This window comes from Candidatus Azobacteroides pseudotrichonymphae genomovar. CFP2 (assembly GCF_000010645.1).
Classification (GTDB): Bacteria; Bacteroidota; Bacteroidia; order Bacteroidales; family Azobacteroidaceae; genus Azobacteroides; species Azobacteroides pseudotrichonymphae.
In genome coordinates, this window is record NC_011565.1 from 519,045 (window position 1) to 576,715 (window position 57,671).

Genomic DNA, 57,671 nt, shown 5'->3' on the forward strand with positions numbered 1-57,671 from the left:
ACGAATTCATACACTGAAACAAGTCATACACTATAAATGACAGACAGATAGAATTGTTGGAGGCGTTTTTTTAATCTTAATAATATTTAAAATTTTGCTTCGAGTGAGCTAATAGTTTGTTACATCTGTTGTTTTTTATCGTAAAGACTGGGATTGATTTGATCAATTTTTTTGTTAGCTTACTCCAATTCTTCAGCAATTTGATAGTAATTCCTTTCTTGTGAATTTCTAATAATCAATTCACCTATGAACCCTGTTAAAAACAATTGTGTTCCGATAATCATACTTGCAACTGCAATATGGAAATAAGGGGTGTTAGCAATCAAAGGCGACGCTGTCTCCTTAACAAGAGCATAGTATTTTATTCCACTTAAGACTAATATGAAGGTAAAGCCGATACTAAACATCATGCTTCCAACTAATCCGAAGAAGTGCATGGGCTTTTTACCAAATTTGGATAAAAACCATAGTGTAAACAGATCCAAATAACCGTTGATAAAACGATTTAATCCAAATTTAGTACATCCGTACTTTCTTGCTTGGTGTTGAACCACTTTTTCTCCTATTTTATTGAAACCTGCATTTTTGGCTAAAAAAGGTATCCAGCGGTGCATATCATTGTATATTTCAATGTTTTTTACCACAAGTTTATCGTAAGCTTTTAATCCACAATTGAAATCGTGTAGTTTGATGCCTGAAAAAACACATGCAACGATGTTAAATAATTTAGTGGGGATTGTCTTAGTTATGGGGTCGTATCTTTTTTTTTTCCAGCCAGATATCAGATGGTATTTATTTTCTTTAATCATACGAAAAAGCTCCGGTATTTCATCTGGGCTATCTTGTAAATCTGCATCCATGGTAATAACTACATCTCCTTTAGTCCTCTGAAAAGCAGACTGTAAGGCAGGAGATTTACCATAATTTCGCTGAAAACGAATTCCTTTTATTATCGTTTCCAAATATTTTTTTCGAAGGGTTTCAATAGTTTTCCACGAATTGTCGGTACTTCCATCGTCTACAAAAATAATTTCATAGGAAAATCCTTCCTTTTGCATTACTTTAATTATCCATTCACATAATTCGGGGAGAGATTCTTCCTCATTCAATAGAGGGATGACTACTGATATATCCATTCTAGGCTATAAATTTAAGTATAAAAATAAGATTAAATAAAAAATAATTATCTTTACAGCTGATACATTTTGAACAACATTGAGTAAACTTTTTATCATGTATTTAAATCCAGAGAAAAAAAAAGAGTTCTTTGCAAAATACGGGAAATCTAATACTGATAGTGGGTCTCCTGAAGGACAGATAGCATTATTTTCCTATCGTATTTCGCATTTAACTGAACATCTTAAAGTAAACAGGAAAGATTACAATACGGAAAGGTCATTAAAAATGTTAGTAGGTAAGCGTCGTCGGTTATTAGATTATTTGAAAAGGTGTGATATTGGACGGTATCGTTTCATTATTAATGAATTAGGGATTAGAAGGTAATTTTTACTTTATTTCAAAGCCTCCGAGCTACTAATAATATCTAATAGGTCGTTGGTTATGGTTTGTTGTCTTTGTTTGTTGTGTTGGATTGTAAGTTCCTCCAGGATTTCGTCGGCGTTGTCTATTGCGATTTGCATAGACACAAGTCGTGCTGTATGTTCTGCTATTACTGAATTTAATAAAACTGCATAAATCTTGCTATATAAAGATCTGAGTATTAAAGTATTCAAGACTGTATCTCTATCTGGTTCGATGATATAATCAGCGTGAGAAGTGGATTTTGGTTGTTTCATTTGAATAGGAAGATAAGGTTCCAGATTTGTTGTTTGAAAAATTGCATTTTTGCAATGGTTATATAGTAGTTCAACTTTATCTATTTTTTGATTTAAAAAATCAGAAAGTAATTTGTCAGCAAGCTGTTTTAATCTGGCAAAATTAGGCTTTTCTATTAGTTGAGTATAGTTCCCCTCTACTTTGAGTGGAAAAGTTAGTTTGCGTACATAGTCTTCAATTTTTTTCCCAACAGTATATACTTCAATATCTTTCTGATTTAAATATCTATATTTAGATATCGTTTCATTAAATAATTTGATAATATTAGAGTTAAAAGTGCCACACAAACTAGTATTGGACGAAAATATTACAAGTGCTATTCGTTTTATTTCTCTCTTTTTAGTTAAATCTGATTTGAAATCAGTAATACAAAATAGAAAAGAATTTAACATTGCGTTTAATTTTCGCTGGTATGGCAAAAAACAATTCATTTGATATTGAGCTTTCTTCAATTTGGAGGAAGCTAGCATTTTCATAGCAGAAGTAATCTTTTGTGTAGATTTTATAGAAGTAATTCGTTCTTTTATTTCTTTTAGTGAAGGCATTTCTTACATATGAGGATATAATGAAAAAAGGTACTTTTTTATTTAAAATTGTTTGCAACAATAGAAGCTATTGTATTTAATTTTTTTTCTATTTTTTCATCCAAAACTCCTTGTTTGAGCATATCTAAAATATCCTTGCGATATTTCATTTCTAATATATCCAAAAATTCCGTTTCAAATTCCCGTACTCTTTCTACTGGTACATCAGAAAGTAATCCTTTTATTCCAATAAAAATAATTGCTATTTCTTTTTCTACTGGAAGTGGATTGTATTGAGATTGAATCAGTAATTCTACATTCTTACGTCCTTTATCCAAAGTAGCACGTGTAACGGCATCCATATCTCCACCAAATTTGGTAAATGCTTCTAGTTCGCGATATTGTGCTTGGTCTATTTTAAGTGTGCCAGCTACTTTTTTCATTGCTTTGATTTGAGCTTTCCCTCCTACACGGGAAACAGATATACCCACATTTACTGCAGGACGTATACCTGCATTGAATAATCCTGTTTCAAGAAAAATTTGTCCATCAGTAATAGAAATTACGTTAGTAGGAATATAAGCAGAAACATCACCTGCTTGCGTCTCGATAATCGGCAGTGCTGTCAATGAACCACCTCCTTTTACTTGTCCTCTCAAATTGTTTGGTAAATCATTCATACTAGCAGCAACAGAGTCATTGTTGATAATTTTGGCAGCCCGTTCCAATAAACGAGAATGAAGGTAAAAAATATCACCCGGATAAGCTTCTCGTCCCGAGGGACGGCGAAGAACAAGGGATACTTCTCTATAAGCAACTGCGTGTTTAGATAAATCGTCATAAACTACCAGAGCATGTCTACCTGTATCACGAAAAAACTCACCAATAGCTGCACCGGCAAACGGAGCATAAAATTGCATTGCAGCTGGATCAGAAGCTGCTGCAACAACTATAATAGTATAATTTAGTGCTCCATATTCCTTCAAAGTATTAACAATGTTAGCAACGGTAGATGCTTTTTGTCCAATAGCTACATAAATACAATAGATAGGATCTCCTGTTTCATAGTTAGCTTTTTGATTGATAATTGTATCAATACTAATAGTCGTTTTTCCAACTTGTCGATCCCCAATAATCAATTCCCGCTGACCTCGACCAATAGGAATCATAGCATCTATAGATTTTATTCCTGTTTGAAGTGGTTCTACCACAGGACATCTATATATTACCCCCGGTGCCTTCCTTTCTAAGGGCATATCAATTTCTTTTCCAAGAATTGGACCCTTGCCGTCCAAAGGACTTCCAAAAGGATTAACTACACGTCCTAGCATTCCATTTTTCATAGGAATGGAAACTATCCGTTTAGTTCTTTTTACTCTATCGCCTTCTTGAACTTTACTGGTCTCTCCAAGAAGCACTGTACCAACATTATCTTCTTCCAAATTCATAACTACAGCCATATCACCGCTATCAAATTGGAGAAGTTCACCAGTTTCAGCATTATTTAAACCAAAAATACGTGCGACACCATCACTAACTTGTAATACTCTTCCTATTTCTTCAAATTTTATACGGCTATCTATCCCTTTCAACTGCATTTTTAGGATATCTGAAATTTCACTGGATTTTATATTTGACATTTTATTTGATTTAACTGCCTTTTTACACTTGCATCTAAAAGTAGATCTTCTATTTCCAAAATAAATCCTCCAATAATATCCAAATTTAGTATGGTTTTAAATTCTATTTGTCCATTAGTTTTATTAGAAAGGAATTTGATAAGTAATTTTTTTGCTTCATTATTGGTGGTAAGTCCAACTGTCGTTAATTGAGCCAATACAAGACCTTTAGATTGTCGATATTCCTTTTCATACATCCGAGCTATACGCTCTATGTAGTAAGCTCTTCCATTTTTAACTATTACTTTTATTGCCTGCTTCAAAGTTTTATTAGAATCAATACGACAAGCTGCAATAAGCAATTTTATTTTATTCTCATCTGAAAGAGTCGGATCGTTAATTGATTTTTTAAGAACAGGATACATAGCAAAATGTTTTGCTAATGATTGCATCCCTTTATATAGGATAGTCTCATTCCCTTGCTCAAGAGCATACTCATAAATAGCTCTTGCATATCTAGTTGAGATTTTTCCTGCCTCCATAATACTATTTATATAGTAAAAACAAAAGTATCCGAATTAGTTTAATTCCTTTATTAACTCATTAATCAGATTCAATTGTTCGTGCTTATTATCAAGACTTTTACGAAGAACTCTTTCAGCAATATCAATTGAAAGAGCTGCAATTTGTTGGCGAATATCTTGCATGGCTAATTCCTTTTCTTTTTGAATGTTTTCTTTGGCATTTTTCATTAACCTGTTGGATTCAAAATTCGCCTTTTCTTTAGCATCATTGATAATTTTTATACGCATTTCATTAGCTTCTTTTATAATAAAAATACGCTTATTATAAGTCTCTTTTAGCAATCGTTCTTCTTCTTCTTTAATTCCCCTTAAACGTTTATTAGCTTGTTTAGCTTCTTCCAATGATTTATTAATGAAAGCATTACGTTCATCCACCATTTTTACAATGACAGGAAAACCATATTTAGCCGCAACAAAAAATACAATCCCAAATGACAAAAGCATCCAAAAAAGTAATCCAATATCTGGAGTTAACAACGACATAATGTGTCTCTGATTTACAATAAAAATCCACAAACAACCACTGCAAACAGAGAGACGCCCTCTACAAGAGCTGCAGCAATAATCATATTCATGCGGATATCTCCCGCAGCTTCTGGTTGACGAGCAATTCCTTCCATAGCAGACTCTCCAATTTTCCCAATTCCTAATCCTGCCCCAATAACAGCTAACCCAGCTCCTAGGGCTTCTCCCAACTTTGCCAATCCTGTCCCTGTTGCTACTTGTAATAAAATTGATAATAACATAATCTTAAATTTTTTTAATGTTCTACAAATGTTCTATATGTACAATTACATTCCAGATTCACAGTCAATTTCTACTATTTTAAAATGATATTGTCGAATAGTAAATAGCAATTTTTAATAAAATTTTATCTCTTTTATTATTGTTTACTACTTTACTAGTAAAGCTCGAAAATTCACAATTGCTTGCATTTAGTCTATTTTATTTAGAGAATTTTGGGAAAGGCAGAGTAATAACTACAAAGAAGCAGGTGTGATATCTGAAATTATTCTAAATCACTTTTACTGTGAATTTTTCTCCCTCTTATTTTTTAGTAGATTTTATTTTTTGCAATGAGATTCTATTTGTGATAATCCAATAAATACTGCCGAAAGCATTGTAAATACATATGCTTGAATATAAGCAACTAACAATTCTACACAGTTAATAAATAAAGTCATTATAACAGACAAGACAGTCATACTCATATTTACCACTACTCCCAACGTAGTAGTAAGAAATATTATGCACGTCAGACCCAAGATCATTGCATGCCCCGCCATAATGTTTGCTAACAAACGAATCATCAAAGCAAAAGGTTTAGTGAATATTCCTATTATTTCAATAGCAGGTATAATAGGAATAGGGATTTTGAGCCATAAGGGCACATTAGGCCAAAATATTTCTTTCCAATATTTTTTCGTACCGAAAATATTAACGAACACAAAAGTAAATACTGCCAATACACACGCCACAGTAACATTGCCGGTTACGTTTGCCCCTCCTGGAAAAACAGGTATTAATCCCAGTAAATTATTGATTAAAATAAAAAAGAATACTGCCAACAAATAGGATGTATAACGCTTATAATTCTTACCAATGCATGGTTTGATGATATGATTTATTATGTCCATAATAATCAATTCTATAAAAGAAATAAATCCTTTGGGCGAAATTTTCTCTGGTTTACCATTCCTCTTTTTGTACCAACAAGAACAAAACAAAATTAAACTTATCAATGTTATACTACTTAATATTAAGGATACAGCGTTTTTTGTCAAAGAGAAATCCCAAGGTCGCACTTTCACTCCTGATGGTAGTGTTTCTACAATTTTGTCTTTATAGTTACCAACTTGTGCAATAGAAAATCCTTTGTAAGACTTATTTCCACGACAAAATCGGCTAGAAGAGAATAAATGCCAGCCATCTGCTTGTCCTTTTACAATAATTGGCAGAGGAATTGAAACATACTTGGTTCCCAAAGGGGCAATGTGCCAACTATAACTATCTTTCATATGATCAAGTATTAGTTCGCGAACATTAAGTTGTTTTTCTTTGTGGATATTATTAGTAATAATTGGCAGAAATCTAAAAGAAGAAACGAATAAAGTAAAAACTCCCATTATTATAAATTTATACCCCATAATCCATGTTTTAGTCATAAATTCTCTTTTTATTTTCTACTAAAAATAGGAGTAATGTACCTAAAATATACGAGTAAAGTACAAAATATAATCCAAATGAACCCTACAGTTTCTACTTTCACCATTGAAAAACATATCGTCATATGTAAAAACAAATATAAGCAATTCCTTACCTCTCAAAAGTACGTATAACAATAAAATTTGTCTGGGTCATCTTTTTTTTTATTAACTAGTTTATAAATTCATAAATAGACAAGAATAAAAATATTTCTTCTATCCAAAAAACAAGGAATAATTTTCAAGTATATCCTCTTCACTAAAAATTCTTCTTTCATAAATTATAACTCCATATTTCTTGTTAGTTTAAATTTTGAAGGATAACAAAAAATTTTGAAGGATAACAAACTTCTCTATTTGAAGAATGCTCTAAAAATATCCATGCCATTAGCATATATTAATATTGAAAGGAGTAAAATCATACCCACAATTTGAGCGTATTTCATAAATTTTTCGTTTGGTTGACAATCAGTTACTATCTCATAAAGAATGAAAATTACATGTCCGCCATCCAATGCAGGAATGGGCAAAAGGTTCATTATTCCCAAAGTAATGGACAAAAGAGCAGTCATATTCCAAAATATTAGCCAATTCCATGACGAAGGGAATTGGCTTCCGATAGCACCGAATCCACCAATGTTGTTTATACCTGCTTTGGTAAAAAAAAACTTTAATTGAAGTAAATAAAAAGAAAATTTCCGAATTCCAAGTGTAAATCCAGCGGGAAAGGCCTGCAGAAAATTATATCTATTTGTTTCAAAAAATGATTGAGCTTTGGAAAAAACACCGATTTTACCATCGGTATCAACATGTACCTGAATCTTTAATTTTTTAGATGATCTTATAATTCCTAATTGGACATCCTTATTTTTATATTTAGATAGTTGCGATACCAATATATGGAATGAGTTAGTTTCATTTCCATCAACTGATGTAATCTTGTCTCCTATCTGCAATAGTGCTTTTTTTGCATTACCACCTGTTACTAATCCGTCTACACGGGAAGGCTGGTAATCAGCAAATTGCATATGGGAGGACATAATCTGCAATCTAAAGTTCCAAGGTAAAACTATTTTTTTCTTTGTTTCTCCTCGTAAAATCGAAACATCTTTGGCATCAATTACACGAAATAAATCCAAATCATCATAACGTGTCAGAATTTTACCGTTGGCAGCAAGAATAATATCCCCATCTTGAAATCCCACGTCATGAGCAATTTTGTTGAAAAACAAAGGTGTTTTACCAATTGGAATGTAACTATCTCCATATTTGAATATTATTACTGAGTATATAAAAAAAGCCAAAATAAAATTCATCAATATGCCTCCCATCATGATTAATAGACGATTCCACGCAGGTTTGATACGAAATTCCCAAGGATTTGGTGGTTGTTTTAAAGTTTCCATATCTAAGTTTTCATTTACCATTCCGGTAATTTTCACATAGCCTCCGAAAGGTAGCCATCCTATGCCGTATTCGGTTCCATCACTTTTAGATTTATATTTAAACAAGGAAAACCAAGGATTGAAAAACAGATAAAATTTTTCTACTCTTACCTTGAATATCCTTGCAAACAAATAATGTCCGAATTCGTGAGCAGTTACCAGTATAGACAAACATACTATCAGTTGCAGTGTTTTAGTTAAAGTTGTTGCTATAATCATTCTATTTGCCTCTTCATTATTTCTTTCGATGTTATTATTCGCGTTATTTGATCTGTTTCCACTAAATCCTCATAAGTGGGAGATGCAATGAATGCTGTCGATTCCATAGTTTTCTCAATTATGTCACTCATTGCAAAAAAACTTATTTTGTCTTGTAAAAAGGCGTCGATTACTGTTTCATTGGAGGCATTAAGAATACAAGGCATATTCCCTCCTTGCCGAATAGCTTCGAAAGCCAGATTCAGATTACGAAAACGAACAGTATCAGGCTTTTCAAATGTCAAATGACTATATTCATCAAAATCTAACGACTTGAAGTATGAGTTCAATCTTTCAGGATAAGTCAAAGCATATTGTATTGGTAAGTGCATATCAGGTAAGCCTAATTGTGCTTTAATAGAAGTGTCTTTGAATTGTACCATAGAATGGATGATGGATTGTGGATGTATTAATACTTGAATTTGTTCAGGACTTACGCCAAATAGCCATTTGGCTTCTATTACTTCAAATCCTTTATTCATTAAAGTAGCTGAATCTATAGTTATTTTATTACCCATCATCCAATTAGGATGTTTCAATGCTTTTTGTTTTGTAACATGTTGCAACTGCTCTAAGGAATATTTGCGAAAAGGTCCTCCTGAGGCTGTTAAGATAATACGTTCTACTGTATCAGGATTTTCTCCTATTAAACACTGAAAAATGGCAGAATGTTCAGAATCTATAGGTAAAATTGTTGCATGATGTTTTAATGCTAATTGTGTAATCAATTCACCTGCAAGAACTAATGTTTCTTTGGTTGCCAGTGCAATGGTTTTCCCGGCTTTAAGAGCATGAATAGTTGGTTTTAGTCCTATATAACCAACCAAGGCCATAAGTACTATATCTATGGGCTCAGCTTCTACTATTTGTGAAATAGCATCTATCCCTGCCCATATTTTAATAGGAAGATCTTTTAAGCCTTCTTTGAGTTGTTTATATTTGAATTTATTAGCAGTAACGGCCACATCGGGCAGAAATTCACGTGCTTGTTGGACAAGCAATTCTACTTGATTGTTAGCACAAAGAGCATATATCCCCAATTTCTCAGGTTGTTGACGAATGATATCCAATGCTTGCGTTCCTATCGAACCAGTTGAACCTAACAAAGCTATTTGTTTCATTTTTTGTTTTCAATTTCTCCTATCCCTACATATTATTATACTGATAATGTCCAGTTCAGATACCTTTTTAAGGTGTTTATCTTAGAATATCATTTTTGTTGATATAGATCTGTACAAAAACTGTTAAATTTGGCACTTTAAATTGTTAAGCTTGGAATATTTCTCTACAGAGGAAATTTTTCCATAAAGAAAGTAAAAAAAATGGGAAAACATTGCAAAATTATGTGACTAATAAACAGTTACAATGTTTTTGTGCTTTTGTAGTAAGTTTAATACATGGATAACATCAGAAATTAATCCAAAAAGTATGACATTGGAATCCAATATTGTCATTAAAGGAGCAAGAGTCAATAATCTTAAAAATATCGATGTAGAAATCCCCCTTAATAAGTTTACTGTAATTACAGGACTATCCGGATCAGGAAAATCATCTTTAGCTTTCGATACTTTGTATGCAGAAGGACGAAGACGTTATGTAGAGAGTCTTTCTACTTATGCTCGTCAATTTTTTGGTAAAATAAGCAAACCTGAAGTAGACTTTATTAAAGGACTACCTCCAGCTATTGCTATTGGGCAAAAAGTAAATACTCATAATTCGCGCAGTACTGTAGGTACTTCTACTGAAATCTACAATTATTTGTGTATGCTGTTTGCTCGCATTGGTAAAACTATTTCGCCAATTACTGGAAAAATAGTATACAAACATCAAACAAGCGATGTAATAGATGAAATGTCCCATTATCCAAATGGGACACGCATTGTTTTACTCACTCAAATAATTCCGACAGCGTCTCATTCCATAGAAAAACAATTGAGTATATTAATTCAAGAGGGATTTTCAAGGATAGAAATTGATGGTGAAATTTATCATATAGGGGAAATACTCGGAGACAAGATATTATCACGTAATGTTTATTTAGTGATAGATCGATTCATTATTAATAATGACTTGAAGGCTGTTTCCCGCTTTTCTGATTCGATAGAAACCGCTTTTTTAAAAGGGAATGATAGTTGTGTTCTTCATGTTTATACAAAACAAGGTATTATTTCAAAAGAGTTTTCACGAAGATTTGAAGATAATGGAATTGAATTTGAGGAACCTTCAGATAGAATGTTTAATTATAATAGTCCAATAGGTGCTTGTCCGACATGCGAAGGATTGGGAATAATTTTAGGAATATCAGAAAAATCAGTCATTCCGGACACCTCTTTATCTATATATGATGATGCTATAGTTTGCTGGAAAGGAGATAAAATGAGTGAATGGAAACAGGGGTTTATTAAAAAATCTTCTTATTACAAATTTCCTATTTATCGCCCTTACAAAGAATTGACACAAGAAGAAAAGGACTTGTTGTGGCATGGGAATGGATCGTTACATGGAATTAACGATTTCTTCAAATATGTAGAAGAAAACTTGTATAAAATCCAATATAGAGTCATGTACGCTCGTTATAGAGGCAAAACTACATGTCCAGTTTGTAAAGGGAAACGATTAAAGCATCAAGCCCTATATGTAAAAATTGGAGAGAAAAACATTACTGATTTAATGACTATGTCTGTCAATAAAGTTAAATTCTTTTTTGAAAATCTTCAATTAACCAAATATGATGCTCAAATTGCCAAGCGACTTCTGATTGAAATTGATTCTCGATTACAATTTTTAAACGATGTAGGATTGGGATATTTGACATTGGATAGATTGTCATCAACATTATCTGGAGGTGAAAGTCAGCGCATTAACTTAATAACAGCACTAGGGAATAACCTGGTAGGTTCTCTATATATTTTAGACGAACCGAGCATTGGTTTGCACTCAAAAGATACAACTTTGTTAATTAGAGCTCTGCGGAAGTTACAAGCATTAGGGAATACAGTAATAGTGGTGGAGCATGACGAGAGAATCATTTGTTCGGCAGACTATATTATAGATATGGGTCCTAAAGCAGGCAGGAATGGAGGAGAAATAATTTATAGAGGAAAAATTGATGAATTGGATATAGCTTCTGAAAGCCATACAGTTCGTTTTCTTACTGGAAAAGAAATAATTGAAGTGCCTGTACAGCGCAGAAAATGGAATAATTTTATTGAAATAAAGAATGCTCGGAAAAACAATTTAAAGGGATTTGATGTACGATTCCCATTGAATGTTATGACAGTAGTTACTGGGGTAAGTGGTTCAGGCAAATCCTCTTTGGTATGTGATGTGTTTTATCAAGAATTAAAACAATTTTATGAAAGTAACAGGGAGACAAAAAGTGTTTTCGGGGATTTATGTCTTATAGAATGTATAGAATTTATAGACCAAAGTTCTATTGGACGTTCTACACGTTCCAATCCTGTAACCTATATTAAAGCTTACGATGAAATACGCAAACTTTTTGCTGGACAGCCTTTAGCAAAACAATTAAACTTTACTTCATCTTATTTTTCATTTAACATAAAAGGTGGTAGGTGTGAAGAATGTAAAGGTGAAGGCACGATCACAGTTGAGATGCAATTCATGGCTGATGTAATTTTGAAATGTGAAACATGTCAAGGTAAACGATTTAAACAAGATATCTTAGATATAGAATATCATAATAAAAATATTTATGACGTTCTTAATATGACTATTGATGAAGCAATTGATTTTTTTAAGGAAAGAGAAGACAACACGACGAAAAAGATTATTCATAGAATGCAGATTTTACATGAAGTAGGATTAGGCTACGTTAAGCTTGGACAAAGTTCTGCTACCCTTTCGGGTGGAGAAAATCAACGGCTGAAACTAGCTTATCATCTTGTCGAAGATAAAAAACACCCAACTTTATTTATTTTCGATGAACCAACTACTGGACTTCATTTTTTTGATATCAAGACACTAATACATGCTTTCAATGAGTTGATTACTTATGGACATACGATTGTGATCATAGAACATAATATGGATATTATCAAAACTGCTGACTATATCATTGATTTAGGACCAGAGGGAGGAGAAAACGGTGGCTATTTAATTGGTACGGGGACTCCTGAGGAAATTACTAAAAATAGAGAATCTGTTACAGGGAAATTTTTGAAAGCAAAATTATATTAGGTATTTGAATTAAAAAACAATGGCTTTGATTAAATCGGTAAGAGGTTTTACTCCTCGATTTGGAGGGAATTTATTTTTGGCAGATAATGCTGTAATTATTGGAGATGTTGTTGTCGGAAATGACTGTAGTATTTGGTTTAACACTGTGTTGAGGGGAGATGTGAATACTATCCGTATAGGAAATAGGGTAAATATTCAAGATGGTTCGATAATTCATACACTTTATGAAAAATCTACAGTTGAAATAGGTGATGATGTAAGTATTAGTCATAATGTAGTTATTCACGGAGCCAAAATTGAAAATGGGGTATTGATTGGAATAAATGCAGTGATTTTAGATCATGTTGTAGTTGGTAAAGGCGCGTTAATCGCCGCTGGATCGGTTGTTTTAAGTGGTACGAAAGTAGAAGCAGGTACTGTTTATGGGGGAATACCTGCTAAGTTTATTAAAAAAATTACTCCTGAGCAAGCAGAGGGAATCAATCGGAAAATTGCTAAAAACTATCTGATGTATGCAGAATGGTATAAATCTCACTGAAAGAATATTTAAATAATGTTTTGATAGTTAGTTTATTTCAACTATTACCTTTCTGTTCATACCATTTTAGTAAACTGATCCACAAAAATAGCTTCTTCACATATGATCACATCCACTTTATTACAAAAAATGGAAATATTTATAATAAACATCACAGTTTTGCTTCAAATATTTTCGCAATACCACGTATTTGGATACAGTACTGACAATTAAAATTTGGGAAAGGGTAACTTTGTATATGAACGTCCTTCCAGATCTTTCTAATGCAAAAAGAAGATGGAATAATATAAAATAGTAGTTTTTCACACATATTAGGAAGGTCAGGAGGGATTTTTAAGATCATGCTTATCAATATTGGTCCCTGTGGTATATAAAAACTTCCTATTATTTACATACCTTTTATTACGTTTCCCATGTATTATTTAATTTTATTTGTATCATTATTATAATAGTTATGTCCCTTTTTCATTAAAGAAGTAAGCTAAAATAGACATAGGAGAGTCGTAAACTTAAAAATTCAGTAGAATGGGGAATGACTAATAAAATATTATTATGAACGTAAAAATTGAACAATCTTGGAGAAAGTATTTGGTTCCCGAATTTGAGAAACCCTATTTTAAACAATTAGTTGAGTTTATCAAAAATGAATATGCTTCAAAGATAATTTATCCCAAAGGGAATAAAATCTTTAGTGCCTTTGATAAAACACCTCTTGACAGAGTAAAAGTAGTTATCTTAGGACAAGATCCTTATCACGAGCCCGGCCAGGCCAATGGTTTATGTTTTTCAGTTAATGAAGGGATCCCATTGCCTCCATCTTTACAAAACATCTACAAAGAAGTTAAAGATGATATAGGCATTGTATCATCTACCTCAGGAAATTTAGAACGGTGGTCTGAACAAGGAGTATTACTACTCAATGCTACACTAACTGTTCAAGCACATAAAGCGGGTTCACATCAAAAAAAAGGTTGGGAAAAATTTACTGATGCAATTATCCATATAATATTGAAGGAAAAACAACATATTGTATTTATTTTATGGGGTACTTATGCACAAAAAAAGGGAGCTTTTATTCCTTCTGACAAGCATTTGATATTAAAATCAGCTCATCCCTCACCTTTTTCTGCTAATAAAGGATTTTTTGGAAGCAAACCTTTTAGTAAAACCAACGATTATCTAAAAAAAACAGGGCAAACCGTTATTACTTGGTAGCCAAATGATTGTAGATTTGTCAGTTTTACATATTTTTACTCTAATAATCAGTAATTAGTATAAATTATTAAATAGAGGCTCCGTAGTTCAGTGAATAGAACGTCAGATTCCGATTCTGGAAGTCGCAGGTCTGAATCCTGCCGGAGTCACAAGGAAAAACAAAATTTCTACTTTTTTATCATTGCAAATCGAAAACTTTTTCCTAATTGGAAAATCAATATTCCTACAAATCCTAATAAGATTATCAAAGAGGCAATCGAACTTATTTGGGCAAATAAATTATACTTATCAGGTTCGAAACGAAACTCAACTATGTGTCTTCCTGCTGGAAGACACATAGCCCGCAATGTCCAATCTGCACGAAAATGTTCAACAGGTTTTTGGTCTATAAACGATTTCCAACCATTTTTATAATAAATTTCAGAAAATATAGCCAATTGATCGAAAGTTGTCGATGAAATATATTTTAAATAATTAGGCTTATATTCTACCAATTGAATGAAAGACGTAGAATCAGGGACAATATTTTTAATCTTTATTGATTTGGTAAAATCTTTGTTGATAATTGCCGTTTGCTGCGGATTTATATTATTTAATGCTTTCATTTCTTGATTAGCATTATCAACAAAAACAAATTTACTTACAAACCATGCATTTCCATTAGCTTGTAGATTAATAAGAGGCTCTTTATCAGGATGATAAATAATATATTTGGCATTCAGCATATTTAATGTAGGAGTATTCTTGAATACATTTTGTAGCTCGTCAAAAGAAGTAGCTGTCTGAAATACTGAATATATAGTGTTTATTTCGTTTATAATACGATGATCTATCAATTCTTGATATCTCTTTAATTTTGCAGCATGGTATCCTCCAATAGATTTGTGAAAAAAAGATGTATTCGTTTCATTAAAAGTATCCCTACTAATATTTAACACACGATAAGATAATGAGGTGTCTCGCAATATAAATTCATCGGATGCTGTTTTTTTATATGACTCGGCAAGCTTCTGACTAGCAAAAGATTTATAATTGAGATAGTGTCTGTCTATTCCCCACATATCAATAGTAATCAAAACAAGTATCCCGATACTAACAATAGCCAATCCTGCTTTTTTATTTTTGGACTGAAGAAAAAAGAATATTAGGATACTTGTTAATAATATGAAAACAAAAGAACGTAAAGCATCATTCGATGCTAGTGAGCATCTATCAGCAATTAAAGCATCTATTAGTTGAGGATATTTAGATAAAAATTGTTCGTCTGTTGGAGAATTAAATCCCAAAAATACGGTAGGCATTATCCAGATTAATAAGCAAATGCCCCCTATAACAGAAAAAGATTTAATCAATGATTTTTTTATTTGCTTGGAATCTGCTTTTTCATTTAATATTTGTGACAATCCCCAAAAACCAATGAGAGGGAAAGTCATACCAGGAATAACCAATGCCATTGCAGGTGTACGAAATTTGCTATACATTGGCAAATGATAAAATAAAAATTCGTTCAGTAACATAAAATTTTTTCCCAAAGACAAAAAAATAAAAAACAAACTAGCAGATGCTATCCACCATTTAATAGGATTTTCAATTACACACATTCCCAAAACAAAAAGGAAACAAACGATTGCGCCAAAATATACGGGTCCTGCTGTAAAAGGTTGATTCCCCCAATAGGTTGGGGCTTTAACAGTTGTTCCTAATTTGCCTCCTAAGGCTTTATAAGTTTTATAAAACTGAGAATTTTTATCTAAGGTTTCAATCGAAGATCCACCGTAAGCCCTAGGAATTAGTAGAGTTAATAACTCACTTCTTCCATAACTCCATGAAAATGCATAATCTATATCCAAACCAGGAGATTGTCTTCTATTTTCTTCTTTATCTTTAACAGTAATCAAATTGGATTGACCACGTGTACTTTCTTGAGATGCTTCATAATTGATATATAAACTTCCCATGGAAGGAAGAATAGCGAAAACAATAGCAAGAACTATCATGCCGCTTGCTTTAACAGAAAACAAATATTCTTTTTTTCGGAATTTGTCAACTACCAATCCAACAAAAAGAAAAATACAAAAAAGAAACAGATAATAAGTAATCTGTATATGGCCATTTACAACAGAAAGACAAATTCCTAATGTAAAAACAACTATTCCCCAAAGCCAATTTTTCCTAAATAGCAATTTTATCCCACCTATTGTAAGAGGCATAAAAGCAATAACATACATTTTTGTAATATGTCCTACAGCTATAATAATAAAATTGTAAGAAGCAAAGGAGAAAGCTATTGCACCTGCAATAGCTAACCAGTGTTTTATATCCATAATACACATTAGGATATAAAAACAGATAAGAGCTGTAAGTATCATACTTGCTCCAGTATAATCAATGGCTTTGATCGGTTTTTCCAAATAGTTTAAATAATTGGGGAAATTGTTATAAAAACGGGTTTGATAGGAGGGCATTCCAGAAAACATCATACCAGACCATGCCGATATACCACCTTCTTTTTTATAATATTCCTCTACATCAGTAGCCATTCCCGCTGCTTTTTGCATGTCCGCCTGTTGTATGGTTTTTTTTTGAAAAATACTTGGAGCGAAGTAAACAGATATTAATATTAAAAAGACACTCGTAGCAACAATGTGGGACAAAGATTTTTTTATAACAGAATACATGCTTAATACTGAAATTAAACAAAAAGAGAAACATTGTAGTGATTCTATCATTACAATATGGTAGTACAAAATTGAATGATAGACTAAAGATTATGAATTAAGGTGGATAGCACCTATAATTTTTTTTTTTTGTAAATGATTTGATGACATTCTTTTTAAAAATTCTGCCGGTTAGCTGTACTTATTTCATTTCTAAGAAATGAGATAAAATTAAATGTATATCTATAAATAGAATTCACCTTTTTTCATATATCGAATATTTCAGTCATAATCAGCTACAAATTTGCATTGTAAATCATAAGATTCTACCATTTCCCGTTTAATTAAAAGACTGATGGTAACCCAAAATACACCTACCCATATGGAAATTTTGCTAATTTGATCTTCCAGTTACTTTCAAGTAATTTATATCTAAAGAACTCCCTTCGAAATCTACAATTCTTATTTCTCCAAAAGTTATATCTGGCAAATAATTCTTATCTAAGTTTATTAACTACCGTTTTTGAACGGTAGTTCTTATGAAGAAATTGAGTCACCAGTATTAATAAACCAAACATAATCGCCGGTAGTTAATTTTAAATCCCTGATTCATTACATTGTAAAGTTCATTGTCCGATTTAATTATCCATTAATTGATTATGTGCTTTACACTTCGAATTATATTCGAACTACCATCCTCGCTGTGAAATTTTCATCAACAATAATATTTCAATAAAAAAAAGAAAGAAGCAATTTGAGAAATAAACAGTCTGAATAGTTTTCCAAATACCTGAGAATCATTATAAATACAACGGTAATAATGGAAAAATGTTGTAACATTTATTTCTCACTCAATTATTTCTCACTCAATTAACAGGGATTTATGAAATTTTCATAAATCTTCTTTCATAAATGAAGTTCGGCGATAATCAAAAGAAATTAATTTTTATTTACAGTTATCTTTGATTTTTTATAAATTTTCCAACATGCGTTTAAGAACTACTTGACACGATATTTCGCGATTGGAGGCTTCTTGAATTACAATAGATTGTGGACTTTCGATTACTTCGTCAGTAACAATCATATTTCTTCGTATGGGCAAACAATGCATAAACTTTGCATGATTCGTCAAATTCATTTTAGCAGTATCTATTGTCCAGTTTCTATCTTTACTTAGAACCTGTCCATAGCGCGTATCTTCATACACTGCCCAGTTTTTAGCATAAATAAAATCTGCTCCCTCAAATGCTTTTCGCTGATTGTACTCCACCATTGCTCCTCGGACAAATCGAGGGTCTAATTCGTAGCCTTTCGGATGGGTAATTACCAAATCTACATCCGCTTCATTCATGAAGTCAACAAATGAATTTGGAACAGCCTGAGGCAGGGCTTTGGGATGAGGAGCCCATGAAAGAACTACTTTAGGATGAGATTTTTTCTTAAATTCTTCAATAGTAATTAAATCAGCAAAGGCTTGAAGAGGATGGGTAGTAGCTCCTTCCATACTGAAAACAGGTTTGTTAGAATAACGTATGAATTGTTGAAGAATATTTTCGCTATAATCGTCTAATTTACTTTCAAATTTGGCAAATGAACGAACTCCTATTATGTCACAATAACACCCCATCACTGGTATAGCCTCCAATATGTGTTCAGGTTTATCACCATCCATAATAATTCCTCGCTCTGTCTCCAATTTCCATGTCCCATGATTAATATCCAATACGATTGTATTCATCCCCAGATTCATAGATGCCTTTTGTGTACTCAATCGCGTGCGTAAACTGGAATTGAAAAATACCATCAAAAGAGTTTTATTTTCTCCAAGATGTTTATACATGAAGCGATTTTTCTTTACCTCAAAAGCCTCTTTTACAGCAGTGTTTAAATTCCCTAAATCTTTCGCATTTATAAATATTTTCATACTATAAGTATTATAGACACACGAATATTATAGACAAATTTTTAAAAAATTTAAATTTAAAGCCACAAATAAAGTATATAAACAGAAAAAGATTTGAATGTTTAAAACCTGCCACTTTGTCCAAAAAAAATACGAATCAAAGGTGGGAAATTATCCATTATAAAGCAAGCCTTCTCCCCCTTAGGGAGACATGTTATGCCAAACTATATTCCCCTCCCTTATGGTCTTGTCATCATCCAATCATATCATAAAATTTGGCATTTCTATTTCTACCGATTTTGTAAATTAGCTTACAAGAAGTGTTCTTTATTATGAGTTCCATATTTTTGTATTCAATCAACAATTTCATCTTTGCACTTTAAATGGAAAAAATAAATACAGAACAAGCGTTTAAACGATTAGCTAAGTACTGTTGCTATTCAGAACGATGTATTTCTGATCTCTATAGACAAATGTCCCGCTGGGCAATTCCCATCAAGGAACAAGAAAAAATCATTCAAAAACTACAAAAAGAAAATTTTTTAAATGAAAAACGCTATTGCCAAGCTTTCATAAATAGAAAAACACAGCGTAATAATTTTCAGGGGATTTACAAAATCAGATATGAATTAGAACAAAAAAAAATCCCTCAAGATCTAATTCAACAAGCTGTTTCTCTAATAAATATTAGAGAAACTCGCAAGCAACTAAAAAAACTATTGGAGAACAAACGAAAAACAATAAAAGGCAACACTAACTATGAAGTAAATCAAAAACTTATACGCTTTGCCTCTCAAAGAGGTTTTTCTATAGAAGATATTGAACTTACACTCAAAAATTCTTCTTCATTACTAGAGGATAATACGGAATTAATTAATTTATAAATTGCAAATAAGTTTGCACAGGATAATGGTCTGAATCTTCTCCTTTACCAACCATTGCATTATAAGATCTCATATTTTTGCTATGAAAAATATAATCTATTCTAAACAAAAAATAATTTGCATTAAAACTAATACCCATGCCACAGCCGCTTTCTACGAAAGAATCCTCTAAATCTCCCTTTATTTTACGATAAGTAAAAGAAATAGGAGTATCATTAAAATCCCCGCAAATTATAGTATAAGGGTTTTTACTTTCTCTGATTATTTCTGCAATGATAGAACTTTGCATTGCTCGAATCTTAAAGGCCGGAGTCAATTTATGAAACATCATGTATGTAAATGCCCCTAGTTTACGTACATTAAGTGTTTGTATTAGATCATAATAATCTATTTTCTCGCTATCCAAAATCTTGTTTGACTCTAAATGGCAATTTATAAGAGTAACTTTTCGCCCATTTATATTTAACTCTGCAATCAATGCCCCGTTGTATCGACTTCCGAAAGGAATATTTTTAGTTGATAAAATCGGATATTTGGAAAATACAGCTACTCTACATGGAAGAAGAAAGAAATAAGGAGTAGCTCTTAAAGTATTTCTTACAGCGGATAATGTAAGCTGCTTATTCCCAAGTCTAAACTCTTGGAAACAAATAATATCCGAATTTTGGTTAGCCACATACTGTAGTATCGAATCAGGATGTTTCGTACAACACCCAAAATTCATTAGATTGTAGGTAGATACATGAATACATCCTTCGGGAATATTTTTAGCTTTATTGTGGATAGGGAAATAAGTACAAATAGCTTCTTTACATAGTATAAAGACAGTCAGAGTAACAAATGCTTGTTTCCATTTCTTAATTATCAGCCAAAAGAAGAAAAATAAAATATTAAAAGCAAAAATAAACGGGAAAGCCAATCCAAAATAGGTGACATAAGGAAAAATGAGAGGGGAAATTCTATCTGAAAAAGAGGAAATGACTAAAAAAAACAAGCTTGCGTAAGCGACGAATTTAAACATTTTACAATACAATTTTTGTCAATACTATTCGCCAATATTAAACGATTTTTTACTCGTTTTCGAGAAATATCAATTTTTCCATTTCCAATAAAGAATCATGGAAATTCCAAATAGCATTCCGCCCAAATGTGCAAAATGAGCCACATTATCACTGACATTCCTAGACATTCCATAAAAAAATTCAAGCAACCCATATCCCACAACAAAATACTTTGCTTTAACAGGAATAGGAATAAACATTATATAGAGAAGAGTTTCAGGGAAAAGAATACCGAAAGCCAATAGTAAACCAAAAATAGCTCCCGACGCTCCGATCATTACAGCCTCTTGTGGACTAATCTTTATGTAAAATACCAACACTTGAACCAATCCTGCTCCAATACCAGTAACAATATAATAAGTCAAAAAACGTTTTTGTTTCCAAACCATTTCTACAGCCCCACCAAACATAAACAAAGCAAACATATTAAAAAACAAATGCTGGAAAGTTTCATGGGTAAACATATAAGTAATTAGCTGGTAAAGCGAAAATCTCTTTGACTGAAAATGGTGTAACCCCAAAACATCAGCCAGCCCGCCGAAATAATGACAAGCTATCCATACGGATACATTAATAATCAAAAGATTTCGCGTAACTTGTGGGAGTGCAAAACCATCGTTTGACATAAACTAATTTTATGTGATCCACTGCTGTAAATGTAAAGAATTTTTAACAAAAAAATTTCGTTTCATTGTTCACTGAAATTAGACCTTCCAAAATTATAGTTTGCCATGATACGAGGATTTAACAGACAATAATCCTTATAAAAAATATTCAGACAATATTTCCAAATACTTCATAACATGTGATTTTAAAGTGAGCGAGAATTGGAAGAGCGACAACTAACTGTTTTTTTAGTGATTCCTGAAGAATATAAAGGAAGTTGTTAACTTTTATTATTTGGTACTTAGCGATAAATGTTTTACCTTTGTACTTCCTTTTTAAAGTCCAGTACTTCTGGAAAGAAAAGCTATTAAATAACAGTTAGGTTAAACTTAAATCGAAAAAACATATGTCTCAAATTTCAGAACGAGTTATAGATCTCATTTCAGAAAAATTGAATGTAGAAAAATCAGAGGTTACACTCGAAGCCGACTTTGCTAATAACCTAGGAGCTGACTCTTTAGATACTGTAGAGTTGATTATGGATTTAGAAAAAGAGTTCAATATGAATCCTATTCCAAATGATGAGTCTATTGCTATAAAAACAGTAGGAGATGCTATTGCATATATAGAATCCCATGCAAATGAAGCCGCAACGAAAAGTTAAAATTTATCCTTGCTTCAATAGCATAGAATTAAGAAAGACAAAACAATTACAATTTTAAGTTGTTTTATCTTTCTTGGCTGTTTTTTCGGAATTTATATCCGTTAGTCTCGCTCGATTGTACACTGCTCTTAAAGTCCTTCTTTTCTTCGTAGGATTTTTTTGAAAAAAAACTCATTCCGTTAGGGAAAAAGAAAGTTTACTAAAAACAAATGAACGCTTCCTCACTTTGAGTTTTATGTTCCCCCCCACTAACAAGGCTTTAAACTTACTAAAAAAATTGATATCTATCCCTTCTTTTAGTCGAGAGGAAACGGAAGCTGCAAATTGGCTGGAATTTTTTTTGATAAAAGAGAACTTTCGTCCTAAAAGAAAAGGGAATAATATTTGGGTGTTATCTGATAAATGGGATGATACGAAACCTACAATTTTGCTTAATTCCCATATTGATACTGTAAAACCAGTATATAGTTGGACCAAAAATCCTTTTTCGCCTTTGGAAGAAAATAAAAAACTATATGGATTAGGAAGTAACGATGCCGGAGCCTCATTAGTAGCTTTACTACAATCTTTTTTTATTCTTACATCTCGTTGGCAACCTAACAATTTTATTTTTTTGGTTTCTTGTGAGGAAGAAGTTTCTGGATCAGAGGGACTTGGATCTGTATTGACGGAACTACCACCAATTACATTGGCAGTAGTAGGGGAACCTACAGAAATGCAGCCAGCAGTTGCAGAACGAGGGCTGATGGTTTTGGATGGAACAGTTTATGGTAAATCTGGACATGCTGCAAGAGACGAAGGTATAAATGCTATCTATAAAGCAATTCCGATAATAAATTGGTTTCAAAATCTGCAGTTCCCTCTAAAAAGTGATTGGCTGGGAAGTGTGAAATCTACTATAACAATGATTCAATCTGGAATGCAACACAATATTATTCCAGATATTTGTCAATTTACAGTAGATATAAGAAGTAATGAATGTTATACAAACAAACAACTTTTTGAAGAAATAATTCGTACTTCTCCTTGCGAAATCAAAGCTCGTTCTCTTAGATTAAATTCGTCGCAAATATCTCTCGACAATCCTTTGATAAGAAGGGCAAAAAGTTTTGGCTTGAAACCATTTGGGAGCCTCACGCTTTCAGACCAAGCCTTGATGAACTTTCCTTCATTGAAAATTGGTCCGGGGGACTCATCTCGCTCACATATAGCAGATGAGTTTGTCTATCTATCAGAAATAGAAGAAGCAATAAAACTTTACTTCTGTTTATTAAATAACCTAACTTTATAGGGACTACTTTTGATAAAAAGTCATATGTATATTAAAAGAGTATAAACTCTTAATAAGATTCTAGAGATTATTCTTATTCTCCTCTCAATAGAGGAAGTCTCATTCTTTCTTATGAGGAAAATATTTAGTCAAAAAATAGTTGTTATTACAACATTTATTTATAGGGAAATAAGTTATTCAAAAAATAAACAACAGAATTGAGACATAATTACAGAAAGTTAATAACAGAAGAATGTTAAATATTATCTTAAATTTAGGAATACAGACTATAACTAATTTTTTAACAAAAAAATATATCTGAAATATTAAATCTTCTTTTTAATGTATTTATTTTATCTCTTTTGGTGGTTCGTAAATGCCTTTTTTTTGGATAAAAAGAAACCATTACAAACGGTCTTATTTATTTCTGATAAATGCAATTTGGCATGTAAGCATTGTTCAATTTATAGAACAAATAATCCAAATATCAAGTCGTATGAACAAATTAAGAAAGAATTGGAATACTCTTATTGTTTGGGTTCTCGATTCGTAGATTTTGAAGGAGGAGAGCCAACTTTATGGAATGATGGAAACAAAGACTTGAATAGTCTGATTCATTTGGCAAAAGCAATTGGATTCTATTCTACAACAGTTACCACCAATGCTCAAATGCCTTTCTCGGGATTAGATGCCGATTTCATTTGGGTAAGTTTGGATGGCATTGGTAGTTTTCATGATGATATAAGAGGGGAAGGCTCATTTGAGCGTTTGCTTAAAAATATAGCAATAACTAATTATCATAAACTAAGTGGTAATATGGTAATTAACTCCCGGAACTATAATTCGGTAGAAGAAACTATAGAATTTGTTAAAAATCATCCACATATACAATCTATTTCGTTAAACTTTCATACTCCTTATATAGGCACTGAACATTTATTTTTAGATTGGGATAAACGTTCAGAAATCATAGATTTGATTCTCCACAAAAAAAAGGAAGGCTATCCGATTATGAATTCTATCTCAGGATTGAAGCTTATGAAACACAATAATTTCAAAAAACAATGCTGGATTTCTAACTTTATTTTGTCGGATGGGACTCGACTTACTGGATGCCAAGGGGAAAGAGCAGGCATATGCAATCAATGCGGATTGTCCATGGCAGGAGAAATGAATGCCATTTTCAATCTAAAACCTGATACAATACTTGCAGGAATAAAGTTAAGGATTTAAACTAAATTAAATATTATACTAAATATTATATTTTTTTCTTACACTTAAGAAGAATTTGTATTTCTTACAGAATGTTGTTACCTTCGCTTCCTAGTCTTAAATGAAAAGCATTGCAATGTTAGATTGGGCTGTCTGAAAATTTATTAAAAAATAATGGACTTGATTAAAGTTGTAGAGCAGAGATTTGCAGACCTAACTCAAAAGGCTTATCCTCATTTTAAAAGTGGTGATACTATAACGGTAGCATACCGCATTAAAGAAGGGAATAAAGAGCGTATTCAACAGTATAGAGGTGTAGTAATTAAAATGGCTGGACATGGAAGTTCCAAGCGTTTCACAGTTCGAAAAATGTCTGAAAATATTGGTGTAGAACGTATTTTCCCCATAAATTCGCCATTTATAGATAATATTGTTTTGAACAAAATTGGAAAAGTAAGGCGATCTAAATTATATTATCTACGTAAATTGATAGGCAAAAAATCCAGGATTAAAGAGAAAAGAATTTAAAATCAAAACACTACTGAGATAGTAATTCGCCAATCCAATATCTAGGATATATTCTTTTTTTTTTTTACTCAAAAATGTGTAGTTGTACTTTTTCAAATCAAAAAATCAATCAATCAATTTGCTTCTTAATAAGTCTTATAGGTATTTAAGAATCCAGCAAGCTTTATTGACGATAATTAAATTTTCAGTTTTCTATAAAAATTCCGCTAGCCTTGTTGTCTCCTTTTATAACTCGCTTTATATCATTCAATTTATTCAGAGCTTCTATAGGTGTTAAGTTATTAATATCTAATTGCACTATGTCATTTCTAATTTGTGAAAGTACAGGATCATCCAATTGAAAAAAGCTCAGCTGGTAGCTATTATGGTCTTCCAAAAGTTGTTTTGTTGAAGGAACGATCCCTTTTTTTTGGTTATTTGTTTCCAATTGAAAAAGGATTTCATGTCCTCTTTGAACAACATTTTTAGGTATTCCTGCCATCTTTGCAACATGGATGCCAAAGCTATGTTTACTCCCACCTCTTGCCAATTTCCGCAAGAAGATGACTTTATTATCTATCTCTTTTACTGAGATATTATAATTCTTTATTCTCTCAAAATACTTCTCCATTTCGTTTAGTTCATGATAATGAGTGGAAAAAAGAGTTTTAGGATGAGATGTGGGATGTTCATGAATATATTCTACAATAGCCCAAGCGATAGAAATTCCATCGTAAGTGGAAGTGCCACGTCCTAATTCGTCAAAAATTATTAAACTTCTATCAGAAAGATTATTTAGAATATCAGCAGCTTCACTCATCTCTACCATAAAAGTAGATTCTCCTAAAGAAATATTGTCGCTAGCCCCTACACGTGCAAAAATCTTATCCACCCATCCTATTCGAGCTGAATCTGCGGGAACAAAAGATCCAATTTGTGCCATTAAAGTAATCAAAGCAGTCTGACGTAACAAAGCTGATTTGCCTGCCATATTAGGTCCAGTAATGATAATAATTTGTTGTTTATCGTTATCTAAATAAATATCGTTGGGAACGTATAATTCGTCAGGTTGAAGTTGAGTCTCTATAACTGGATGCCGCCCCTTTTTAATGTCAATAATTCTACTTGCATCTATCTGTGGACGAACATAGTGATTTTGTTCAGCAATTTTAGCAAAAGACAACAGACAATCTATTTCTGCAATTAGACGAGCATTGATTTGAATTGGGATAATATATTTTGATAGCTTCGATACAAGACTATTAAAAATATCAGTTTCCATTTCAATAATTCTATCTTCCGCTCCTAATATCTTTTCTTCATATATTTTGAGTTCCTCCGTAATATAGCGTTCCGCATGAACCAAGGTTTGTTTGCGAATCCAATTAGAAGGAATTTTCTTTTTATAAGAATGCCGAACTTCTATATAGTAACCAAATACATTATTATATCCTACCTTCAAGGAAGGGATCCCTGTTTGAAAAATTTCACGCTGTTGTATTTTTAATAGATGATCCTTTCCCGAATAAACGATTTGTCTCAATTCATCCAATTCTCCATTTATTCCTTCAGCTATTACATTACCTTTACTTAATAACACTGGAGGATCTGCGGACAATTCTCTTTGTATTTTTTCTCTAATTTCGGAACAAAGATTTAATTGTTCTCCAATTTGTTTCAAACTTCCTATAGAGCAATCTAAACATATCTCCTTAATTGGAATAATAGCATCTAAAGCAATTTTAATTTGAGCAACTTCATAAGGATTGGCCTTACCAACAGATACCTTAGAAATGAGACGCTCTAAATCACTTATTTGATTGAGTTGTTTTTCCAATAAGTCTTTTACAGTAGAACTTTTCAGAAAATATTCTACTATAGAAAGGCGTCCTTCGATTTGCTCGATCTTTTTAAGTGGGAAGACTATCCATTTTCTTAACATTCTGGCCCCTACAGAAGTGACCGTTTTATCTAAAACTTTCAACAAAGATTGTCCTCCCCCTTCATTCATAACATTCAACAATTCTAAACTATGAATAGTGAATTTATCCAAACGCACATATTGTTCTTCTTCAATTCTGGTAAGAGTAAAAATGTGATTCGTATATGCATGTTGTGTTAAATCTAAATAGTGTAAAATAGCTCCTGCAGCAATAATCCCATTGGGCAAATGTTGTATACCAAAACCTTTCAAATTTTTTGTCTCAAATTGTTTGTGTAAACGGCATTCCGCTGTATCCTCGGTAAATACCCAATCTTCCATTTCAAAAGTCAACAGTTTCTCTCCAAAATTTTTTTTAAATATTTCCCGTTTGTTTCGTTCTAAAAGCACTTCTTTAGGAGAAAAATGATTGAATAGTTTATCTATATAACTGCTACTACCTTCTGTAGTTAAAAATTCACCAGTAGAAATATCAAGAAACGCGGTCCCACAAATATTTTTATCAAAATGTACAGCCGCTAAAAAATTATTCTCTTTATGGCTCAGTATACTATCATTGATGGAAACACCTGGTGTAATTAATTCAGTAACCCCCCTTTTGACTATTCGTTTAGTTGTTTTGGGATCTTCAAGTTGATCACAGATGGCTATTCTCTTCCCCGCTCTAACTAGTTTAGGCAAATAAGTGTCTAATGCATGGTATGGAAACCCAGCTAACTTTACAGTTTGACAACAACCGTTGGCTCTATGAGTCAAGACAATATCTAATATTTCAGATGCCGCAATAGCATCATCTGCAAAAGTTTCATAAAAGTCGCCTACACGAAATAATAAAATTGTATCTGGATATTTGGATTTAATTTCAAAATATTGTTCCATTAACGGAGTTTTTACAATTCCTTTAGGTATAGACATAATAATTAATATTAGTATCCGTGCTAAAATTACTACCTCTTAAGATTTTCATGAAGTATCTTTAATGGGACGGTCTTATTTCATGAGATTGAGATCTTCTAATGACTAAATTTTCCACCTTCTGTAAAATAGAAAAACTTTTTATAAAACTTACTCTCATTTTGCTCATTTTCTGCACCATAATGCTATTCAGTTCCCTATATGGGTTTTTCTATTCAATCTATAATCATATTATTTATCTTGATAAATTAAAGCCTGACGAGTGGGAATGGCTTATCATTCTCTTATTCATTTCGTTGTGCCTATATTTATGTGTGTATATGTGACACATGACTTTTATCAATTATTTACCACGAGCTAAAAGCATTGTTTTGCATCCATTTGTCTTGTACTTTCAATACTTGTTCTATAATATCTCGACCTACTCCGTATCCTCCCTTACAAGAGGAAATGTACTTTGCAATTGATTTGATTTCAACGGAAGCGTTGACAGGGCAAGCAGGAAGTCCCACTACTTGCATAATTTCATAATCTGGAATATCATCTCCTACATAACAAACTTCCTCGGGATAAAGCTTGCTTTTTTGAAGAAAGTCGTTAAAATCATCGATTTTGCGAATCGATTTCAGGTATATATGCTGAAACCCTAACGAATTAAATCGTTTAAATATAGCTAATCCATCTCCACCGGTAATAATTCCCATTCTAAATTTCTGTTTAGCTGCTAATTGCATCGCATATCCATCTTTAGTATTAAAGATACGCATAGGCTTTCCACTTGGATGAAAAGGAATACTATCTGGAGATAATACACCATCTACATCAAAAACAAAAGCTTTTATCTTTTTTAAATCGTAAAGGATATTGCTCATAAATTTCTGATAAATGAAAAATAAAATTTTTTACTTTTCTCTTGTCTTGCTCGATGTATGGTAAGTCATTGGAAATGAATATCAATATTGTTAGCCGCAAAATTTCTATAAACACTTTCGTTAATACTGAAATAAACAGGAGAATAATTTTTTGACAATAACCAAGCACATACCCAAATGTCTATAGAATTGTCATTGAGCTCTTTCAAAACAACAGAGGGAGCAGGCTGAACAAAAATTCTGCTATCAGCAATAAGAATGTCTAATATGATTTGTTTCACTTTATCATAATCATTGCCATAAGCGATACTAAATGTCCAATCTATTCTTCGCTTATCTTGTTCGCTATAATTAATAATTACATTAGAACTCAATCCACCATTTGGAATAAAAATGGTACGATTATCCGATGTAACGATTACTGTATTAAAAACTTGAATATCTCTTACCATACCTTCGTGTCCTTGTATCAAAATATAATCACCCACTTTATACGGACGAAAGAGTAACACTACAACACCTCCAGAGAAATTCTGCAGCGTTCCGCTCAATGCCATCCCAAAAGTTACACCGATAGATGCCAGTAAAGTAATAAAAAAACTATTATTGATTCCTAAAATATTTGTAATTAAAAATAATAATATCATAGTGAGGAGAATATTTGCCAAACTTTTGAAAAAGGAAGCAACAGAAGAATCAAGTTTTTTGTTATTCATCACTTTATCAATAAGTCGATTTAAATAATGAATTATTTTACGTCCAACGATATAAATAACAATACAGCCAATTATCCTCATTCCAAGATAAAAAGCTTTCTGTAACAAATTGTCAAATAATTTTGTCCATGAATTTGTTTTCAGAAAGATATATTTCAGAGATATCATTTTTGTAAACCGAGGAAAATATTTTTCTTTTTAAATTCTTTCGTATTTCTACAAAAAAATGTTTTTTCTCACTAAAATTCGAAACATTTTATTTACAGAAGGGGTAGTTTTTTTAGAAATTCTAAAAATCGAAGAAGACACGTGGCAAAAGTAGTACAATGTTTAATAACTTGAAATAAATATATAAGATGGGGTTCTTATGTTTATGTTTCATCATTTTTCAATTCTTGTCTATTTTTGTTGTTATCCATAGATAACATGAGTAGGTAAAAATATAGTGGAGACGAATATACTTTTGGGGAATCTCTATGGCAGTTCGATATTCACAATTCTAGTTTTATTTATAGGACTTCATGCGTAATAATATTTCTAATTTAATTAACTTCAATGTACATGGATATTCTAATTGTCATTATCCTTTGTTTATTAGGGAGTGTCTTAATACTGTTGGAAATTTTTCTTATTCCAGGTATTACGTTTGTGGCTATTGCTGGGATATTTTCTACAATAGGAGGGATTCATTATGCATTTGATAATTTGGGATTTGGATCTGGAGTAATTGCTTTAGGCTCTGCATTGCTTATTATTATTGCTTTCATTATTTATGCAACTAATTCCAAATCGTTGAATAAAATCGCGTTGGAGACTAAAATTGAATCTACAGTGGCTATCGAAAATACTTCGGATATTTCTGAAGGAGATGAAGGAATAGCCGTTTCCAGACTTAATCCAATTGGGAAAGTAGAGGTAAATAATATACTTATGGAGGGTAAATCGTTAAGTAATTTTATTGATGAGAATACTAAAATAATCGTTGTAAGGGTAAATCCCACTCAACTAATTGTGAAAATTAAATAATTTAACTCAGAATCAAAATGGGAATAACATTATTTCTTTGGACAATACTTGTTATGGCAGCTGTCACTGTATTATCCATCTTTTTTTATTACGTGCCTTTTGTCCTTTGGATTACTGCAAAAGCATCAGGTGTAGATATTTCTCTTCTGCAGCTTTTTCTAATGCGATTAAGAAAAGTTCCAGCTCCAGTAATTGTAAATGCAATGGTTGAAGCTCACAAAGCCGGCTTAAAAAATATTACTCGAGATCAATTGGAAGCACACTATTTGGCAGGAGGCCATGTAGAACGAGTTGTCCATGCTTTGGTATCAGCAGAGAAAGCTAGTATTGCTCTAACTTTTCAAATGGCAACTGCAATTGATTTGGCCGGACGTGATGTATTTCAAGCAGTACAGATGTCTGTTAATCCAAAGGTGATCGATACACCTCCTATTGCAGCGGTAGCAAAAAATGGAATTCAACTTTTGGTAAAAGCTAGGATAACAGTTCGTGCTAATATTAGACAATTAGTTGGAGGTGCAGGTGAAGAAACTGTAATTGCACGAGTAGGTGAAGGAATAATTGCTTCTATTGGTGCATCAGAAACCCATAAAGAGGTGTTAGAAACACCAGATGCTATATCTAAAGTGGTTTTAAGAAAAGGTTTAGATGCAGGGACAGCATTCGAAATTCTATCCATTGATATGGCGGATATTGACATAGGTAAAAATATCGGTGCAGAATTACAAATGGATCAAGCTCAAGCTGATAAAAATATTGCACAAGCAAAAGCAGAAGAACGCCGGGCAATGGCTGTGGCATCTGAACAAGAAATGAAATCAAAAGCAGAAGAAGCACGTGCAAGGGTAATAGAAGCAGAAGCGGAAGTACCGAAAGCAATGGCAGAAGCATTCCGTAATGGGAATTTAGGCATTATGGATTACTATAAAGTGAAAAATATCCAAGCAGATACAAACATGCGAGAAACTATTGCAAAACCGCAAAAATCAGCAAAATAACTCAATAATAAATTGATTTATAATCAATCGATTTAATGTCTATTAAAATAAAATTAGGATTTTTGTTCATAAAATCTGAACATTCAGAGCAATCTCATGAATAAGTACTTTGTTTCGTTTAGAGATGGTGATTGTAATTTTTGGATGAATACTACAGTATACAAAAGATAATTTTCAACAATTTCAATGTTTAAGTGAACTTTTATTTCAGAGGTTTAATCTATTACACGTTAAACAAAGACTTGTTGAAAATAATATCAAGAAATGAATGCAATAATGCTAGCTGAATTGCTATAGAATTGTTTTTGTTTTTTCACAAAAGGTACGTTGCTCGATGAAAAAGCAAGTTTATATTTTTAACCAATTCCACATAATTCTAATCAGAGAAAACTCGAAATTAAGCTGTCATTTTGGACTTTATGATAGGCGTCAGAGATACAAAGAAGACAACTTTTGTACTAAAAACGATGGACTATTTGTCTTTACATCAAACAAGCTGTCTTAAAGGGCTATTAGGTTCCCTATGGATTATTAATATTAATGAGAATAAGTGCATATTGTTCACAAAAAAAAAATACTGTATATCATGACTTTATGTTTTTGGAAAAATTGAGATTATAGATCTCTAAAGATCCAGTTATTTCAATCAAAATTTGCATTAAAAACGTAAATATAAATGTGCGCTAGCTAATTTTTTCATAATTAACTTAAAATCAGAAATAAAAAAATACTATGAGACTAAGAGTTGTATTCTTATAGAGAATAAGAAATAGTAACTCTATTCATGTAAAAAACAACGAAAAATTTTCTTCAAAATATCTTTTACATTGGCTATTCACTTTAAACTAAAAATGCTACTTTTGACTATAAAGAAATCAACAAAAGAGTGAAAATACTAATATTTGATAATTACGATTCTTTTACTTACAATCTGGTTCACTTAGTTAGAGGATTAGGCTATAACGATATAGAGGTCTATCGAAATGATAAAATTAGTTTAAATGAAATAGAGAAATTTGAACGAATTATACTTTCTCCAGGTCCAGGAGTTCCATCTGAAGCGGGCCTTTTATTGCCTGTAATAAAGTACTTTGCTCCTATAAAACCTATTTTGGGTGTTTGTTTAGGACATCAGGCTATAGCAGAATCTTTTGGTGGGAAATTGGTTAATTTGGAAAATGTATATCACGGAGTTTCAACACCTATTCACATTATTATTCGTGAAGGAATCTTTACAAATCTGCCAGAACAAATAGAAGTGGGAAGATATCATTCATGGATAGTAGACGCGAGTAACTTTCCTAAAGAGTTGCAAATCACAGCAAAGGACATTAATGGACACATTATGGCATTAAGACATAAGATATGGGATGTTTATGGGGTACAGTTCCATCCTGAATCCATATTAACTCCGAAAGGAGAAGAGATTGTAAAGCAATTCCTTTTGGGAACAAACTTTAACAGTATATAAAGTATATAAATATAATAGTATATAAATTGTTTCATGGGAAACAAATCTCCTTCCAAAGGATTCAGAGCAGTTCTAACTTGTTTGTTTGAACATCAATATTTAACTCGTAGCGAAGCTAAAGAAGTGTTAACTCGTATAGCAACTGGCGAATACAACGAGAGTCAAATAGCTGCCTTTATTACTGTCTACTTTATGCGAAGTATTAGTGTAGAAGAAATACTCGGTTTTCGTGAGGCTCTTTTAGAAATGTGTGTAAATATGGATAAACTAAGAGATTATAACCCAATAGACATTGTAGGTACTGGAGGGGATGGAAAAAATACTTTCAACATTTCAACAGCCGCTTGTTTTGTAACAGCAGGAGCAGGATGCAAAGTTGTAAAACATGGCAACTATGGATCTACATCCATAAGCGGAGCTTCTAATGTGATGGAAGAACATGGAGTACGATTTTCTAAAGATTTGAATTTACATATACGTTCTCTAGAAGAAACTAATATTGCTTATTTACATGCCCCTCTGTTTAATCCGGCATTAAAAACTGTTGTTCCAGTCCGAAAAGCATTAGCAGTTCGTACATTTTTCAATATACTAGGACCTATTATCAATCCACTCATGCCTAAACGTCAAGTATTGGGAGTATATGATTTGAAGATGGTACGTTTGTATAATTATATTTATCAAGAAAGTGGTAATGATTTTTCAATTATACATAGTTTAGATGGATATGATGAGGTTTCACTAACTGGTACTTTCAAAATTGTTAATTCATTTGAAGAAAACATTTATACACCAGAAAGTTTAGGATTTCAAAAAGTATCTCCTTCCGAACTTTACGGAGGAGATACTCCTCGTGAAGCTGCTAAAATATTTGATAATGTGTTAAATAACACAGCTACAGAATCACAGAAAAATGTAGTGATAATTAATGCGGCAATAGCTATTCGAACTATTGAACCACATCTAGATATTCAAACCTGTATAGATAAAGCGAGAGATTCTATAGATTCAGGAAAAGCTCAAAAAACATTAGTGAAGTTTTTGGAAATAAATAATTGAAATGTTTTTATAGCATTATGAAACTGAATATTCTCGAAACTATTTGTGCTAATAAACAGCTTGAGGTTGCTCGACAAAAAGAAATACTTTCTTTTGATATTTTAAAGAAACACTTGGAAACTTATCCTTACAAAGGGATCTCTTTCAAACAATCATTAGTGCAATCCAATACAGGTATTATTGCTGAATTCAAACGATGTTCGCCATCTAAAGGATGGATAAATCAAAATGCTGATATTGAAGCAATTGTACGGGGATATGAAATAACTGGAGCTGCTACTATTTCGGTACTTACTGATGAAATGTATTTCGGAGCTACTCCGAATGATTTTTCTACAGCTTGTCGTATCATTACAAAAATACCTATTCTGCGAAAAGATTTTATTATAGATGAATATCAAATTTACCAATCTAAAGCAATGGGGGCAGATGTAATTCTTTTGATAGCCTCTCTCCTTTCCACTGAAGAGTCATTCCGATTTACAGAAATAGCTCATCAACTAGATATGGAAGTTTTATTAGAAATACACAATAAAGAAGAATTGGATTATATTCAATCCAATGTAGATGTAATAGGAATCAACAATCGTGATTTGAGAACATTTGTTACAGACATTCAATATACTATTGAATTAGCATGCCAAATACCAAAAGAATACGTAAAAATTTCAGAAAGTGGACTTTCACAACCACAAACTGTTTCCATTTTGAAAAAAGAAGGATTTAACGGATTTCTTATAGGAGAATATTTCATGAAAACAGAAAATCCTGTACAAGCACTAAAAGAATTTGTTGACCAATTATGAAGATAAAAGTTTGTGGGATGAAATATCCTGAAAACATAGCAGCATTAAGCAGGTTACCTATCCAAATGATAGGGCTAATCTTCTATAAGAAATCTACTCGTTATGTCAAAGAAGTAGATATAAAAATTGTTGAACTTCCAAAACATATTCAGTTAGTTGCTGTTTTTGTGGATGAAGTGCTGAAAAATATTTTAGACACAATTAATCAATATGGTATAAATATTGTGCAACTGCATGGTGTAGAATCTCCTCAGTTGTGCAAAGAACTGAAAAAACAGGGAATAACAGTGATAAAGGCTTTTTCGATAGAGGAGGAGGAAGATTTAATGTCTTGTATTTTTTATGAAAATGTCTGTGATTATTTTCTTTTTGATACAAAAACTTTTCAATATGGTGGTTCAGGGACAAAGTTTGATTGGCAAATACTTTCCACCTATTATGGAGAGATTCCTTTTTTCTTAAGTGGAGGTATTGGTAACAATGATGTAGAAACCATTAAACAACTAAAAAATCCTCAATTGTATGGCATTGATTTAAACAGTCAATTTGAAATAAAACCTGGGTTAAAAGATATTGACAAACTTCAGTCATTTATCTCTAATTTTATTTAGTGTATAATCATATATATGAACAAAATAACGACTCTATTTCAAAATAGGCAGCGAAATATTGTCTCTATTTATTTCACTGCTGGATTTCCTCAACTAAACGACACTATAGAAATCATTAAAGAATTACAAATAAATGGTATTGATATGATAGAAGTAGGCGTCCCGTTTTCTGATCCGATAGCAGATGGTAAGGTAATTCAAGCAAGTAGTTATAAAGCAATTCAAAATGGAATGAATCTGAAAATCCTTTTCAAGCAATTAGAAGCTATTAAGAGTAAAATTCAAATTCCATTGATTATAATGAGTTATTTAAATCCAATTATACAGTATGGTTTTGAAAATTTTTGCGAAGATTGCCACAAAATAGATATTTCAGGTATAATCATTCCAGATTTGCCTTTTGAAGAATATATTAATGAATATAAATTCATTACAGATGCTTATGATTTGAAAATGATTATGCTAATATCTCCAAAAACCTCTGAAGAACGAATTCGTCTTATCGACAGCAATGTGGAAGGATTCATTTATATGGTCTCCAGTGCGGCAACAACTGGAATACAAGAAAGTTTTGATGAGCAAAAACAGGAATACTTTCGTAGAATTAACAGTATGAAATTACGAAATCCGCGATTGATTGGCTTTGGAATTTCAAATAAAGAAACGTTAACTGTTGCTCTTGAAAACGCTTCTGGAGTAATTATTGGGAGTAAATTTGTGAGCCTATTAGCGGAAGAAAATAATCCCAAAAAAGCAGTACAGAAACTTCTTGCAGAATTAAAATAATATATATCCGAGTTATCCGATGAAATTACCATCCACTCCAAAGTCATCCAAATCTCCTACTTCAGTAGGAGGACGTATTCAGCCTCAGGCACGTGAATTGGAGGAAGCGGTACTTGGTGCCCTGATGCTGGAGAAAGATTCCTATGCTCTGATTAGTGAAATACTGACTCCTCAGAGTTTCTATGATAAAACCCATGAGCTGATCTTTACTGCCATTCGAGATCTTGCAGGAAAGCCTGAGCAGGCTATTGACATGCTCACTGTTATCGAACAGTTGAAGAGTAATGGGACATTGAAAGATGCGGGAGGGGTGTCCCATATTGCTAGTATCACACAGAAAGTGGTTTCCAGTGAACATTTGGAATATCATGCACGAATCATTGCACAGAAATCTCTTGCTAGAGAACTGATCTCTTTTTCATTTAGTTTGACCGACAAAGCTTTCGATGAAACCATTGATGTGAGTGATCTGATGCAGGAAGCAGAAGCACAACTGTTTGAATTATCACGCAAAAATATCAAAAAAGATCTTACACATATAGCCCAGATTGTCATGGGTGCATATGCTTTGATAAAAGCATATGCTAGTCGCCCCGATAAAGTATTTGGATTACCTTCGGGGTTTACTGAACTGGATGCCCTTACTTTGGGATGGCAAAAGTCTGATTTGATTATTATTGCAGGTCGTCCATCAATGGGTAAGACAGCTTTTGTTTTGTCTATGGCTAAAAATATGGCGATAGATAAAAAAATCCCTGTAGCTTTTTTTTCATTAGAAATGTCCAATATTCAGTTAATTAATCGTTTAATTGTCAATGTAAGTAATATTGACAGTGAAAAAATCAAAAATGGGAAATTAAAATCAGATGAATGGGTTCTGCTGGAAGAAAAAATAAAACTACTCTACAATGCTCCTATTTATGTAGATGATACTCCTAGTCTTTCAATTTTTGAATTTCGAACCAAGGCTCGCCGTTTAGTTAAAGAATACAAAGTACAGTGTCTTTTCGTAGACTATTTGCAGTTGATGAATGTTAGTGGGATAAGCTTCAGTATTCGTGAACAAGAAGTCAGTTTTATTTCCCGTTCCCTGAAAAGTCTGGCGAAAGAACTTGATATACCAATCATAGCTCTTTCCCAACTGAATCGAAACATAGAAAATCGTTCCCAATGTAGACGTCCGCAGTTATCTGATTTGCGTGAGTCAGGAGCAATAGAACAAGATGCTGATGTGGTTTGTTTTATACATCGTCCAGAACAGTATAAAATTTTAGAAGATGCTCAAGGTAACGATTTGAAAGGCAAAGCCGAAATCATTCTTGCTAAACATCGCAATGGACCTACGGGGGACATTCTATTATCTTTCAAGCAAGAATTTATTCGTTTTCAAAATTTGAACGATGATCAAGTCGTATTGGAATATCAATCTCGTTTGAATAGCCAAATAAATTCAATTTCACAAGAAAAAATTTGTCATCAAAAACATCGAACGGAATCAGCCAATGAAAATTTACCTTTCTAAACTCACACTCCTTTTATTGAGTTAGTAAATACTGTAAGAAATGAAAAAATGGATATCAGTAATTGGGTTTTTGTTAATCCCAATAATAAGTTGTTTATTTTTGAGATTTTGATATAAAAACAGTACAGTTATCGAATAACTGGAAAAATGTTTAACACATAAATATTGGAAGATTTATTCTACGTTACATTCATTTTGTTAATGAATTTCTTAAGTTTGAGATATGAATAGAAAACGAATAGCTATTTTTAGTGGAGCAGGGATGAGCGCGGAGAGTGGCATCTCTACTTTTCGTGATAGTAATGGTTTATGGGATAATTACAATGTAATGCAGGTGGCTCACATCGATAGTTGGTGCGTCAATCAGAGTCTAATGCTACAATTTTACAACGAACGTCGTCAACATCTTGCTTCCGTTTCCCCAAACAAGGGACACCGAATTATTGCCGAATGGGAAAAAGATTTTGATGTTACTGTTATCACCCAAAATATAGACAATTTGCATGAAAGAGCAGGGAGCAGTCATGTTATTCACTTACATGGTGAATTGACCAAGGCGTGTAGTTCAAAAGGTAGAGACAAAAAACATATAATAGATATTGGTTACAATGATATCCTTCCGGGAGATCTTTCTGTTGATGGCTCACAACTTCGTCCATTTATTGTTTGGTTTGGAGAGGATGTTCCAGAGATGGGAAATGCTACCCTAGCGGTTTCTAATGCCAATGTTATTATTATTGTTGGAACATCTATGCAAGTTTATCCTGCTGCCAACTTAATTCATTTTGCAAAAGCAAATACTGCTATTTATTTAATAGACCCAGCTGAAATACCTATCCTTCCCTCTGCCAATGTAGAAGTAATACAAGAAAAGGCAAGCAAAGGACTCGCTCTTTTGAAAGAGCGGTTCAAATCCAAGTAATGGAAAATGGTTTTCCTAAACTATTTTTCACACTACTTGATTTTAAAAGAATTAAAAAAATGTATGTAAGAACATACAGTTGCCTATAGTCTTATTTAATATCTTATTTAATATTTTTCTTCATTTTTTCTATTAATTTTAGTTTCGGGATTTAAATGCGGCGAGTGAATCATTTTTTTTATTATTAACATAATGAAATGAGCTATATCCAATTAAGTGTTTTTATAGTTTTACACAATTCTTCAATTGTACTGTTCATATCTTGTAAAGATAAATACTCTTTTACAAGAGTTTTTTTAAAACATATGATTATATCTAATAAATATTTTGTTAATCAGAAGAATTATGTTGTTTTTGTTTAAATTTAGGAGTTGAACCTTTTCAGTACACTAAAAGCTTCTTCTCAGAAGAAGCGAATAACTAAATATAGTTTTGACAAATGTTAACTATATTTTCATATTTTTATTTTTTCGATATCATAATTTCATAACTGAAATAATCTTCCTTTTCAAATTTTTTTTTCTTTATTTCAGTTAGCATTCTGTATTGTAATTTCATTACAACCATTTTATTCCCTGAGTTTTGATAATTTTGTATGCTGGAGAAAGAAGATTTTCCATTAGTACTTAAAAAGCGTCAAAACAGGTTTACGCTTCACTTTTTATATGTTATAAACACCACTGTGTGTTATATGTTTCGAAGAATCTCATACTTTATTCTTCAATTGTTCAATTGATTCTATCAATATTTTCGTAAATCGATAGAAGCAAGCTGTTTACTAAACAGTAAATTCTTGATATAAGAAAGATTTTTTTTTACAAAATATGTTATACGTATAAGTTTAAATTTGAAAGATTAGGCAAAAGAAAAAATCTCTATTTAAAATCTATTATTAATAATAATAGATTTAGATAAAGGTATTGGCGTATTGATTTTTTTGGCAAAAAAAGGAATGTAAATTCCTTGTTACATTAAAATATTTTTTTGGGTATATTTATTTTTATCGGCTATATCTTCATGAATTTTTCTTACACGCCTATAATATTGAAGGCTATTGGGTGTTTTATTTACGAAGAAGATCAAATTATACTGTGAATTTATGAATTCTATCTCTCAACTGTTGCAAGAACGTATTCTTCTCCTTGATGGAGGAATGGGAAGTATGATACAAAATTACAGACTTAAAGAGACAGATTATCGTGGATTGCAATTTGCTCATTTGTCGGGAGAAATGTACGGAAATAGTGATATACTATGTATTACTCGTCCTGATATTATACAATCTATTCATGAAGCTTATTTAGAAGCGGGAGCTGATATTATAGAAACTAATTCTATGAATATGACGGCTATATCTATGGCTGATTACGGTATAGAAAGTCATGTTGAGAGCTTAAACAAAGCTGCTGCCACAATAGCCAAAGAAGTAGCCCAAAAATATACAAAGCTTACGCCGGACAAACCTCGTTTTGTAGCTGGCTCGATTGGCCCGACAAACAAAACTTCTTCTCTCTCTCCTGATGTAAACAATCCTGGTTATAGAAATATTACTTTTACTGAACTTTATAAGGCTTATTGTGAACAAATTGCTGCTCTAATTTTTGGTGGAGTAGATATATTGCTTGTTGAGACAGCTTTTGACACTCTAAATGTTAAGGCAGCTTTAATGGCTGCTGAAGATGAAATGAAAATTGCAAAGAAAGAACTTCCACTTATGCTCTCTTATACTCTATCGGGTAATAGTGGACGTATTCTTTCGGGACAAACTTTAGAAGCTGTCTTGGAATCGATTTCGCACATAAATTTATTGAGTATTGGATTGAATTGCTCGTTCGGAGCAAGAACTATGAAACCTTTTCTTAAAAAATTGGGACAGATCGCTCCTTGTTATGTAAGTGCTTATCCTAATGCAGGATTACCCAATGCTTTTGGTAAGTACAATGAAACACCAGAAATGATGGCAGAACAAATACGTGAATATATAGATGAAAGTTTAGTTAATATTGTAGGAGGGTGTTGTGGAACAACACCACAGCACATTGCTGCAATTGCTCGTCTAGTGAATGAATGTAAAAGATCCATTCGCGTACCTGTTATTAAAAGTACTGAATTGATACTTTCAGGATTGGAAATTTTACGGATTTCTTCTACAAACTCAAATTGTAAAGAAATAAAGAAAGGTTCAAATTTTGTTATTATTGGTGAACGTTGCAACGTTGCTGGTAGTCGGAAATTCCTACAATTAATTCGAGAAAAAAATTATGAAGAAGCTTTAAAAGTTGCACAAAAACAAATAGAGAATGGTGCTCAAGTATTAGATGTTAATGTAGACGATGGTTTGTTGAACGGGATTCAAGAAATAACTACTTTTTTGAATCTAATAACGTCCGATCCAGATATTGCCTCTATACCCATCATGATAGATAGTTCGGATTGGAATGTTATAGAAGCAGGATTGCAGTGTTTACAAGGTAAATCCATCGTTAATTCTATTAGTTTGAAGGATGGAGAGGATGATTTTTTGGACAAAGCTCAAAAGGTAAAGTCTTATGGGGCAGCAGTTATTGCTATGGCTTTTGATGAAAAGGGTCAAGCAAGTGATTTCAACAGAAAAATAACTGTTTGTGCTCGTATGTACGAGCTATTGACTAGTAAAATTGATTTCCAACCTTCAAATATTATTTTTGATCCAAATATACTGGCAATTGCCACGGGAATAGAAGAACATAATAATTATGCCGTGGATTTTATTCAAGCAATTAAGTGGATAAAAAAACATTTGCCTTTTGCTAAAGTATCGGGAGGAATAAGTAATTTATCTTTTTCTTTTCGCGGGAATAATTATTTGAGGCAAGCAATACACTCTGTATTTCTTTCCCATGCTATCAATGCAGGCATGGACATGGGAATTATTAATCCAATGGAAAATTTTATGCAAGAAAATATTTCATTGGATTTGAGAAAATTAATTGAGGATATTTTGTTTAATCGTTCTTCTCATGCGTTGGAAAATTTGACTGAATATATTCGAAAACAAACAGTTTTATCTAACGAGGAGAAAAGTAGTAAAAAGAAAAATGAATGGCGGATTTTACCAGTAACAGAAAGATTGAAATATGCTGTTATTAAAGGTATAGATGATTTTTTAAAAACAGATTTGCAAGAAGCTATAAAAATATATCCACAAGTAATGGATATAATAGACCAACCTTTGATGGAAGGGATGAACACGGTTAGTAATTTATTTGGTAAAGGACAAATGTTTTTACCACAGGTAGTAAAGACTGCACGGATAATGAAAAAAGCAATAGATATTTTACAACCATATCTCGAGGCAAATAAAAAGGAACAAATAGTCAAATCTGGTAAGATATTGTTTGCTACAGTTAAAGGAGACGTACATGATATTGGGAAAAATATTACAAGTACTATTTTGTCTTGTAATAATTATGAAGTTATAGACATGGGTGTGATGGTTCCTTCAGAAGAAATTGTTCGAAAAGCAAAAGAATATCACGTAGATATAATTGCGTTAAGTGGATTAATTACACCTAGTTTGCAGGAAATGTCTATAGTTGCATCAGAAATGGAAAAAGCCGGGTTGTCCCTTCCTTTGTTAATTGGTGGAGCAACTACTTCTAAATTGCATACTGCTTTGAAAATTGATCCTTTGTATCGTGGAGCAGTTATTCATGTGTCGGATGCCTCAAAAGCTGTGCCGACTGCCAATCATTTAGTGAATTCATCTACTAAAGAAGATTATATAAAAAAAATAAAAGATACATATCATACTTTACGTAAGTATGTGACCAATCGGAAAGAGCTTGTTTCTTTAGATTATGCTAGAAATCACTCCCTAAAAATAAAGTATACGGAATATAATATTCCTAAACCAATATTAAATGGTACAAAGGTTTTAGATTTTATTCATATAAAAGATATTGTGCCTTATATTAATTGGGCAGCATTTTTGGCAGCGTGGAAATTTCCTGTTCAATATGCATCTTTTTTTCGAGAAAAGAAACAAGTATTAGGAGATGAACAAGAAAAGTTTAACAAAGCTATCCACTTGATCAATGAAGCCCAAAGACAGCTGTCTATATGGAGCAAGGACGATCTTCAAACAGTTCGTGCAGTTATTGGACTTTATCCCGTGAAAGTGGAAAACGAATCATTGATAGTGGAAAAGAGAAATATTCCTTTACTTCGGCAACAGGAAAGGAGGGCAGATGATATTTATAAATCCTTGATTGATTTCATTAATCCAGAAGGTGATTATATGGGTTTTTTTGTTGTTACGGCAGGAGCGAATATCCACTTATCGAAAGATGATTATCAAAATATGTTAGAGCAAATTTTGTACGATCGTTTGGTAGAAGCAGCGACTGAATATTTGCATGAGAAAGTTCGCAAGGAATATTGGGGATATGCTCCAAATGAATCTTTTACTCCAAAAGAACTGTTGTTAAAAGCACCTTATCAAGGGATTCGTCCAGCTTCAGGTTATCCAGTCCATCCCGATATTTCTCTTAATTTTATTATAAATGACTTGTTGAAAATGGAAAGAATAGGCGTAAAGTTAACATCTAATGGAGCAATTTATCCTTCTGCATCGATTGCTGGTATGTATATTGCTCATCCAAAAGCAGAATATTTCCACATTGGAAAAATAGATGATGTGCAGTTATCCGATTATGCTATAAGAAAAGGCATATCTGTAAATGAAGCTAAAAAATGGCTGGGGGAAGTTGTAACTGAACAAATAGAAATCTAATGTTAGATTTTATTAAAGGTGAAATTGTTGAATTAATTCCTGATTCAGTAATAATTGAAACAGGTAATATAGGTTATATGCTTTTCATTTCATTAAATACCTATTTTTCACTTACTAAGATAAAAAGCTGTAAGCTATATATTTATGAAGTTATCAGAGAGGAAACTCATCAACTTTTTGGTTTTATAGACAAAAAAGAGAGACAATTATTTACTCATCTTATTTCAGTACCTGGTGTAGGAGCAAATATTGCACGCATGGTTTTATCATCCTTATCTGTTTGTGAATTGGAAGAAATTATTTTTTCTGGGAATGTATCGGCTTTGCAGGCACTAAAAGGTATTGGAAACAAAACTGCTGAAAGAATTATCATTGATTTAAAAGATAAAGTAAAACCTGACAATATTCCTTCTAGTGATACTATTATCACAAACATTTCTTCTAATATTACTAAAGAAGCTATTACTGCATTGATTACGTTGGGATTCAGTCAATCGGCCTCACAAAAAGTGGTCAATAAAATTGTAAGTAATAATTCAAGTTCTACAACAATAGAACAAATCATTAAAAAAGCGTTAAAATTATTGTAAGTGTCTCTTTGTTAAGAGACAAGGGATATATTGAACTAAAAGCATTCTTCTTTATAGAAATCCAATGCTTTATTGATTTCTTTTGAATTAGCAGTTTGATTGATAGCGATTTTGCCAATCGATTTTAGCAAAGTAAAATTGATGTTCCCTGATTCGTTTTTCTTATCATTTTTCATAAACTCGTACAAACGCTGATAGTGAGAGCTATCAAAATCGAATTTTCCATAGTTTTTTTTGATAAAAAAAGTAATTTTCATCAAATGTCCCCTATCAAAACCTAAACAAATAAAGGATAAGTATAATTCACAGATAATTCCCCAAGCAACAGCATACCCATGTGGTATAGGTCGACGGATTTCATATGACAAACTTTCAAAAGCATGCCCAAATGTATGTCCCAAATTTAAAGCTTTGCGAAGTCCCTGTTCTTTGGGATCTTTCTCGACAATTTGCTTTTTTACCAATACCGATTTGAATAGTAAGTCATTTAGTTTTTGATAATTTGGTTTACTTATATTAAAACAAAGAATTTCATTTACAGTTTCTAAAGTATCCAGCAAAGCATGTTTTAACATTTCTGCATATCCAGATAAAAGATTAATAGTATCTAATGTTTTAAAAAAAATAGAATCAATTAATACTGCAACGGCAGGGGCAAAAGTCCCTATTTCATTTTTCAATCCATTGTTATTTATTCCTGTTTTTCCTCCTATAGAGGCATCTACTGATGCTAACAGTGTGGTTGGCACATTAACAAATGGAATTCCCCTTTTGAAAGTAGAAGCAGCGAATCCTCCCATATCGGTAAGCATACCTCCTCCTAAATTAATTAGTAAGGATTTCCGTGTAGCATTGTTTTCACTGAGAAATTTCCAAATTTTCGTCAAAAATTTAATATTTTTGTTACTATCCCCATTAGGGATAGTAAAGTTCCTTGCTTCCCTTATCTTCGGAATTGGCTTAATTAAAGGGAGGCACAATTGTTTTGTGCTTCTATCGGTTAGAATAAATAAGTCATCATAATTCAACGTTTTTAATAATATATCCAGGTCTGTTTTTACACTTGTGCAACGAATAATTTGTTGTTTCATATAATTTATTCTCTCTTAATTAGGGAAGGTAATTCTAAAACAACTATTCAACATTCTATTTCTATCATCTTAATCCAAGTATAACTCAAAAGACAAAAAACAATCAACGAACAACTAATCACCAAGTTTAAAAAAATGCCATTACTTTTTAAGTAAAAATGATAACCTAGTAGGGAGGATAAGACTTGAAAGTTATTTCATGTTTATCAAATTCAAATTTTTTATAAAAAATAAACTTGTTTTGTTTTAATTTTCAAAAGCTGATTTTAAAGATTCCGCAATAATTTTAAATTGTTCAGGCACAAATTGTTTTTTAGAATTATTAAAATAAATATCCGATTCCTTAGAGATAGGAATTAAATGGATATGGGCATGAGGAATTTCTAAGCCGATGATCATTAGTCCTATTTTTTTACAGTTTATTACTTTTTTCATGGCTTTAGCTACCTTTTTTGCAAAAATCACCATTGAGGCAAGGGTTGAGTCGTCCAGATTAAAGAAGTAATCTTCTTCCTTTTTTGAAACAACTAGAACATGTCCTTTAGTGATTGGATTGATATCTAGAAATGCATAGAAAAGTTCATTTTCTGCTATTTTGTAAGAGGGGATATCTCCTTCTATAATCTTAGTAAAAATTGTACTCATATTGAAATACTTAATATCTCGAAATATATAATTCCTGAAGGAGTTTTTATTTCTGCAATTTCACCGACTTTTTTACCAATCAATCCTTTGCTAATAGGAGTATTGATAGATATTTTACCTGCTTTTAGGTCAGTTTCTGCTTCTGAAACAAGAGTATAAACTGTCGTTTGACCATTTTTAATATTGCGTAAGGTAACCTTATTCAATATTTGTATTGAGTTAGTTTGAATATGACTTTCATCTATCAGGCGAGTGTTGGCAACTAGAGATTTTAGTTGTGTAATCTTTAATTCTAGTATGCTCTGTGCTTCTCTTGCTGCATTATACTCAACATTTTCGGATAGATCTCCCTTCTCGCGAGCTTCTGCTATTTGTTTTATAATTGATGGTCGTTCCTCGGACTCCAAATAAACTATTTCTTCAAGCAATTTGTCATAGCCCCCTTTTGTCATGTAGTTGATAGCCATTTGTATTTTTTTAACTAAAAAACAAAAAAGAATTCCAATCTTAGACTAGAACTCCCTCTCTGTTGTTTTTACAATTTTTCATGAAGGTAAAGGTCTTTTGCAAAAAAAACAAATCTATAATAGGCTCAAGTTAACCTTAGTTTCAGCGAGATATATTGAAAAAATTGTTGGAAATTTAAATTTATCCCTGATTACATTTTCTACAAACAGACTTATTCTTTGATTGTAAGGGTAGATGATTGTAGGGATTATAGGGTAGAAAAACGTTTTCTTTTTTGAACTTAATACAAATGTGCTTAATCTTTTTTAATAATATTAGAGTGGCTCTCATCTCTTGACAAGATTCAGTATTGTTACCCTGTAAATGTAAATTTCAAAAAATAAGAACTTTTTTCTGAAGTTTTGCAAATTTTATAAAAATGATTATTCCAACATTGTTAATTTTGTTTGATTTTTTTATTACATCTTTTTTATATTCTTGTTTCTTTTGATTTTTTTGCATCAAAGACCTTACTTCCCCTGAACTGATTAGTATTATTATATGAGAATTTTTTGTTTAAATATCTATCTACTTGTAAATGTACAAGCCTTTAGTGAAATACATTGTTAATATGAAGGTGAGAGAATGTATTAATTTCGCGATCGTTTTCTTGTAGGGTTATATTTTTGTTGTTTTTCTCGTCATAATAGTTAAGATATAGTTATTACAGTTTTTAGAATACTTTTAGCATTCCCTAATTAAATTTTGTTCTTTTCTTGTCTAACTTTCTCAGACGAGAAATTTTCATCTATAAAAAATAGCTTTACATGCTATTGAATTTTTATATGATTTTGATGAAACTGATATTTATTGAAAGGTTGTTTGTATACATTATAGTTGTAGGGATAAGTAATTTTTTAATATGAATTGTAATAAAAGCGATGAGAAGTTTTCAAAAAAATGACTTTATTCATCCAATTGAATTGACTGCTAAAGTTTTTGCTTTGCTTTGCTTTGTTTTATTTTGTGTATTTACACAAACAAGCGAGTGTATCTATTTAATAAATCCTTGAATCTAGGTGTTCAATCTTCTTTAAAAAAGATTATTTGAATTATTATAAGAATTATTTTTGTGTAAAATGTTTTATATAAATGCTTCAATCAATGACCGGTTTTGGGAAGGCAATAGTAAAACTTCCCAATAAAAAGGTAAGTATAGAAATCAAATCACTTAATAGTAAGCAATTGAACTTAAATGTCCGTATACCTGCTGTTTTTCGTGAAAAAGAGGTAGAGATTCGCGATTTACTATTTCAAACAGTGGAAAGAGGGAAAGTTGATTTTGTTATTTGTATAGAATATACTGATATGAAAATTTCTTCTCAAATAAATAAAGATTCTGTTGGGAGTTATTTTTCTCAAGTTAGAGAGATAGCAGAGAGTTTGAATATTCCTTTTTCTCTTGATTGTCTTCCGATGATTCTTTCTCTCCCGGGAACAATTGAGACAAAGTTTGTCGAATTGAGTGAAATCGAATGGAAGACCATAAAACAAGCAATACAGGAAGCATTAAATGCATTTACTGAATTTCGTTTACAAGAAGGGGTAATGCTGAAAATTATTTTCAGAAATAAGATTAGAGCAATTGGTGGTTTTTTGCAAGAAATTGATAAATATGAGTCAGAACGTATAGAAAGAATTAGAACAAAACTTATCGAATCAATTAAGCAGATTGGGATTTTATCTTATGACGAGAATCGCCTTGAACAAGAAATGGTATATTATATTGAACGATTGGATATAAGTGAAGAAAAAGCAAGATTGAAAAATCATATAGAATATTTTTTGGAAACAGTGGAAAAAGAAAAAAGTCAAGGATGCAAATTGGGATTTATTGCACAAGAAATTGGACGAGAAATTAATACATTAGGTGCTAAATCTAATCATATTGAAATGCAAAAAATTGTTGTTCAAATGAAAGATGAACTAGAACAGATAAAGGAACAGGTACAGAACGTTTTATGACATTACTAATTTACTATTGTTGTGTTGAATCAATGTGTATTTCCAAACGAGAATGCTGAATTTAAAAAATTAGATAGTAAATTAATTATTATTTCTGCTCCGTCTGGTTCGGGCAAAACTACTATTGTTGATTCCTTATTAAAGGAACAATTATCATTAGAACTTGCTATATCAGCGACGAGTCGTCCTGCACGTGAAGGGGAGAAAAACGGAGAAGAATATTATTTTCTTACTATGAAAGAGTTTGAAAGAAATATAAAAGCGAATTTATTTCTTGAATATGAAGAGGTATATCCCGGTCGCTTTTATGGCACGTTAAAATCAGAAGTAGATATTAGATTACGCCAAAAGAAAAATATTATCTTGAATTTAGATACCGCTGGAGGTATAAATGTCAAGAAAATTTATGGAGGGAACACATTATTAATTTTTCTTATGCCTCCTTCTATTGAAGAATTGAAAAGACGATTAGAAAAGAGAGGAACAGATTCATCTGAAGTTATCAGAAATAGGTTGTTTAAGGCAACTTATGAAATTAGTTTGGCAACCCAATATGATATGATTATTCTGAACGATGATTTGGGGAAGGCCAAAAGAGAATTTATACAAATTATAAGTAAATTTATAACTGGCAAGTGAGAATAGGAATTTTAGCAGGTTCTTTCAATCCAGTACATATTGGACATTTGGCAATTGCAAACTATCTTGCTGAATATGAAGGATATGATAAAATTTGGTTTTTGATTACTCCTCAAAATCCATTGAAAAATGAGGGGGAGCTGATGAATCAAAATCTGCGTTTAAGATTGTTGCAAAAGTCCATTAAGGATTATAATAGGTTTGAAATCTGTACTATTGAGTGGGGCATGCCTCGACCTTCTTATACTATTGATGTTTTATGGAAGTTACATTTAGATTTCCCACAAAATATTTTTGAACTAATTATTGGATCGGATAATTGGATTATTTTCCATCATTGGAAGGATTATCGTACAATTTTGGAAAACTTTAAAATCCTTGTCTATCCTCGCAGCAACTATAAATCTATTTATTTCAATCATCCAAATATATATTTTTGCAAGGACGCTCCTCAAATAGAAATTTCATCTGCTTTTATCCGAAAGTCTATTGTTGAAGGGAAAGATATTCGATTTTATATGCCAGAAGGAGTATGTAGGGAGGTAGTCAATAACTTATTTCGTCCATGATTGTTTGAAATATGAAAATATATTAGCAAATAGAACGAATGAACTTATCAGGAGTTACAGTTTTTTAAAAAAAAAAATACAATGAAAGTAAGTGTTTTATTGGGATTGCAATGGGGAGATGAGGGAAAAGGTAAGGTAGTAGATGTGCTTACTCCAAAGTATGATATCGTAGCTCGTTTTCAAGGTGGACCAAATGCAGGGCACACGCTATTATTCGCAGATAGGAAATACGTTCTTTGTTCTATTCCATCGGGTGTTTTTCAGGGGAAAGTCAATATAATTGGTAATGGTGTGGTGTTGGATCCTATTCTTTTTAAGGCAGAAACAGAAACATTGACATCTTCTTGTAGTAACTTAGTTGATAAAATATATATTTCCCGAAAAGCACATTTAATTCTTCCTACTCACCGTTTGTTGGATGTAGCTTATGAAACACAAAAGGGAAACAATAAAATTGGAACTACGGGGAAAGGGATTGGTCCGGCTTATACTGATAAGGTTAGTCGTAATGGATTAAGAATTGGTGATATAGATTATAATTTTGAAGAAAAATATAGATATGCAATTGCTCGACATAAAGAGTTGTTACATCAAATGAATTTTCAATACGATTTATTACCTTTGGAGAGAGAATGGAAAAAAAGTATTGAGGTTATCAAACGATTTAAACGAATAAATAGTGATAATTTTATTAATAAGGCTTTGATTGGAGGGAGGACTGTGTTGGCAGAAGGTGCTCAAGGTACTATGCTGGATGTTGATTTTGGATCTTACCCTTTTGTTACATCTTCTAATACAATTTGTGCAAGTGCATGTACAGGTCTGGGAGTAGCCCCAGCCAAAATAGGTGATGTGTTTGGTATTTTCAAGGCCTATTGTACTCGTGTAGGGAGTGGGCCTTTCCCTACAGAGTTATCAGATGAAATTGGGGAAAAGCTACGTAATATTGGTAATGAATATGGTTCGATAACTAAAAGGCCGAGAAGATGTGGGTGGATAGATTTAGTTGCACTTCGTTATGCTGTTATGATAAATGGAGTTACGCAGTTAATTATGATGAAAAGTGATGTTCTAGATACTTTTGATACCGTCAAAGCATGTATTGCTTATGAAGTAAACGGTCAAAAAATGGAAGATTTCCCGTTTGAAATTGGTAGTTCAGTAAAACCAATATATACGGAATTAGTCGGCTGGAAAACAAATATGACAAAAATAAAATCGGAAAATGAGTTCCCAAAAGCATTCAAGGATTATCTATTGTTTTTGGAAGAGAGTTTAGGAGTAAGTATTAAAATTGTTTCCCTAGGTCCGGACAGGGAACAAACGATAATTCGGGAATAGGTAATCGATTAATAAAACAATAAAAACAATGTATTATTTTATTTTAGTTATAATTGTGATGGTGGGTTGGCTTGCTTCAAGCAACTTGAAGAAGAAAGCAGAGAGGTATTCACAAATTCCTTTGGAGAATGGGATGACAGGTAAAAACGTTGCGGAGAAGATGTTGTATGACAATGGAATTTATGATGTGCGAGTGGTTATTTCAGATGGCATCCTTACTGATAATTATAATCCAAGTGATAAGACTATCAGTTTGAGTAAGGCTATTTATAAAGAGAATAATGTATTTGCGGCTGCTGTAGCAGCTCACGAAACGGGACATGCTATACAGCATGTGACTGCTTATGCTCCTCTTAGTATACGTTCGGCACTGGTGCCTGCAGTGAGTTTTTCCTCCAAATATGTACAATGGATTATACTTGCAGGTCTTTTGTTGATCGGGAATGGTCTAAAAATAGGAACGTCAATTCTGCTGACAGGTATAGGGTTGTTTGCAGTAATTACTCTTTTTAGTTTTATTACTCTGCCAGTAGAAATAAATGCAAGTGTGCGGGCTCTTGCTTGGCTTAATCGGTCTGGAATAACTACTTTACGAAGTCATCGTGCAGCAGAGGATGCATTAAAAGCAGCCGCATACACTTATGTAGTTTCAGCCTTAAGTTCGTTAACGACATTCTTTTACTATGTAATGATTTATATGAATAGAAGGGATTAAAACCTTGAGTTATAATTGTTTATATGATTAGTTTACAGGTTGTTAGTGTTTCTTTTGGTCAATTTCAGGCAGGAGCGTATACTTTAATATTAGCAGAAGAAAATGGTAATAGAAAAATTCCAGTAATTATTGGAACACCTGAAGCTCATTCTATTGTAAGTGTTTTGGAGGGGATGAAACCTCCACGTCCCATGACGCATGATCTCTTTGTTTCATTTTCAAAAATCTTGAATGTCAGATTAAGTCAAGTAAATATTTCTAAATACAAGGAGGGTGTTTTTTATTCCGAATTGGTTTTTGATGTGGAAGGAAAAATTGTTTGTATTGATTCTCGTACTTCCGATGCCGTTGCTTTAGCCATTCGGTTTCAATCTGCTATTTTTACTACAGAAGAGGTGATGAAAGAAACTGGAATCGTTTTTACAGATGAAAGTGACATTTGGAGAGAAGAAAAACAATTTTCAAAAAAAGGTGAAGTTCCTCTCAAAACTATGAATCTTAGAGAGCTCCAAATTGCATTGGAGGAGGCTATAGATAGGGAAGATTATGAAAAAGCTTCTTATATACGAGATTTGATTAAAAAAAGGTAATATAAAAAGTTTTGTATGACGAAGAATTTGATTTTCTCATTTTAACGGAATAGCTTCGATTCTTTGTTGATGTCGCTTGTTTCCCCTTTTAAATGGTGTATTTAGGAAAATATCTATTATCTTTTTGGCTTCTTCTTGTGAAAGGAAGCGAGCGGGCAATACCAATACATTTGCATTGTTGTGTTCTCGTGCCAAACGAGCTATTTCTTCATTCCAGCACAAAGCGGAGCGTACCTTCTGATGTTTATTTAACGTCATATTGATTCCATTACCAGATCCACAAATTCCTATTCCAACCGATACCTCTCCTTTTTCAAAAGCTTTCGCTAGTTTATGTCCATAGATTGGGTAATCTACACTATCGGTAGTATATGTCCCATAATTGATATAGGACATATCTCGATCGTTCAAAAGTATTTGGATAAATTCTTTTAACTCATAGCCTGCATGATCTGATGCAAGTCCGATAATTGGAATTTCCATTTGTTTTTATAGCATTCGTTTGACTTGTATGTAGACATTTTCTCCTGTAAATCCGAGTTTTTCATCAAGAATTTTATAGGGAGCAGAAAAACCGAATGAATTCAGACCCCATATTTTCCCTTGATTTCCAACTAATCCTAAAAGATTAACAGGCAATCCAGCTGTCAATCCGAAAATTTTCTTCCCAGGAAGGATTATTGAATCCTGGTATTCCTTCGTTTGACTTCTAAATAATCCTTCTGATGGGATAGAAACGATTCTTACTTTAATACCATCTTTTCTCAATAAAGCGGCTCCTTCTACTAAGGTAGATACTTCTGATCCCGAAGCCAATAAAATAATATCGATATTGCCATCACATTCTACTATATATCCTCCTTTTTCTGATTTTAATGCTTCTTCATAATGATTGACTTTGACAGGTAAATCAGCAATGTTTTGGCGAGAAAGGATCAATCCTGTAGGAGTGGTAGTGTTCTCCATAGCTAATTTCCATGCCACGGTAGTTTCGTAGCTATCTGCGGGACGAATAACTAATATAGAATTGTGTCCTCTATGATTTTTTAATTTCTCCATTAAACGAATTTGTGCTTCTTGCTCTACAGGTTCATGAGTAGGCCCATCTTCTCCTACTCGAAAGGAATCATGTGTCCAAATGAACTTGACAGGAAGTTCCATCAATGCTGCCATACGTATAGCAGGTTTCATATAGTCTGAAAAGACGAAGAATGTTCCGCAAGCCGAGACAACACCTCCATAAAGTGTCATACCGATACTCAAGCAGGCCATTGTCAATTCAGCCACACCTACTTGTAGAAAAGCACCAGAAAAATCATCGCGAGTAATAACTTTAGTTTGTTTTAAAAAACCATCTGTCTTGTCAGAATTAGACAAGTCGGCTGAAGAAACAATCATATTCTCAACTTGTTGTGCTAAGAATTCCAAAACTGTAGCAGAAGCTGCACGAGTAGATTGACCTGATTTTTGTTGAATAGCTGTCCAATCTATTTTAGGTGATTTCTCGTGTATCCATGTATTTAGTTTAGCCGCTTTCACAGGGTTTGTTTTGGCCCACTCGGTTTCTTCAGTCATTCGTTGGTCTACAATTTCTTTCAATATTTCTTTCCTTTTTGCATATAATTCTTTCACTTCTGGAAAAATTTGGAAAGGTTCTTTAGGATCCCCACCCAAATTCTGAATAGTTGCTTCAAAATTTGCTCCACATTCGCCTAAAGGCATTCCGTGTGTCGCACAGTTTCGCTCAAAGGAGCTGTTGTCTGCTTTTACTGTCCCTTTACCCATAATTGTTTTTCCAATAATAAGAGTAGGGTGTTTATCTTCTTTTTGTACATCCTGCAAAGATTCACGAATTTCTTCTGCACTATTGCCATTAATTTTGATTACGTTCCAACCCCACGAACGATACTTAATTGCGGTATCCTCGCTTGTTACATTATCTACGCTAGTAGATAATTGGACATCGTTGGAATCATAAAACATGACCAAGTTATTTAATCCTAGATGTCCTGCTATACGACCAGCCCCCTGCGATATTTCTTCCTGAATTCCCCCATCTGATATGTAAGCATAAATTTTTTGCGGAAATATGTAATTAGTTTTGGCTTGAAGAAATTTAGAAGCAATAGCAGCACCTACTGCATAGGCATGCCCTTGTCCTAAAGGTCCAGAAGTATTTTCTATACCACGAAGTATATTTAGCTCAGGGTGTCCGGGAGTAGGACTTCCCCATTGGCGAAATTGTTTTAGCTCATCCAATGAAAAATAACCTAACAAGGTAAGAACAGAGTACAACATCGGAGACATGTGCCCTGGATCTAAGAAAAAACGATCTCTACCGTGCCATTTTGGATTATTAGGGTCAAAAACTAAGAATTCGCTATAGAGTATATTGATAAAGTCAGCTCCCCCCATAGCTCCTCCTGGATGTCCAGAATGAGCTTTTTCTACCATAGCAGCTACCAATATACGAATGTTGTTAGCTGCACGATTTGTAATTTGAGAATTTTTCATTGTTTTATACGATCTATTGTACTATTTGTAGTCCAAATATACGAAAATGAAATTATATAGCTATAAATCAATTAAATTGTTCATTTATTGTTCATCTATAATTTTTTTAGAAAAATTTTCAACGTGTAGAAATCAAGAGAAATGAACATTGATTTTTTTGATTTTTTTATCCTATTATTTTCTGGTTAAATTTAAGTATACCAATTCTTTATGAATTTTAATGTTTAAAGAAGCTAATGGCATAGCAAAGTAATGAATTGGGTAGGCCTAAAAGGTTTAAGAGCAGATTCTTAAAGTAGAGTAAAGATTTAAAATATTAAATCCTCTTGATTTTTTTATTACATATTTTTTCTATTCCCCTGTATTGACAAAAAAATGAGAAAATAAATTAGGAGAGATATAGGGTGATATTTCGATAATATAGGTAAAGAATATTGTAAGTAGCTAAAAGGCTTTTCAGGAAGGGGTGTTTATCTGTCCAACTAAATCTATTGAGAGTATATTTTACCATTGTTTGAAGTGATCTCTTATTGCAAGAGATACTTTAGAAAACTGACTTTTCGAAAGGAATTAATAAATTATTAATATTTAATAAGTAAAGTAGTTTAAGTAACTTCAAAAAGTTTAAAGTTATTATAATTATAATTGAGTGCTAGACATGGGGGAATAAGATTAATTGCTGTTGGATTTTGGTTATAATGGTTCCAGACTGTAGTATTTAGTCTGTATAAAAAGGGGACTATTGTTTCATGCTTCGGATTGAAGTAATGAATTATTATTTAGGGTTGTGTTGCATTCTTGGGAAAAAATCTCCATACGTCTGTCCTTGGATAATTCTTCTGGGGAACCTATGATAAGATTTCCCCCTTTTTTCATGAACCAGATTTTGTCAGAAAATCGTAGTGCTAAGTCTATATCATGTGTAGAAAAAAAGACAATTCTATGTTTTGTTTTGCTAATCCTACGAAGCAATTGTAGGATTTCTATTTTGCTTTGAAAATCAAGAAAAGCTGTTGGTTCATCTAAAAAAATGATGCTTGTTTGTTGTGCTAATGTTTTGGCAATCATGGATTTTTGTCTTTCTCCATCACTTAAAGTTTGTATAGCTCTATTTCTGAGGTTAGAAATATGTACTAGTTGTATAGCTTCTTCTATAATCGTTTTATCTTTTTTGTTTAATTTCCCCCAAAGTCCGCTATATGGACTTCTTCCAAGACTTACTAGTTCATAAACAGACATATTGTATACGTTTATTTTTTCTGTTAATACAATACTAATTGTTTTGGATAATTCTTTACTGGAATAGGAGGATAGTTTTTTGTCTCCAATAATTATTTCGCCATATAAAGGAGAGTGAAAAGCAGAAAGAGTTCTTAGTAAAGTAGATTTACCAACGCCATTTGTTCCAATAAGACAGGTAAGTTGTCCAGGAGGAATAGTTGCATTAAGTGAATGAGCAATTATTTTATTATGCTTTTTTTCTTTATAGCCTATAGATAAGTCGTGAATGTTAATAGAGAAGTCTTCCATAAATCATTCAAAAATTAATTGAAATATTTTTTTTTCGTCAAAAATTTCATTTGCTATTTCTAGTAAATCTGATGATTTTAATGCATCTATTTTTTTATAGATTTCTGGCAAAGTATTGTATTTGTTAAAGTGTAGGAAACTCTTACCTAAATTTAAAGCAAGATTTTCTTTATTTTCACTTGCCACACCCAGCTGTCCTTTTAGTTGTTTAATAGCCGTGTGCAATTGTGAAATACTTAATTCTTCTTCACGCATTTTTTTCAATTCTTTGTAAATGAGACTGAGGCATTTATCTACTAATTGGTGAGTGCAAGCAAAATAAATGTTGAAGATTCCTGTATCACTATAGGAAGCGAGACTAGATTCTACTGTATATACTAATCCTCGCTTTTCTCTTAGGGTAATATTTAATCGATTATTCATGCCTAAACCTCCCAATAAATTGTTTAAAAGATACAATCCAATTTGTTTTTTGTTATGTCGATCATATCCTTTACCTCCAATCATTACATGTGATTGATAGAGTTTTTTCTCTATTTTTTCTTTTTTAGAGGAGAGAGATTGTGGTGTTATTCTACTTTTTTTATGAAAGGGATGTTTCTTTTCTTTAAAGAAATATTTCGTTGCCAAATGAATGATTTTAGAAAAAGGCATTCCCCCATAAAAAAAGAAAACCATGTTTTCCGGGCGATAAAATATATTAGTAAATTCACAACAGACTTGAGAAGTAAATGTATTTAAGCTGTCTATTTCACCTAAAATATTGTGCCCCATCTCACTTTCCCGGAATACGAGATTTTCGAATTCATCAAATATTAATTCCAAAGGGTTATCATTATATGAATTGATTTCATCTATAATGACTTTTTTTTCTTTTTCTATCTCGGAAGATGGGAATAGAGAATGAAAGATTAAATCTGAAAGTAATTCCATAGCTCGTTCAGTATCTTCTAAAAGGCAAATAGAGTACAAAAAAGTTTCTTCTTTGGTAGTGTAGGCATTCAATTCACCTCCCACATTTCCCATACGGTTAATGATATGTCTTGATTTTCTTTTTTGAGTGCCTTTGAAAAGCATGTGTTCTACGAAGTGAGCTAATCCGAATTGGTTAGTTCGTTCATCACGAGCTCCTGCATTTACTACGAAACCACAATAGGAAATCGGAGATATGGATGGTAAATAAATGATTCTCAGTTGATTGGATAAAACGAAAGAAGAACATGTTTGTACATTAATATAGTTCATTAGTTAGTAGTTAGTTGAAAAAGTGAGGATTGAGAATATTGTGTTTTACAAAACAAAAACTGAAAAAGGTTTTAATTTTTTAAAATTAAAACCTTTTCAATAAAATTTCTTTATACTTTAGTA

At 32.3% G+C, this 57,671-nt stretch carries 49 protein-coding genes and 1 tRNA gene; 27 read left to right on the plus strand and 23 right to left on the minus strand.

Annotated elements, in window-relative coordinates; all coding sequences use genetic code 11:
* Positions 1-179: 179 nt before the first annotated feature.
* The gene (locus CFPG_RS02100; protein ID WP_012573386.1) at positions 180-1,136 is read right to left on the minus strand and encodes a glycosyltransferase family 2 protein; all 957 of its coding nucleotides are present in this window, start codon (positions 1,134-1,136) and stop codon (positions 180-182) included.
* Between the two features lie 97 nt (positions 1,137-1,233).
* Here CFPG_RS02100 and rpsO point away from each other — a divergent pair, with 97 nt between their 5' ends.
* Positions 1,234-1,503: a 30S ribosomal protein S15 gene (gene rpsO / locus CFPG_RS02105; RefSeq protein WP_012573387.1), complete on the plus strand. Its 270-nt coding sequence runs from the start codon at positions 1,234-1,236 to the stop codon at positions 1,501-1,503.
* An 8-nt stretch (positions 1,504-1,511) separates the two neighbouring features.
* Here rpsO and CFPG_RS02110 read toward each other — a convergent pair whose 3' ends face one another.
* From CFPG_RS02110 to CFPG_RS02145, 8 genes are all read right to left on the minus strand, one after another.
* Positions 1,512-2,381 carry a F0F1 ATP synthase subunit gamma gene (locus tag CFPG_RS02110; RefSeq protein ID WP_012573388.1) on the minus strand — a complete coding sequence of 290 codons (870 nt, stop codon included), beginning with the start codon at positions 2,379-2,381 and terminating at the stop codon, positions 1,512-1,514.
* A gap of 38 nt (positions 2,382-2,419) precedes the next feature.
* Entirely contained in the window at positions 2,420-4,000 is a 1,581-nt protein-coding gene (gene atpA / locus CFPG_RS02115; RefSeq protein ID WP_012573389.1) for a F0F1 ATP synthase subunit alpha, read from the minus strand.
* A complete protein-coding gene (gene atpH / locus CFPG_RS02120; RefSeq protein ID WP_012573390.1) occupies positions 3,988-4,521 on the minus strand; it encodes an ATP synthase F1 subunit delta in 534 nt (177 codons plus the stop codon). The genes atpA and atpH overlap by 13 nt, the downstream gene beginning before the upstream one ends.
* A 36-nt stretch (positions 4,522-4,557) precedes the next feature.
* Positions 4,558-5,046, minus strand: coding sequence for a F0F1 ATP synthase subunit B (atpF, locus tag CFPG_RS02125; RefSeq protein ID WP_012573391.1), 489 nt, complete (start codon positions 5,044-5,046; stop codon positions 4,558-4,560).
* 14 nt (positions 5,047-5,060) lie between these two features.
* Positions 5,061-5,309 carry an ATP synthase F0 subunit C gene (atpE, locus tag CFPG_RS02130; protein ID WP_012573392.1) on the minus strand — a complete coding sequence of 83 codons (249 nt, stop codon included), beginning with the start codon at positions 5,307-5,309 and terminating at the stop codon, positions 5,061-5,063.
* Between the two features lie 318 nt (positions 5,310-5,627).
* The gene (gene atpB, locus CFPG_RS02135; RefSeq protein ID WP_012573393.1) at positions 5,628-6,728 is read right to left on the minus strand and encodes a F0F1 ATP synthase subunit A; all 1,101 of its coding nucleotides are present in this window, start codon (positions 6,726-6,728) and stop codon (positions 5,628-5,630) included.
* Positions 6,729-7,120: 392 nt separating this feature from the next.
* Entirely contained in the window at positions 7,121-8,431 is a 1,311-nt protein-coding gene (rseP, locus tag CFPG_RS02140) for an RIP metalloprotease RseP (protein ID WP_012573394.1), read from the minus strand.
* Entirely contained in the window at positions 8,428-9,591 is a 1,164-nt protein-coding gene (locus CFPG_RS02145; RefSeq protein WP_012573395.1) for a 1-deoxy-D-xylulose-5-phosphate reductoisomerase, read from the minus strand. The genes rseP and CFPG_RS02145 overlap by 4 nt, the downstream gene beginning before the upstream one ends.
* Before the next feature lie 307 nt (positions 9,592-9,898).
* Here CFPG_RS02145 and uvrA point away from each other — a divergent pair, with 307 nt between their 5' ends.
* From uvrA to CFPG_RS02170, 4 genes are all read left to right on the plus strand, one after another.
* Complete coding sequence (uvrA, locus tag CFPG_RS02150; RefSeq protein WP_012573396.1) at positions 9,899-12,670, plus strand: excinuclease ABC subunit UvrA; 2,772 nt, start codon at positions 9,899-9,901, stop codon at positions 12,668-12,670.
* Between the two features lie 19 nt (positions 12,671-12,689).
* On the plus strand, positions 12,690-13,208 hold the full coding sequence (locus CFPG_RS02155; protein ID WP_012573397.1) for a gamma carbonic anhydrase family protein: 519 nt from the start codon (positions 12,690-12,692) through the stop codon (positions 13,206-13,208).
* A 552-nt stretch (positions 13,209-13,760) separates the two neighbouring features.
* Positions 13,761-14,423 carry a uracil-DNA glycosylase gene (locus CFPG_RS02165; RefSeq protein WP_012573398.1) on the plus strand — a complete coding sequence of 221 codons (663 nt, stop codon included), beginning with the start codon at positions 13,761-13,763 and terminating at the stop codon, positions 14,421-14,423.
* Positions 14,424-14,499: 76 nt separating this feature from the next.
* Positions 14,500-14,572: transfer RNA gene (locus tag CFPG_RS02170), tRNA-Arg, on the plus strand.
* Positions 14,573-14,590: 18 nt separating this feature from the next.
* On the opposite strand, the gene CFPG_RS02175 is transcribed toward CFPG_RS02170, so the two are convergent.
* On the minus strand, positions 14,591-16,981 hold the full coding sequence (locus CFPG_RS02175) for a hypothetical protein (protein ID WP_050720669.1): 2,391 nt from the start codon (positions 16,979-16,981) through the stop codon (positions 14,591-14,593).
* A 1,069-nt stretch (positions 16,982-18,050) separates the two neighbouring features.
* Positions 18,051-19,004, minus strand: coding sequence for an acetylornithine carbamoyltransferase (locus CFPG_RS02180; RefSeq protein ID WP_012573400.1), 954 nt, complete (start codon positions 19,002-19,004; stop codon positions 18,051-18,053).
* Positions 19,005-19,366: 362 nt separating this feature from the next.
* Here CFPG_RS02180 and CFPG_RS02185 point away from each other — a divergent pair, with 362 nt between their 5' ends.
* Positions 19,367-19,867, plus strand: coding sequence for a regulatory protein RecX (locus CFPG_RS02185; protein WP_012573401.1), 501 nt, complete (start codon positions 19,367-19,369; stop codon positions 19,865-19,867).
* Here the strand turns inward: CFPG_RS02185 and CFPG_RS02190 are convergent.
* Together CFPG_RS02190 and CFPG_RS02195 are read right to left on the minus strand one after the other, a co-directional pair.
* Positions 19,857-20,888 carry an endonuclease/exonuclease/phosphatase family protein gene (locus CFPG_RS02190; protein WP_012573402.1) on the minus strand — a complete coding sequence of 344 codons (1,032 nt, stop codon included), beginning with the start codon at positions 20,886-20,888 and terminating at the stop codon, positions 19,857-19,859. The genes CFPG_RS02185 and CFPG_RS02190 overlap by 11 nt on opposite strands.
* Positions 20,889-20,957: 69 nt before the next feature.
* Positions 20,958-21,554: a rhomboid family intramembrane serine protease gene (locus CFPG_RS02195; protein ID WP_012573403.1), complete on the minus strand. Its 597-nt coding sequence runs from the start codon at positions 21,552-21,554 to the stop codon at positions 20,958-20,960.
* Positions 21,555-21,940: 386 nt separating this feature from the next.
* Here CFPG_RS02195 and CFPG_RS02200 point away from each other — a divergent pair, with 386 nt between their 5' ends.
* From CFPG_RS02200 to rplS, 4 genes are all read left to right on the plus strand, one after another.
* On the plus strand, positions 21,941-22,198 hold the full coding sequence (locus tag CFPG_RS02200; RefSeq protein ID WP_012573404.1) for an acyl carrier protein: 258 nt from the start codon (positions 21,941-21,943) through the stop codon (positions 22,196-22,198).
* 235 nt (positions 22,199-22,433) lie between these two features.
* Positions 22,434-23,489: a M20 family metallo-hydrolase gene (locus CFPG_RS02205; protein WP_012573405.1), complete on the plus strand. Its 1,056-nt coding sequence runs from the start codon at positions 22,434-22,436 to the stop codon at positions 23,487-23,489.
* 321 nt (positions 23,490-23,810) lie between these two features.
* On the plus strand, positions 23,811-24,701 hold the full coding sequence (locus CFPG_RS02210; RefSeq protein ID WP_012573406.1) for a radical SAM protein: 891 nt from the start codon (positions 23,811-23,813) through the stop codon (positions 24,699-24,701).
* Between the two features lie 153 nt (positions 24,702-24,854).
* Positions 24,855-25,208: a 50S ribosomal protein L19 gene (gene rplS, locus CFPG_RS02215; RefSeq protein ID WP_012573407.1), complete on the plus strand. Its 354-nt coding sequence runs from the start codon at positions 24,855-24,857 to the stop codon at positions 25,206-25,208.
* A gap of 184 nt (positions 25,209-25,392) precedes the next feature.
* On the opposite strand, the gene mutS is transcribed toward rplS, so the two are convergent.
* From mutS to CFPG_RS02230, 3 genes are all read right to left on the minus strand, one after another.
* Positions 25,393-28,038 carry a DNA mismatch repair protein MutS gene (gene mutS / locus CFPG_RS02220; protein WP_050720686.1) on the minus strand — a complete coding sequence of 882 codons (2,646 nt, stop codon included), beginning with the start codon at positions 28,036-28,038 and terminating at the stop codon, positions 25,393-25,395.
* A 353-nt stretch (positions 28,039-28,391) separates the two neighbouring features.
* A complete protein-coding gene (locus CFPG_RS02225; RefSeq protein WP_012573409.1) occupies positions 28,392-28,916 on the minus strand; it encodes a KdsC family phosphatase in 525 nt (174 codons plus the stop codon).
* Between the two features lie 65 nt (positions 28,917-28,981).
* Complete coding sequence (locus CFPG_RS02230) at positions 28,982-29,713, minus strand: mechanosensitive ion channel family protein (protein WP_265348045.1); 732 nt, start codon at positions 29,711-29,713, stop codon at positions 28,982-28,984.
* 480 nt (positions 29,714-30,193) lie between these two features.
* Here CFPG_RS02230 and CFPG_RS02235 point away from each other — a divergent pair, with 480 nt between their 5' ends.
* The 11 genes from CFPG_RS02235 (at position 30,194) to ruvA (ending at position 44,197) form a co-directional block, all read left to right on the plus strand.
* Complete coding sequence (locus tag CFPG_RS02235) at positions 30,194-30,658, plus strand: hypothetical protein (protein ID WP_012573411.1); 465 nt, start codon at positions 30,194-30,196, stop codon at positions 30,656-30,658.
* A gap of 17 nt (positions 30,659-30,675) precedes the next feature.
* Positions 30,676-31,656 (plus strand): flotillin-like protein FloA, encoded by a 981-nt coding sequence (gene floA, locus CFPG_RS02240; protein ID WP_012573412.1) that lies wholly within the window; start codon positions 30,676-30,678, stop codon positions 31,654-31,656.
* A gap of 886 nt (positions 31,657-32,542) precedes the next feature.
* Complete coding sequence (locus CFPG_RS02245) at positions 32,543-33,127, plus strand: anthranilate synthase component II (protein WP_012573413.1); 585 nt, start codon at positions 32,543-32,545, stop codon at positions 33,125-33,127.
* 33 nt (positions 33,128-33,160) lie between these two features.
* Complete coding sequence (trpD, locus tag CFPG_RS02250) at positions 33,161-34,186, plus strand: anthranilate phosphoribosyltransferase (protein ID WP_012573414.1); 1,026 nt, start codon at positions 33,161-33,163, stop codon at positions 34,184-34,186.
* A gap of 17 nt (positions 34,187-34,203) precedes the next feature.
* On the plus strand, positions 34,204-34,992 hold the full coding sequence (gene trpC / locus CFPG_RS02255; protein WP_012573415.1) for an indole-3-glycerol phosphate synthase TrpC: 789 nt from the start codon (positions 34,204-34,206) through the stop codon (positions 34,990-34,992).
* The gene (locus CFPG_RS02260; RefSeq protein WP_012573416.1) at positions 34,989-35,603 is read left to right on the plus strand and encodes a phosphoribosylanthranilate isomerase; all 615 of its coding nucleotides are present in this window, start codon (positions 34,989-34,991) and stop codon (positions 35,601-35,603) included. Before trpC ends, CFPG_RS02260 begins: the two co-directional genes overlap by 4 nt.
* 15 nt (positions 35,604-35,618) lie before the next feature.
* Positions 35,619-36,389 (plus strand): tryptophan synthase subunit alpha, encoded by a 771-nt coding sequence (gene trpA / locus CFPG_RS02265; protein WP_012573417.1) that lies wholly within the window; start codon positions 35,619-35,621, stop codon positions 36,387-36,389.
* A 19-nt stretch (positions 36,390-36,408) separates the two neighbouring features.
* Positions 36,409-37,911, plus strand: coding sequence for a replicative DNA helicase (gene dnaB / locus CFPG_RS02270; protein ID WP_012573418.1), 1,503 nt, complete (start codon positions 36,409-36,411; stop codon positions 37,909-37,911).
* Positions 37,912-38,134: 223 nt separating this feature from the next.
* Positions 38,135-38,833, plus strand: coding sequence for an SIR2 family NAD-dependent protein deacylase (locus CFPG_RS02275; protein ID WP_012573419.1), 699 nt, complete (start codon positions 38,135-38,137; stop codon positions 38,831-38,833).
* Positions 38,834-39,932: 1,099 nt separating this feature from the next.
* A complete protein-coding gene (gene metH / locus CFPG_RS02280) occupies positions 39,933-43,607 on the plus strand; it encodes a methionine synthase (RefSeq protein WP_012573420.1) in 3,675 nt (1,224 codons plus the stop codon).
* Complete coding sequence (gene ruvA / locus CFPG_RS02285; protein WP_012573421.1) at positions 43,607-44,197, plus strand: Holliday junction branch migration protein RuvA; 591 nt, start codon at positions 43,607-43,609, stop codon at positions 44,195-44,197. Before metH ends, ruvA begins: the two co-directional genes overlap by 1 nt.
* A 35-nt stretch (positions 44,198-44,232) precedes the next feature.
* On the opposite strand, the gene aroB is transcribed toward ruvA, so the two are convergent.
* From aroB to greA, 3 genes are all read right to left on the minus strand, one after another.
* Positions 44,233-45,288 carry a 3-dehydroquinate synthase gene (aroB, locus tag CFPG_RS02290; RefSeq protein WP_012573422.1) on the minus strand — a complete coding sequence of 352 codons (1,056 nt, stop codon included), beginning with the start codon at positions 45,286-45,288 and terminating at the stop codon, positions 44,233-44,235.
* 246 nt (positions 45,289-45,534) lie between these two features.
* Entirely contained in the window at positions 45,535-45,933 is a 399-nt protein-coding gene (locus tag CFPG_RS02295; protein ID WP_012573423.1) for an HIT family protein, read from the minus strand.
* Positions 45,930-46,400, minus strand: a complete 471-nt coding sequence (gene greA, locus CFPG_RS02300; RefSeq protein WP_012573424.1) for a transcription elongation factor GreA — start codon at positions 46,398-46,400, stop codon at positions 45,930-45,932. The genes CFPG_RS02295 and greA overlap by 4 nt, the downstream gene beginning before the upstream one ends.
* Before the next feature lie 1,132 nt (positions 46,401-47,532).
* Here greA and CFPG_RS02305 point away from each other — a divergent pair.
* The 6 genes from CFPG_RS02305 (at position 47,533) to CFPG_RS02330 (ending at position 52,259) form a co-directional block, all read left to right on the plus strand.
* Positions 47,533-48,405, plus strand: a complete 873-nt coding sequence (locus CFPG_RS02305) for a YicC/YloC family endoribonuclease (RefSeq protein WP_012573425.1) — start codon at positions 47,533-47,535, stop codon at positions 48,403-48,405.
* A 21-nt stretch (positions 48,406-48,426) separates the two neighbouring features.
* The gene (gene gmk / locus CFPG_RS02310) at positions 48,427-49,044 is read left to right on the plus strand and encodes a guanylate kinase (protein ID WP_012573426.1); all 618 of its coding nucleotides are present in this window, start codon (positions 48,427-48,429) and stop codon (positions 49,042-49,044) included.
* Positions 49,041-49,613, plus strand: coding sequence for a nicotinate (nicotinamide) nucleotide adenylyltransferase (nadD, locus tag CFPG_RS02315; RefSeq protein WP_012573427.1), 573 nt, complete (start codon positions 49,041-49,043; stop codon positions 49,611-49,613). The genes gmk and nadD overlap by 4 nt, the downstream gene beginning before the upstream one ends.
* 81 nt (positions 49,614-49,694) lie before the next feature.
* Entirely contained in the window at positions 49,695-50,954 is a 1,260-nt protein-coding gene (locus CFPG_RS02320; RefSeq protein ID WP_012573428.1) for an adenylosuccinate synthase, read from the plus strand.
* 28 nt (positions 50,955-50,982) lie between these two features.
* Positions 50,983-51,669, plus strand: a complete 687-nt coding sequence (locus tag CFPG_RS02325) for a zinc metallopeptidase (protein WP_012573429.1) — start codon at positions 50,983-50,985, stop codon at positions 51,667-51,669.
* Positions 51,670-51,692: 23 nt separating this feature from the next.
* Positions 51,693-52,259 carry a bifunctional nuclease family protein gene (locus tag CFPG_RS02330; protein WP_012573430.1) on the plus strand — a complete coding sequence of 189 codons (567 nt, stop codon included), beginning with the start codon at positions 51,693-51,695 and terminating at the stop codon, positions 52,257-52,259.
* 36 nt (positions 52,260-52,295) lie between these two features.
* On the opposite strand, the gene rpiB is transcribed toward CFPG_RS02330, so the two are convergent.
* The 4 genes from rpiB to CFPG_RS02350 form a co-directional block, all read right to left on the minus strand.
* Positions 52,296-52,736 (minus strand): ribose 5-phosphate isomerase B, encoded by a 441-nt coding sequence (gene rpiB, locus CFPG_RS02335; protein ID WP_265348055.1) that lies wholly within the window; start codon positions 52,734-52,736, stop codon positions 52,296-52,298.
* Positions 52,737-52,748: 12 nt separating this feature from the next.
* The gene (locus CFPG_RS02340) at positions 52,749-54,773 is read right to left on the minus strand and encodes a transketolase family protein (protein WP_012573432.1); all 2,025 of its coding nucleotides are present in this window, start codon (positions 54,771-54,773) and stop codon (positions 52,749-52,751) included.
* Between the two features lie 747 nt (positions 54,774-55,520).
* Entirely contained in the window at positions 55,521-56,303 is a 783-nt protein-coding gene (locus tag CFPG_RS02345; RefSeq protein ID WP_012573433.1) for an ABC transporter ATP-binding protein, read from the minus strand.
* Positions 56,304-56,306: 3 nt separating this feature from the next.
* Positions 56,307-57,548, minus strand: coding sequence for a M16 family metallopeptidase (locus tag CFPG_RS02350; protein ID WP_012573434.1), 1,242 nt, complete (start codon positions 57,546-57,548; stop codon positions 56,307-56,309).
* Positions 57,549-57,671 lie beyond the last annotated feature (123 nt).

Bases quoted from the DNA above. Each gene is read 5' to 3' on its own strand.
- CFPG_RS02210 (WP_012573406.1), top strand. From the start codon at position 23,811: ATGTATTTATTTTATCTCTTTTGGTGGTTCGTAAATGCCTTTTTTTTG.
- rpsO (WP_012573387.1), top strand. From the start codon at position 1,234: ATGTATTTAAATCCAGAGAAAAAAAAAGAGTTCTTTGCAAAATACGGG.
- trpC (WP_012573415.1), top strand. From the start codon at position 34,204: ATGAAACTGAATATTCTCGAAACTATTTGTGCTAATAAACAGCTTGAG.
- atpB (WP_012573393.1), bottom strand. From the start codon at position 6,728: ATGACTAAAACATGGATTATGGGGTATAAATTTATAATAATGGGAGTT.
- atpF (WP_012573391.1), bottom strand. From the start codon at position 5,046: ATGTCGTTGTTAACTCCAGATATTGGATTACTTTTTTGGATGCTTTTG.
- CFPG_RS02175 (WP_050720669.1), bottom strand. From the start codon at position 16,981: ATGCAAAAAGCAGCGGGAATGGCTACTGATGTAGAGGAATATTATAAA.
- CFPG_RS02275 (WP_012573419.1), top strand. From the start codon at position 38,135: ATGAATAGAAAACGAATAGCTATTTTTAGTGGAGCAGGGATGAGCGCG.
- CFPG_RS02195 (WP_012573403.1), bottom strand. From the start codon at position 21,554: ATGTCAAACGATGGTTTTGCACTCCCACAAGTTACGCGAAATCTTTTG.
- CFPG_RS02110 (WP_012573388.1), bottom strand. From the start codon at position 2,381: ATGCCTTCACTAAAAGAAATAAAAGAACGAATTACTTCTATAAAATCT.
- ruvA (WP_012573421.1), top strand. From the start codon at position 43,607: ATGTTAGATTTTATTAAAGGTGAAATTGTTGAATTAATTCCTGATTCA.
- CFPG_RS02225 (WP_012573409.1), bottom strand. From the start codon at position 28,916: ATGAGCAATATCCTTTACGATTTAAAAAAGATAAAAGCTTTTGTTTTT.
- floA (WP_012573412.1), top strand. From the start codon at position 30,676: ATGGGAATAACATTATTTCTTTGGACAATACTTGTTATGGCAGCTGTC.
- aroB (WP_012573422.1), bottom strand. From the start codon at position 45,288: ATGAAACAACAAATTATTCGTTGCACAAGTGTAAAAACAGACCTGGAT.
- uvrA (WP_012573396.1), top strand. From the start codon at position 9,899: ATGACATTGGAATCCAATATTGTCATTAAAGGAGCAAGAGTCAATAAT.
- CFPG_RS02340 (WP_012573432.1), bottom strand. From the start codon at position 54,773: ATGAAAAATTCTCAAATTACAAATCGTGCAGCTAACAACATTCGTATA.
- greA (WP_012573424.1), bottom strand. From the start codon at position 46,400: ATGGCTATCAACTACATGACAAAAGGGGGCTATGACAAATTGCTTGAA.
- CFPG_RS02350 (WP_012573434.1), bottom strand. From the start codon at position 57,548: ATGAACTATATTAATGTACAAACATGTTCTTCTTTCGTTTTATCCAAT.
- CFPG_RS02320 (WP_012573428.1), top strand. From the start codon at position 49,695: ATGAAAGTAAGTGTTTTATTGGGATTGCAATGGGGAGATGAGGGAAAA.
- CFPG_RS02155 (WP_012573397.1), top strand. From the start codon at position 12,690: ATGGCTTTGATTAAATCGGTAAGAGGTTTTACTCCTCGATTTGGAGGG.
- rplS (WP_012573407.1), top strand. From the start codon at position 24,855: ATGGACTTGATTAAAGTTGTAGAGCAGAGATTTGCAGACCTAACTCAA.
- CFPG_RS02325 (WP_012573429.1), top strand. From the start codon at position 50,983: ATGTATTATTTTATTTTAGTTATAATTGTGATGGTGGGTTGGCTTGCT.
- CFPG_RS02330 (WP_012573430.1), top strand. From the start codon at position 51,693: ATGATTAGTTTACAGGTTGTTAGTGTTTCTTTTGGTCAATTTCAGGCA.
- CFPG_RS02345 (WP_012573433.1), bottom strand. From the start codon at position 56,303: ATGGAAGACTTCTCTATTAACATTCACGACTTATCTATAGGCTATAAA.
- CFPG_RS02180 (WP_012573400.1), bottom strand. From the start codon at position 19,004: ATGAAAATATTTATAAATGCGAAAGATTTAGGGAATTTAAACACTGCT.
- CFPG_RS02235 (WP_012573411.1), top strand. From the start codon at position 30,194: ATGGATATTCTAATTGTCATTATCCTTTGTTTATTAGGGAGTGTCTTA.
- atpA (WP_012573389.1), bottom strand. From the start codon at position 4,000: ATGTCAAATATAAAATCCAGTGAAATTTCAGATATCCTAAAAATGCAG.
- CFPG_RS02165 (WP_012573398.1), top strand. From the start codon at position 13,761: ATGAACGTAAAAATTGAACAATCTTGGAGAAAGTATTTGGTTCCCGAA.
- dnaB (WP_012573418.1), top strand. From the start codon at position 36,409: ATGAAATTACCATCCACTCCAAAGTCATCCAAATCTCCTACTTCAGTA.
- trpA (WP_012573417.1), top strand. From the start codon at position 35,619: ATGAACAAAATAACGACTCTATTTCAAAATAGGCAGCGAAATATTGTC.
- atpE (WP_012573392.1), bottom strand. From the start codon at position 5,309: ATGTTATTATCAATTTTATTACAAGTAGCAACAGGGACAGGATTGGCA.
- CFPG_RS02190 (WP_012573402.1), bottom strand. From the start codon at position 20,888: ATGTTTAAATTCGTCGCTTACGCAAGCTTGTTTTTTTTAGTCATTTCC.
- rseP (WP_012573394.1), bottom strand. From the start codon at position 8,431: ATGATTATAGCAACAACTTTAACTAAAACACTGCAACTGATAGTATGT.
- atpH (WP_012573390.1), bottom strand. From the start codon at position 4,521: ATGGAGGCAGGAAAAATCTCAACTAGATATGCAAGAGCTATTTATGAG.
- CFPG_RS02260 (WP_012573416.1), top strand. From the start codon at position 34,989: ATGAAGATAAAAGTTTGTGGGATGAAATATCCTGAAAACATAGCAGCA.
- metH (WP_012573420.1), top strand. From the start codon at position 39,933: ATGAATTCTATCTCTCAACTGTTGCAAGAACGTATTCTTCTCCTTGAT.
- CFPG_RS02145 (WP_012573395.1), bottom strand. From the start codon at position 9,591: ATGAAACAAATAGCTTTGTTAGGTTCAACTGGTTCGATAGGAACGCAA.
- CFPG_RS02200 (WP_012573404.1), top strand. From the start codon at position 21,941: ATGTCTCAAATTTCAGAACGAGTTATAGATCTCATTTCAGAAAAATTG.
- CFPG_RS02185 (WP_012573401.1), top strand. From the start codon at position 19,367: ATGGAAAAAATAAATACAGAACAAGCGTTTAAACGATTAGCTAAGTAC.
- CFPG_RS02205 (WP_012573405.1), top strand. From the start codon at position 22,434: ATGTTCCCCCCCACTAACAAGGCTTTAAACTTACTAAAAAAATTGATA.
- CFPG_RS02100 (WP_012573386.1), bottom strand. From the start codon at position 1,136: ATGGATATATCAGTAGTCATCCCTCTATTGAATGAGGAAGAATCTCTC.
- trpD (WP_012573414.1), top strand. From the start codon at position 33,161: ATGGGAAACAAATCTCCTTCCAAAGGATTCAGAGCAGTTCTAACTTGT.
- CFPG_RS02305 (WP_012573425.1), top strand. From the start codon at position 47,533: ATGCTTCAATCAATGACCGGTTTTGGGAAGGCAATAGTAAAACTTCCC.
- CFPG_RS02230 (WP_265348045.1), bottom strand. From the start codon at position 29,713: ATGAGGATAATTGGCTGTATTGTTATTTATATCGTTGGACGTAAAATA.
- CFPG_RS02295 (WP_012573423.1), bottom strand. From the start codon at position 45,933: ATGAGTACAATTTTTACTAAGATTATAGAAGGAGATATCCCCTCTTAC.